Source organism: Priestia sp. USM5 (genome assembly GCF_058323215.1).
On the sequence record NZ_JBSGKN010000001.1, the window covers coordinates 1,089,979 to 1,144,730 of the forward strand.

Genomic DNA, 54,752 nt, shown 5'->3' on the forward strand with positions numbered 1-54,752 from the left:
GCCGCGATTCTTCAAGGAATTAATCAGCAAAAAAAATTAATTTTTGGCTTGGGCTTAGGTATTGTTATGAAGATAGTATTAAACGTACTGTTGGTTTCAAGCTTAAAAGAAATTGGACCTGTTGTCGCGACGTACGGAGGATATGGTGTATCGGTTATCTATAACTTTTATTTAATTGAAAAATCCATTTCTTACCGAGTTCAATCACTAGGAAAAGCCGCGTTGACGCCTGTTTTATTAGTAAGTGTGATGTCAGCCGCTGTGCTTATTGGCAATTATGCTTCTCACTATTTTCTAGAAAATAAGCTGTCTGCATCTTCACTTGCGATTAGCACGTCTTGTATTTCAATAGCTTTAGGTGCTGCTGTGTATCTAGGGCTTGGCGTCAAAACAAGTTTAGGGCAATCTGTTGTGTTAAATAGAAGAAAAAGAATGTAAAGGAGAGAAAGAAGTGTCAAAACGATTTGTACTAACCGTAGCCGCTGGAGGATGTATCATAATCTTCAGCGCGCTGCTGCTACTAAACTGGGAAAAGGTGTTCGGAGACTACCGTCCCATTCAAACAGCAACAGCCGTATTCAAGTTAGAAGTGGGAAGTCAAGATGTAGCAAAGACTACGGATTCAGATAATGTTCTTTACTATATGGTGAAAAAAGGACATTTAGATGAATATATTCAACTGATGGATGAAAAAGGCTATGTGTTAAAAGAGAAAGATATTGATCATAACCGACTTGTTTTTAACAATGGACAAGAGGATGAGCAAATTTACTACAAGCGCTTTGCTAGGAAGTATACGATGATTGATGGAGAAGGGTAAAGGCTTTACATATTTAGTAGACTAAAACCTTATAACTCTATCTGTTTTTAGAGTTTTTTGAAGAAAAAGAAAAATAATATTGACAATTATGACAAAAAGCTTAATACTGACTTTATTACATAAAACAAATACAATTTGTTTCCTTATCAAGAGAGGTGGAGGGACTGGCCCTGTGAAACCCGGCAACCGCTGTCTATGACAGAATGGTGCCAAATCCTTAAGAGTGTATCGCTCTTAGAGATAAGGAAGAAGCTGAAACAAAGCTCTTCCTTATTTATTTAAGGAAGGGCTTTTTATGTACAAAAAACAACGAGGTGATAATTTGAACAAAGCAGACCGTATTAAACGAATGAAAACACCGGAAATTGATCCAAAGTATGAAGGACGAGTGCCTCAGGGTCAGGTAGTAACAGAGCGCTTTCCCATTTTACATGAAGGGGACGTGCCGGAGTATAACTTAGAGGAGTGGACGCTTCGGGTGTTTGGATTGGTAGACAAAGAAGTAACCCTTTCATATCAAGATATAATGGATATGCCGCAAACGACGGTGAAGTGCGATATTCATTGCGTAACGAGATGGACAAGGCTTGATAATGAATTTACGGGCGTATTGTTTACAGACTTTTTAAAAGCAGTTGGCGTGGAGTTAAAAAGTAAATACATCATGCTGCACGGAGATAATGACTATACGTCAAACATTGAAGTACAGGATTTGCTGAGAGACGATATTCTTCTTGCTCATTCTTTTAACGGAGAGCCGCTTACACCTAAGCATGGATATCCGCTGCGATTGGTTGTGCCGCATTTGTACTTTTGGAAAAGTGTCAAATGGCTTCGAGGCTTTGAAGCTATTGATGAAAACCATCCGGGCTTTTGGGAGCAAAACGGCTTTCATCTTAGAGGAGATCCGTTTAAAGAAGAGCGTTTTTCTGGAGAAGATTTAGGAATTCCAGAAGATGAGTGGGTACATAAAGACTATGATTAATAAAAATGCCTATGCGTGTGCATAGGCATTTTGTTAGCGCTGGCGGTTTAATTCCCACACAACGTGGCGAAGTTCAGGCAAAATCAGTTTGGTCATAGCTAGGCGAACAGCACCGCTTGATCCTGGTGTAGAAAAAACGGCTTTTTCGTTAACCGTCCCGGCAATTGCCCGGCTCATAATCGCTGCGCTGCCAATGTCTTCGGTGTAGCTCAGCATGCGAAACAGCTCGCCAAACCCGACGATTTCTTTATGAATCAGCGCTTGAACGGCTTCAATTGTGACGTCTCGTTTTGTAATGCCGGTGCCGCCGTTTGTGAGAACAACGTCAATGTCCTCAGCACTGCATCCGGTAAGTATCGCTTGTTGAATCGACGTTTGATCGTCTTTTACAATTTCATAGGAAGCGACCTGCATCTCGTGTTCTTTCAGAAGTTGAATCATTAGCGCGCCGCTTTTATCGGTTTCTTTTGTACGTGTATCGGATACCGTAATGACTTTGCAGCGAACGGGCTGAGTTGCTTTGGATTTATGTTCATGTACGCTCATTATGTACCTCCTTTACGCTTCCGTACGCTTGTAGTCACCGTTTTTGCCGCCTGATTTTTCAAGCAGATATGTTTCGCCGATAATCATGCCTTTATCAATGGCTTTGCACATATCATAAACGGTTAGAGCGCAGGCAGAAGCGGCAGTTAAAGCTTCCATTTCAACGCCCGTTGAGCCTTCCGTTTTAACAGTTGCTTCTATTAATAAACGATACTTGTCATTGCTTGTATCCCAGTCAAATGAAAGGTTTACGCCTTTTAATAAAAGAGGGTGACACATCGGAATAATGTCAGACGTGCGTTTTGCTGCCATAATCCCTGCTACTTGTGCGACAGCAAGCACATCGCCTTTTCCGATTTTATGTTCTACGATGGCTTCATGAATTTCTTTGTTAACAAGTATGCTTGAACGAGCTGTTGCAACGCGTCGAGTGATAGATTTTTCGCTAATATCGACCATATTGGCACGGCCTTGGTCATTAAAATGTGTAAAAGAAGACATCGGTGTTTTCATCCTTTTTCAATAAATTTTGTTGTATGATAGAAATAGTGAGGTATGCTATGATTTTACACCATAGCGTAAAAAGTGAACAGACATAAAGGAAGTGAAGAATGTATGTTAGAAAGCAGAACACCTATTTCGATTCCTGAAGCAATTGAAAAAGTTATGACATATAAAAGAAAAGGCAGCATTGAACGCGTATCGATCACCGAAAGCTACGGGCGCTATTTAGGAGAAGATATTATTGCCGACCAAAACGTGCCTCATTTTAATAAATCGCTTTATGACGGCTTTGCGGTTCGAGCACAAGACTGCGTAGAAGTATCAAATGAACATTCTGTAGAGTTCGAAGTTGTAGGTGAAATCGGCGCCGGCTCTGTGTTTGAAGAAGAAGTAAAGCCGTTTCAAGCGGTGCGTATTATGACAGGAGCGCAAGTGCCTCAGTCATGTGATGCGGTTGTGATGCTTGAAGTAACGAAGTCGTATGAAAAAGAAGGCAAAACGTATATGGCATTAAGCAGGCGGGCTTCAAAGTGGGAACACATTGCATTAAAAGGAGAAGAAACAAAAAAAGGAGACGTGCTCGTTTCAAAAGGAACGCGCATCAATCCAGGCGTCACGGCTTTTTTAGCTACGTTTGGCTATGCGGATGTAGCCGTGGTGAAGCAGCCGGTGGTTGGCGTGTTAACAACGGGAAGCGAACTGCTTGATGTGAACGAGCCGCTAGAACCAGGGAAAATCCGCAACAGCAACTCTTATATGGCACTTGCACAAATCGTAAGAAGCGGGGGAATTCCGAAATATTTAGGGAAGCTTGAAGATGATTTTGACCGCTGCTATGAAGCGGTAGAAAAAGCGCTTGAAGAAGTGGATATTTTACTGACAACCGGCGGAGTATCCGTTGGCGACTATGATTATTTACCGGCTATTTATGAAAAGCTTGGCGCCAATGTGCTGTTTAACAAAATTGCGATGCGACCGGGAAGCGTCACAACAGTCGCAGAACGAAACGGACAGCTGCTGTTTGGATTATCAGGAAACCCATCTGCTTGCTATGTCGGGTTTGAACTGTTTGTACGTCCGATTGTTCGCAGCTTTTTACATTCACCGGCGCCTCATTTACATAAAACAAAAGCGGTGTTAAACGGCTGTTTTAAAGAGCCTAACGCATTCACAAGAATGGTGCGAGGAGAAATGACAGACGAAGGGGGAAGGCTCTTAGTAACGCCTGTTGGCATGGACAAGTCGGGTGCTATTTCATCTTTAGCTGCGGCGAACGGCTTGATTGTTCTTCCGGGTGGAGAGCATGGATACGATAGGGGAATAGAAGTGGATGTGCTGCATCTTGAAAAAGAAGGTACAAGTTCGCTTTGGGTATAAAAGCAGAAGTCTGCTTATTGCTTGTCCTTTTTTTCAATAAGAATTTGAAGCAGTTCTGTAATTCGATCTAATTTGCTTTCAATGCGCACGAGTAAGTAAAAAGATAGCGCAACTGGAAAGCCTAATTCTTTAATATAACTAACCAAGTTTTCTATAATTGCATACCTCCTTCACTTAGAAGATATATTATCATATGTGATTTCTAAGTATTTGTTCGCAGGACATACACCCATTTTTAAGACAAAAGTCCTTTGAAAATAAGAAAAAGCAGCCTCGGCATTGGCAAGCGAGGCTGCTTTTTTTGTAAGGTTTCATTTATACGTATTCGAGTATAAATGACTATTAAATTTTAACATGTTTTTGAATATAAATACTACTTTGGATGTGTTCTAACATATGAATAAAAGGTGCGCTTTTAATTCATCAATTACGTTGGTTCTCCTAATCAAAAGCCAACTAAATGAAGGATGTATAAAAAGCGGCATATTCTATAAAAGTGACTCTTTCAGAACCCTTACTTCCCTAGGGGTTCTCTTTTTCCTGTGTGCCTAAGAGGGTGGTTTGTGTACACGGTCTTAATCCTGAGATAAATAAATCCAGTTCATTTCATCAAATTCTTCAATACTATAATTTGCGCCTATGCTTTTTAATATTTTATTGAAGAATTTTAGATTAACTTCATGATCATACAAATCTTCTTGAATGTATTCTTTTATAATAAAGTTTGTTAAATTTGTATTGTTAACAAAGTCTGAAAAGAACGATGTTATAAGGTCTGAATCTTCTTCGTTTAATTTTTCATCATTAATGATCGAAATCCTAAAAACGTTTAAAATCGCGTCAATATCTTCTGCATCCATATAACACAATGGATCTAGTTTTTTATCTTCTTCTGTAAACGGATTTCGAGTGTCTTCAATAACTACATAAGATATGATTCTTCCATTCCTTGATACATGGAAGATTTCTAAATCACGCAATTTTAAAATTCTATGAAGCGAGATCATAAGTTCCTCCTATTAAAATGTTGATGTACGATATTTTAATAAATTAGATATTGGTAAATCTAAAAAGTATAGTATTCAGTTTACAGTAAAATAATCTTGTGTGGTATTAATTAACAAATATATAAACATATACTTTGTTAAGGAGGAGTAGATAAAATGTATTATTTAGAACCAAAAGATTATGATAAGATACATAACATTTTAAAAGCATCATTTAAGACTCCTACATTTGCTTTTTCTGTCGTTAATCATGTTATTGAAGGATCTGTGTATGTAAATGATCGTATGAGGCCAACGTCAGGATTTCTTAGAATACCTGCAGGTGACTATTATGTATTTGGTAAAGGAAATGATGGGGTGTTTAATAAATCTCTCTATCGTTACTTTGTTGAGAATGTTTATGGTAAGGAAAAACGTTTTACTGTTTTTACTCCATCGACCGACTGGGAGGCTTTTTTTGACGAGACTTTCGAACCGTACGTAAAGAAAATGATGCGTTCTAAGTATAGATTTGTTGCTTCAAAAGTTCCTTCTAAGTACAATCTTCCCGATCTTTATGAGTTAAAAGATTTTAACTCCGACGCTTTAAGAAAAAGTAAGAATTTTAATGAATCATATATAGTGGATTACTGGGGATCAGAAAGTCATTTTCTGAAAAACGGATTAGGCGTTTGTGTTATCCATAAAGAAAATATTGTCGCTGAATGTGTGTCGATCTTTCATAGTGGAACAATAGCTGAAATCGATATTGTGACTAATCCTAGCTATAGAGGACGGGGACTGGGAAAGATAGTAGGTCAAGAGTTTATAAAAATGTGTTTAGAAAAGAATGTTATGCCTGCTTGGGATTGCGATAATAATAATAAAGCATCGAAAGTATTAGCTAGTAAACTTGGATTTTCTAATGAAGAGAGGTACGCTTTATATGTATTAAAATGAAAAGCCCTAAAAATAGGGCTTTTTTGTACAGATTATACTTTTAAAGCAACAAAGTCTAGATAGAATAAGCATGTGTAAGCACTGTTCTAAAAATATGTTACAATGTAATTATAAGGAATAAGAGGGGGATATAGGGATGTTAACGGCAGCAGTTGTAACTGTTTCAATTTTATCTTTAGCTTGGATTGTAGGGAAAAAAGAGCAGCCGAGTAAACAATGATTAGAAGAAAAGCATCTGAGGTGGTATATATGCAAAGGCAGCAAGGTATCACTGTACTTTTATTAATGCTAGGAATGGCAGCTATTTCTTTAGGGATGGCTTTGAAAAATGTATTTCAGTACTCTCCTACGGTGGGATGGCTTTTAGGAACTGCAATTTTAACAGGTAATTCTATTTATACAGGTGTACAAATTAAAAAGAAAAGTCATACATAATTAATTTTTTAAGTGCTTGGATAAACATTATCCAAGCACTTTTTTAGCTTATTACATTACAGTAACTACTCGTGTATAGGCCATATCTAAAGTACACGAATCTATTAATAAATATAATTTATATTTAAATTTCTTCTTTTTCCATTGCTCTCGCATTAATAATTCTGTTCTTATGCGTTTCTCCCCAGTCTTTCATAAGTAAAATGATTGGTTCGAGAGATCTTCCGAATTCGGTTAGGGAGTACGGGGGGATTTCTTTATAGATTTCACGGTGAACAATCCCGTCTTTTTCTAACTCTCTTAATTGAAGGTTTTGAGAGGACATAAGTGAATATAGAAGAAACGTTAGAGCTTCTCTTTTAAGTTTAATTCCATAATCACTTCTCGTTAGGTTTTAATCGTATTTGAAAAGGGTATAGTATCCTTTAGTCAAGCTGCTAGAATAATTGTCGCAAACGTTCGCAATCAATATAGATACACTGTTCTAAAAACAGATGTCCACCCCAAAACAAAGGGGAGAACATCCAGTTTTGACATGCAGGAACGCAAAGCGTAGAATCGTTCTAACAGATAAACAAATTACTATTTTAAGAGGCTTAAAATTTAGGTTGATTTTATATAAGGGAGCGTACATATTTGAAAAATCAGTTTGCTCAATTAATACAGAATAATGAAAGCGTTCATATTTACTACAATATTGACGATATGAAAAGTTACTTAGACAATCTTGTGTCTTATATTGTTTCGGGTATTGAACAGAAGAGACATACTTTAGTTATAGAAAGTGAAAGATTAATTCCATTAATTTTTGAAAAATTAGAGGGAATTCTAACTAAAGATCAATTAACCTATATACATACTATTAATAATTTTGATTATTACTGTTCAAGTGGAAGTTTTCAGCCTGCCATAATCTTTGAACACCTTTCTAGACACTTAGATCCTTTCTATAAAAACAATACATCTTTTCAAATATGGGCTCATGTAGAATGGGGACAGCAAGAAGGAATTATACCTATTCTAGAAGAGTTTGAGAATGAAGCCGATAAATTAGTAAACAAAGGCGGATTGTATTTAGTATGCGCTTATGATGAAGAGAGAGTACCGGAAGTTCTTAAGCTCGCTTTAATGAAATGCCATCCATACGTAATTTTAGAAAACAAAATTGCGCCATCCCATTTATATGTAATGACAGATGCAGTGTAATTGCTATTTTGGTTGGGATTTGCTCATAAAAACACAGGTGAATAGAGAACAAATAAAGAGCCTTATACTTTAAGGCTCTTTATTTATTGTTTTCGAAAGTTATTATGTTAACTAAAATTGCATCTTGAATAGCTTGTTTAAGTTTGTGAAAACTTATGAACAGAAGAAAAAAGCCTGCATAACTGTGCATGAAATGTCGGATAGCTCTATTCAAATCCTGCTATTCTGATAATAAGGGAGGTCATATAAATGGATTTGCTTAGAAATATGAATAGAGCTTTAGACTATATTGAGGAGAATTTAACCAATGATATCGATTTTAGAGAAGTAGCAAGACTGGCTCTTTGCTCTGAGTATCACTTTAAAAGAATGTTTTCTTTTCTTGCAGGTATTACTTTATCAGAATATATTCGCCGAAGACGACTTACACTTGCAGCATTTGAACTTAAAAGTAATAACATTAAAGTTATTGATATGGCGATCAAATACAAGTACAGCTCACCAGATTCTTTTACAAGAGCTTTTCAAAATTTGCATGGTATAACTCCTTCCGAAGCTAAAAAGAGCGGCAGTTCACTTAAAGCATTTCCAAAAATGACCTTTCAGTTATCAATTAAAGGGGGAAATGAGATGAATTATCGCATTGAGGAAAAAGAGGCCTTTCATATAGTCGGTATTAAAGAAAGAGTTCCAATAATCTTTCATGGAGTCAATCCAGAGATTGCTGCTATGTGGGAAAGCTTGAACGATGAAACAATACGTGAATTAAAAGAACTTTCTAATGTTACACCATTAGGTTTGCTTAGTGCATCTGTGAACTTTTCTGAAGGGAGAATGGAGGAAAAAGGGCAGCTGGACCATTATATCGGTGTAGCCACAACTAACGATTGTCCCGATTATTTAGTACAACTTGAAGTGCCAGCTGGAACATGGGCTGTATTCGAAGCAGTCGGACCATTTCCTGACACATTACAAGATGTATGGGGACGAATTTATTCAGAATGGTTTCCGGCCTCAACTTATGAACAAGTAGAAGGACCGGAAATCTTATGGAATGAACATAAAAATGTAACGTCGCCAACCTTTAAAAGTGAAATATGGATACCCGTGTTAAAAAAGTAATGATGACTCCGTAATGGAGAGAAAAGGTAGATCACAAATGTGATCTACCTTTTCTCTTTTATAGCTTTCTATAAAATACATTACGTTGACTAAATCTGTACAACCCTTACATAAAAAGCAGAAAAAGCTCCCTATTTCCGTAGGGAGCTTTTCTGCTAGGAGAATTATTTCTCACATAGTCGATACGTTGCGGTATCTTGAGTAGTTTAAGCAAACACTGGAATATTATTCGCTTTTTAACTTACAGCTTTTAATTTTAATCTTGCTTTAGAGTTCAAGCTCCATAAACTAAGTAATACGGTCATTAACCCAAGTATGACGCTAGACCAAAGCACACCGTCTGTTAATGAATAAATAAAGGGAAAAAGAATAAACCATAATCCGGTAATGAGCGAAATCCAATGTTGCCACGAATTCCATCCGGGTTTAGTAACTCCCCAAAAAGACATAATCACTTGAAGGGTTCCAAATACAATACTTGCTGACGTAGCCCCTGCATCGTATGAAAACCCAAGCATCCACGGGGCCATAACAAACCAAATACCAATTACGGCGTTAATAATACCTCTTGTTTTCACAATTATCCCTCCTCGATGTATGACACTCTGTATGATGTCATACTTAAACTATATGTTTGGAAGTAACGTGTGTTGAGTATTCATCAACGCCTGTTGAGATTTTTTCAACTTTTCATGTAGGAACAAGCACTTCTGTTGATGAGTTCTCATAAGATGTTTCAAAATCAAGTATAAGAAAGAGAGTGAAAACAAATGTACTATTGTGTTAATTGCTGCAGATTGCAAAATGAACATCTTATTAAGAGTAAGTTATTTGAAAATGGAGTCTATATAGATCCATTTGTAGGAGAGAAAATCCCTTTAGGTATGTGTGCACATAGATGCAACCATGAGTCATGCGAGCCATGTAAAAAAGAAAAAATTATTAAAAAGATTGTGCCAAAGGAATTATCTAAATTAAAGAAGGCAATAGAGTATTTACCTGCTCATCGTCATGGTTCAGAAAAAGTTCCATTTTCACAATAAATAGCGGCATGCCGCGTTCAGTTCCCTTAATAAAACTCAGTTTTTATTCCGTAAGTTGATTCATCACTAGTTGTACAGCTATTGCATCGTCTAAATAACCGATTGGAAAGACGTAGTCTGGAATAATATCGGTAGGCAAAATAAAATACAATAGCGCACTTCCCAATATAGAGCGCTTGGCGGCTGAGGTTTCTTCGCTACAATATTCAAGATACATTTGCTTTAATTGGTCGATGAAAGTACCAACGCTTCCTACTTGCTCTATTTTGGATTGAAAGTTATTTATGATCATGCTGTGTCCTTCGTCTGTCTGTGCATATTGCTTATATTTTGTTAGTTCTTGTTTTACACGTTCAATCGTAAAGTTGGTATCTGCTATATTAAAAGATTTAAGTATTTCTTGAATTTTATCGATGGAGTAATGAATGCCTGTTTCTAGTTCATTTTCTGTATGGTTTGAAGCAACTTCAGCAGGATCAATCAATGCTTCAAGAGGGGTATTTAAATAGTGTGCAAATTGCTTTAAATGATGTAGATTTGCTTGCTGCTTTCCATTTATAATCCGTGAAATAGTTGCCGTATCAATCCCCGTAAGTGAGCTTAGCTTCCGCATAGATAAAGCATTTTCCTTTAATAAAGACCGTAATAACAGACCAAGGCTTTGTTCATTTTGGATGTTAGACATTGCGATTCACCTCTTTATATTTTTCAACGCGCAGTACTCATTTTATTGAAGGTTTATCAACAATATATGCAACAAGTAAGCAAATTTCCTCAATATTATCATCAAAAGGAGAATACAAAATGGAATGGTTATTCATTTTAGGTTTTGCCCTATCATCAAGTATAGATAACTTTGGTGTAGGAATATCTTATGGAGTACGAAAAATCAGGATAAAATGGCTTTCTAATTTACTAATAGCAGCTATTTGTTTCCTCTTTAGCATGGCGGGGATTATGTTTGGCAGGTGGATTTCAACAATCTTACCAGGAGTGTTCCATGTTATTGTAGCCGTCGTATTATTAACGCTAATTGGAATTAGAATTATTTTATTAGTAGGATCTCAAAGAAATAACGGAAGTGATGAATTAGATAGTAAGGGTCAAGGAAACGTACGCTATATTGGATGGATTGAAAGCAGCGTTCTAGGTGTTGCACTTTCCGCCAATGCACTTACAAACGGTCTAGGAGCGGGTTTACTTGGATTGTCACCTTTAGCCATATCCCTTACATCAGCATTTGGTAGTTTTATAACGGTATGGCTAGGAGTAATGGTGGGGCAAAAAGCAGCAAATGTTCAAATTGGAAAGTTTACATTAGGTCAATTTGGAACGTTAATCAGCGGGATTACGATTTTAATTGTAGCTTTTACTCAAATATTCTAAAAGAAGAGACGCCATTTAGAGCAAGTGGCGTCTCTTCCTTATGCTTTAAGTTAGTACATTATGTTGATCAAGTTCGTATATCGTATACATCTTGTTTTTATATTTAATATGAATCTTCAATTAAAATCTCTATTCCTTAAAATGAAGCTTTTGCGTATCAGCTCTGTTTCATCCTCTGTAACTTCCGGATAGTACCTAGATAAGACATTAGCTAAACTTTCTTTTTTAGGCACGTGTAAAAAACGTGAATATACTTCCGAACCATTTGGTAACTCCTCTTCTTCACATAAGAGGAAGGCATCTAAACTCTCAATCAATTGGAAGTGCACAGTCTGATCATAAACGTTGGTATAGCTGTCTTCACATTCTTTTGCTTTCTTTTCTGCAATTTCATAGGCTTGATCAAATGATTGGGCTTTAATTAATAAAATACTTTCTTCAAATATCTGATGTTCTTCATAATTTTGGTCAATCTTTTCTATATTAGGTTTACCGACTATTAAGTACTTATAAAGAACCTTTACTCCATACCATTGGACGTCTAGCTCTTCGCTATTAGTTTTTTTCATATCAACTCTCCATTCTTAACTAAAGGAACCATAATTATTAATTTTATCATCGTATTCCTTATCGTCCTTCTTACTTATATAACTGAGTTTGTATATCGTGTTCATCCATTAACCTATGATAAAATGGAAATATAATCAATATATTCTTTATATTAGGGGGGAGGGACATATTGATCAACTCACAAATGCTGCAGTGTATTTACTTACTCAATATTTAAATAATAAAGCGTAATATATATTAGGAGATTTTACGTTAAAACAAACGCATAATTAGTGGAAGTTTGGACAAGGGAGGGAACGCTTATCATCAGTTGGTTTCGCCACTTGCCACAAATAAGCATGGACTTTTCTGAATGGACGCCTTTTATCCAGAATACGTGGTATCGAAAACACTATATGAAGTTTGTATATTTACTTCAAATTATTATTCTATTGATACCTTATTTCTTTGGACCAGACTTTACTCACATCAATCTCTTTTATCTTATTATAATGGGTATGATTGTCTTTGCTATTCATGAATGTCTGCACGTTTTAGTCGTATATAAAAAAGGTGATGTGAGCTTGACATTTAGCGGAATATTTTTCTGGCTCAATACAAATGCAACTCTATCTAAAACGAGATATTGGATCTTTATGAGCTTGCCTTTTCTTGTATTATCGATAGTTCCTGCTATTACGTCGTTCTATGTATCAGGAAATATTAGATCCATCCTATTATTTGTATGTTGGATAAATACATTCATTTCTGGCTCAGATATCTATAACTCATTTTTAATTGCTATTAAACCGAAGAACTCGTTTTTTTGCAGAGGTTATTACCAAGTAAAGTAGTAGGACAGGGGTCTAGTCGTACTAATACCTAAAAAAGGAGCACTTATAGTAATTGGGTGCTCTTTTTGTGCTAGTAATCCGTTTTATACTAGTTAGTTTCGTATAACCTCCGTTTAAACAGTACTCTAAAACTATGTTAAAATGTAATTATAAGGAAGAAGAGGTGGATATAGTTATGGTGACTGCAGTAGTGGTAACGGTTTCTATATTAGCGTTAGCTTGGAGTGCTGGACAAAGAGAACAGAGGGAGTAACTATATGTATTATTTATTTGTATATAGAATCGAGATGATTGGATAAATGAGCAAAAGAAATGTTTTAGTCAAGTTGATGTTCTTTTTAGGATCATTTTCTATTATAATCTTTGGGTTTATTTTAAAACAGGGATTAACAGGGTTGCTTTTATCTGCTGCCTGTATTGTATTCGCAGGGTTTTTAATGAAAACTGAAGTTACAAAAAGAAGGGGAAACTAACATAGCTTAGCTTCTCCTTCTTTTGATAAGTGAAATAATTATAATTATGTTAAAATATAACTATATTTATTTTTTGGTGGTGAAATAGATGGATAATCGAAGCTTGGGATTATTTTTAGTCGGTACAGGAACAGTCTTTTTGGTTTTAGCTTTAACATTACATATAGCTGGATTATTATATGGTGTTATTTTAGGAAGCAGCATATTATTAAATGTTTCAGGGGCAGGTATACTTATGAAGTTTATAGCTGATGAAAAACTGGCTAATTTGTAGAGGTCTTACGCTAGAATGTATTTATTAGAAATGTTTTGGGGGTATCCTGCTTTGGAAATGAACTTTTTTTGGCTGGCTTTAGGTTTAGCTGCCCTTGGTTATTTTATAGGCGATGGTTTAAAAAATTTTAGTAAACCTCAAAGGAAATCAAAATATCCTTATTTGATTAAAGAAAAAGATCTACACTATCACTTTCATTTGAGTAAAGGTGAAATTGAAGAACTGTTAACTAAATATCCCGGAGCTCCAAAGATAGAGCTGAAAGGGACTATATATTATCCGTATCATCAATTTGTTGATTGGCTGTCGTCTAATGAAATCTATAAGGTGTAAAGGAGGAGAAGCATTTAGTCTTTAAAGACTAGATGCTTCTTTTTTTGAGGATTGGATTTTAATGCCATCGTCACTAGAAATAAACGCTATATAAACTAAAAACACTAATAAAACGAAACTTTGTTTTATTAGTGTTTTTAGTTTTATTTAAAAAAACTTTAACTTTATTTAAGTTCATGGTATATTAAAAAAAGGAAGAGGTGGTTATATATGGATAATAAGGATGTTCCTTTATGGATACTGTCGTTAGAAAGTGATGACGTAGAGTTTATAAGAAAATTTGTATTAAATTCAGGCTCTTTAAAACAGCTTGCAAAAGACTACGAAGTGTCCTATCCAACTGTTCGTATACGTTTGGATCGTTTAATACAAAAGATTGAGATAAATGAAGAACATGATAAAGAAGAATTAATTAGCCTTGTTAAAAAGCTTGCTATTGAAGAGCGGATTAGCTTAGAAGATGCCAAGCTGATTATAGAGAAATATAAAGATGAAAAGGGGATTAAGTAATGTCTGATTGGAGCACAATCGCAGCTATTTCTATTGCCATTTTAAGTCATCATTTTTTATCTACTAGAGCAAACATGTATTGGGGAGCTATCGTTCCAACGGCTTTTCTATCCTATTGTGGATGGACGCTGTTTACAAATCATCAAATACTAATGGATCATCCTGTAAAAGCTCCTTTGGCAATACTTTTTGTACTGTTTATATTTATTGTGGATTGGGGAACAGGGAGAGATTCTTATAAACAGAAGCAGCAAAATGAATTAAATAAGATGAAAACTCAGGACATCTAAAGGGGTCTTTGGAAGGGAGATTGAATCATGCCTCATAATTTGTTATTTTTTGTGCTTATAAGTGCTGTTCATTATTTTTTATCTACTAGAGCGAGTGTATACTGGGGAGCTCTTATTCCAGTAGCTTGTCTAGCATCCTGCGGGTGGATATTTACGGCTTACCAAGTAGATCATCCAATCAGATTAATCTTATTGTTTTTATTTGGTCTAAGTATACTCCTTGTTGAATGGGAAAAAGGAAGAAAGATTGTAAAAAAGAAGCAGCAAAATGAATTAAATAAAATGAAAACTCAGGATATATAAATTAGCATAAAGGCAAAAAAAAAGCAAAGAGAACATTCTCTTTGCTTTTTTTCTTTATCATGATTCACCATTATAAAGTGCAAAAGTAGAACCGCCTAGAAATATACGTATGTCATCGTTAGCTAGGTTATCTTTGCCTGGAATCATTGTGGCATATTACATAAACTTTCAATTTTAGGTAATAATATTTACGAAAATACAATGTGAGGAGACAATTCATGCGTAAGTATAAAAGAAAATTGATCATTTCTTTAAGCGTGCTAATCTTTCCATGGTTAACCGCGCCTTTTATAGGAACAAAATCATTTGTCCGCTTTTTGCCTGTAGCTACTTTCGCTAACTTATTCATCATTGTGTTTACCGTCATTGCCAATCAGAAAAAATGGTTTAGAAATAACAATCCTTTATTTCCTAAAGCACCTATAGATTTTACTTATATTTTAGGTCCTCACTTAATAGGAACGCTTTGGATATTTAAGCTAACGTACGGCTCTTTTCTAAAATACATACTTGCCAATACGGTGTTAGACTGGTTTAATATTTTCCCTTTTGGCGGCGCTTTGAAAAAAGTGGGCATCTTTAAAATGAAAAAGATGTCGCCAAGCATGTACTGGGGAATGACTACGGTTTTAGCCGTTGTTTTATATGGATATCAGTACATTGTGGAAAAAGTAATTAGGCAAACCAATGATTCTCAGTCAAGATTACAAGCGCTTAAAGCAACTATCCAAAAAGGATCTTCTAATGGCTGAAGGTCTTTTTTTATTTCTGTGGGGGGCTATGACGTATTTATTTAACTCTTTTTATTTTCCATAATAAGTTTGCAAGGAAGACACTAAAAAAGCCAATAGCAATTAAACAAAAACCAATTTGATACAAAATGAAATTCCAGCTGTCTGCAAAAGAAAAAAGTGTAATTATTCCTGATTCTATAATATCAACGATAATAAATAATGAAAGGGTAATAAAATATATTAAAAAGAACTTTTTGTAGAAATAGCTTTTATAATCACTGCTCATTTTACTCACCTCAACTTAATTTTACGGCAAGTTTTTCTATATGTTTATTGTTTTTATTAAAAACGGCCTAATTTAGGGGGAAAATTATCATGAATTATAGCAAAGGCAGGTCTTTGTACTGCGTAGAAGGTACATGAGGGTAACTGAAAGTACACACCATATTTATAAATTATAATTTTTCACCTATATTTAATTCTGAATATTTGAATTTATTTATATTTAAAATTGATATAATAGATAGTAACAAAATTAGAAAGGGAGGAAGAAGTATGTTTAATCAATATCCTATTGGAAAATTTACCTTGAAGGAAAATATTCAGAAAGAAGATATTCAAGGTTGGATTCATGACATTGGAGATGCCCCAAAGCAATTAGCTGATGCTGTAGAAGGACTGACAAAAGAACAATTAGCCACGCCTTATCGAGAAGGCGGCTGGACATTAAGTCAAGTTGTCCATCATTTAGCTGACTCCCATATGAATGCTTATACCCGTTTTAAATTAGGGTTAACAGAGCAAGAGCCTACTATTAAAGCATATGATGAAGTGGCTTGGTCGAATCTTCCTGATAATGAGTTACCCATAGAAGTTTCTCTCCAACTTTTTTCAGCTTTACATAAGCGTCTTCATAAATTGTTAAACTCACTTAATGAAAAAGATTTGAAGAAAACGATCAACCATCCTGAAAACGGGGAAGTGACGATTGAGCAATTGATAGCTACTTATGCGTGGCATGGAAAGCATCATGTTGCTCATATTACGACATTAAGAAATCAAAAAGGATGGTAAAAAGGCATTTAACATATGTTAGAACTAAAAAAGCTCTTTTTAAAAGCTTTTTTGGTTCTAATAACATGACATTATGTTAATTAAAAAATATACAGCTTAAAAACAGACAAACTCCCTCAATGCGTTAAGGAAGTTATTTCCAAACTTGCATAGTGATTCATTCATCCTGTATCTTGCTGGGTGATGACTTATTTTTATAAGCCATCCGATTTGACTTTCGAAACACCTAAGGCAAGGTTTTCCCACAAAGTTTGTTCAACCACTCCGGCGTCCACCGTATGACAATCAACAATGAGTATGACTTCCGAATGTTTGCCGCGTAAAAGCCGTTGATTTTTCCTGACTACTTTAAACATAAATAGTTTAATTCCTAGTCCTAAGATAAATCCGATAAAAGCACTAATTAGCCCCCAGTAGATGGGTCCCCAACTTAGTTTAAAGCCAATGCTTGCACCAATGACTGAAAAGGCTGTGGCTAGAGTCATTCCTAAATCAATAAGAGAAACTCCATCGGCTCGATGAAGGCTATCAAAAATCCGGCGATCTTCCGTTCGATTATTGAGAGGAACAATAAATATATCTTCTTTCTTTATCCCTTTTCTTTCTAGCTCTGAAACAGCTAATTCTATGTAACTGGAGTATTCAAATGTAGAAAAGACCTGCATATTTTCACTCCACCTTTTTTCCTTTCGCAATACAAAAGCTTGGATGTTGATACGTTTTCTCGAAGAAATTTTTTTGCTCTCTTTCCACAAGTTTATTGTTCTCAACAGTATTCATGTAGGAATCAAAAGTAGCAAAACCATATAGGGAAGGGAAAAATAACAGCCATTCTTTATTTAAAACGGAAGTAGCCTGTTTTATTTCTCCTAAAAATAGAAGAGAAATCCCTTCAAGCAGGTGAGAATAATAAAAGAAAACAACCGCCCAGACAATAACAAAGAAAGCACCAATGATCCGATGAATATAGAGTTGTCCTAGACCTGGCATCAGTAAGGACCAGACAACGGATAGGATGGGATTCCGTTTATCTAAATAGTTTATTTCCATCGCTCCTATACTAAAGGAGTTGAACCGATGATTTTCTCTTTCAGCTAACACGTATATTTTATTTAAATCAACGGTTGTTCGGTAACTATCCCATATAGCAAAAATATAAACGGGAATATAAATAAGAAGCCATCTTGTATTAAGCACGTCTTTGGCCATATCAATGTTTCCTTGAAAAGAATAAATCATTGCTAAATTTACATGAGATTTAAGGTTTATGACGACCTCCCATATAAATAACACAAAGCCGCGAAGGTATTTAGACAGTAGCAAGTGTCCAAACCCAGGAAAAGCTGCTGACCACCAAGCAACAATATAGGGGTTTCTTAAATGAATTTGAGTCGTTCCAAATATACTAACATGAGCAATATAGCGTCTTGCAGTATTGTCATTTTTATAATTATTCATATACGATCTCCTATGATTGGAAGAAAATACACTTTTATACCTATCATTCATATTTAATATGGTCTTGTTTACTTATTTTATGCAATATCCATTGATATACACTTAATCTTTGTCAAAATGGAGAACTCGTTGATAAGAAAAAGCTCTTTATTTTTCGATAGAGAGCTTTTTTACATGTTGTTTCTAACAATTGGTATTATGTTAATAAAGAGATGGTTATATGCTTCACGGCGTCTTGATTCGTTTGTTCAAGATATAGAAATATATTCAACTTTATGGCATTGGACATATTGGGTTGCTTTCAAATAGTCAGGTTAACGCGTACATAAAAGAAGGGCTGAATGGCGAGGGACAAAATACAAACTAATTATTTTTCAGGTGGACAAGGCAGGCTTGCCTTTTATATATTGGGGATTAGACCGTTTGCCTTTGTGTTTCACCAGTATAGACCTAATGAAACACACCCGAAGTCACAGTATTTCCCCCGTCGGAATAGAGTAGACTGCTAAAAGTACCTCGGTTAATTGAGGTACTTTTATAGGTTCTTATATAAAGAGTCCGTGATTAAAAACTGCTTAAAGTGTTTTTTAATCGCGCATTGCGCCTGCTTCTCGAGAAGTCATTGCACCTTGTCCTTCATTTATGTCTCTTTGGATTTCTTGTTTTACTTTTTGAGCATTTGTTGCAGAAGCTGCTGATTTTTCAGTAAAGCCGGCATTTTCTTTAGCCGGTTGATTTTGCTGCATATAATCTCTCCTTCCTTTTTTATTCGTACAAAAAAGAAGAATGGAGACCCATTCTTCCTTCAGCCATCAATTATAAAGTTGTCTTAGAAACGTCCGCCGCCAAGTTGTTGCTGAGCTAATTGAACAAGACGTTTTGTGATTTCGCCGCCTACTGATCCGTTTGCACGTGCAGTTGTATCAGCACCAAGGTTTACACCAAATTCGCTAGCGATTTCATATTTCATTTGATCGATTGCTTGTTCAGCACCGTATACTAATAATTCGTTGTTGTTGCTGCTTTTGTTGTTTGCCATGTTGTGTCACCTCCTTGTTTTCCTTAAGTTTCCTAGAGGACAAGAAGTATATACATGGTAATTTGTGGGTGTTTAGACCTTATCATTTAATGATACTAAAGAGTAGAAACAAGTTACGCTGTGAAAAGTGGAATTACATGTTTCATTTCCTTGTGAAGAAAACTATACGCTTGCCATGTGTAGGAGAAAGAATGACAGTTCATTTGTCATTCTTTTTTCATGTTCAAGAGTATACTAATTGAATGACAAAGGACTAACTCTTTAAAGAATTAGTCTTTGGATTAATAAAAATGATTGCTTTTTATAGCTATTTTAAGAAGTGTGTTTAGTTATTCTTCCTCTGTAAATTCAGTTTTGACGTTTTAGTTTCCCCATTTCGTAAAACAATTAAGCATGTTGTACATATCTCTTAGCAACAAGTATCTAATTAATTCTGGGGAAATAAAAATATAACTTAACCTTCCACTTATTTTATCTTCAAATTTTCAAACAATAGGGCTAGGAGGTGTTTTTATGCCAAAGAAAGACTTTAAAGGCGTTGATAATTCAGGAATTGCAGAAAGAGTTGATTATAACAACTATAAAAATAAAGATAGCAATAATGATCCTACGCTTAACCGTATTGTCGAAGAAGACGGACGTGCTCTTGACCCAAGGGAATCCTTAGAAAATTTCTTTACTGACCTTGAAGGCGAAGAGCCACAAGAAATTACAACGTAATAAAAAAAGTAGAAAACGGCGGATCTTTTTTAGCGAAAAGACCTATGAAACGTAGCTATTTTTATTAGAGGATCTGCTGTAAACGAGTTAACATGATTTAAAAAAACGAGGGCTATTAATAGAGGTGAAGTTAATGTCGCATACAGAAACTGAACGAACAACGTATATGTATGATCCTTTCACTATACAAGGTCTTGAAATGAATATACCTAAAGAAGACGAAGGCAGCCAACCGCTAATAAATCGTTCAGGACTGAGTACCTCTACGTTCAAAACAAATATGAATAGAGAACATTTTGAACGTTATATTTATTAGCAGGAATATTCTGCAGCGTTTTATTTTATAAAAAGATCCTTCTATTTTATATGTTAGAAGGATCTTTCCACTAAATATTCTCATTTCAGTGTAGTAATCAATTACTTGTGCCTAAGGTATTGGAAAATTCATCTTGGTTTTAGGCGTGGATAGGTAAAGCGGTTAGTATATATATATATATATATATATATATATATTGTCAGTACATCCATTGTAGAAAGGATTTCACGAAATGCAGAAGCAAACCTTACTTTTTAATTTAGACGATACGCTTGTTCACTGTAATAAATATTTTAGAGACACCATAAATGCTTTTGTGGCTCAATTGCAGGAATGGTTTGAGAAGCTGACTAAGGAAGAAATAAAACAAAAGCAGTTAGAGATAGATTTAAAAAGTATCGAAAAGTATGGCCTTCACTCTTCCCGTTTTCCAGAATCATTAGTAGCTACTTATTTATTTTTTAGTGAACAAAATCATCAAGATATTCATGAAAATAGAGTCGAAAGAGTCAAAAAAATTGGTCAAAGTGTATTTGAAGTACCGGTAGAGCCTTTGCCAAATATGTATGAAGTATTAGATAAGCTTAAAGAACAAGGACATGATCTCTACTTACACACAGGTGGAGACGAGGAAAATCAAGGTAGAAAAATTGTTCAGCTAGAGCTAGCTAAATACTTTGAAAAAAGGGTATTTATTTCTGAACAAAAAGATACACCTGCATTAAAAGAAATACTAAACCAAATTAAGTACGATCCAAAAAAGACTTGGATGATTGGCAATTCATTAAAAACCGATATAAGACCGGCAGTAGAGGTTGGAATACATGCGATTCACGTACCTTCTGAACTGGAGTGGAGCTATAATCAAGTTGAAATTGATATTGCGCCAAAAGGTAAAATGATAACCGTTCATTCACTGCTGGAAGTTCCAGAAATCATTCAAAAGCACGCTCAAGAAACGGTTGTGTCCACCTAAGGTCATATATAAACAAAATATACAGAAACAGCTAACCGTTGATTAAACCTTACCTAACAGTAGCCAGATAAAGCTCTTATGTTTTTTCTAATCAACTCACATACTATACAGAGGAGGTGACTGATATGGGAGGTCAATCCAAAGAATCAGAAAAAATGATATGTGAAGATCATAATTCTCCAGTTGATGAAAGAAGCTACGATTTATACGAAGCGACGCGTAATTCACTTTTACGTAATGAATTAGACGATAAAAACAAAACCATTTTAAATAATATTGATAACGGAGCGATGGATGTTAATCTTGAGGAATAATGGGCATTAAAAAACCTTTTATTTCTTAGTATCATAGCTATGTTACTAAGGATACACATTTTTCTCTTAGTAAAAAAGACCCTAACTATTTAGGGTCTTTTTTAGGTATTTGTCCAAACATTCTATGGTTGTTTCACATACAGTAATAGGAGTCTACTAACAGAAAGGAGAAGATTTTTCATATGAGAAACAACTATCCTTATCAGCACTCTAATTACGGTGGTTATCACGGGGCTATGTATCCTCAGCAAGGTAACTGCGGTTATCCTCAAGCTAAACCTTGTGGTCAATTGCCTCCTCAAACCATGCCTGCTCAGTATGACCCAGTTAAACAAAATACATCTTTTACTGGTCAAGATGTGTTTGTGCCAGTGGTGCATCCGAGTCATACTACAAATGTTTATCAAAAAAATTATAAATATATGCACTCATTCCCGCATACAGAATCCGTTGTATGTCAGGAAACGCACCAACATTTTTGTGCTCCAAGCTGTCCTTCTAGACCTCGTCCGTGGTGCTGATAGCCAAAAAAGCCCCTTCATTTTAACAATGAAGGGTTTTTACTATGTGAAATTTAGGATGTTATTTAGCTATCGTTAAACAAAATAGCCCATTTTAGACCAAAATCCAATCGATATGAGCTATGTCTACATATAATACCTTAACCCATGTAAGTTTAAAGTTTTTTCCTTTAGTTAAATATCACGAAAGGAAGTGTTTATATGTCTAGTTATGGTGGAGCTGGTTCTGGTTTTGCTTTATTAGTTGTTCTGTTTATTCTTCTTGTCATTATTGGATGCAGCTGTTACGGTCGCGGATTTGGCTGTTAATAACAATAAAAAAGTCTTTCTCTAATTTGAGAAAGACTTTTTTATTCGAGGTTGTGAGGGAGTGCTTTTATACGCAATAGAACTGATTGGGCGGAATTCAAACAATCTATTGCAGAGGGTGTACCACTCATATATGGGATCTGAGGATGCTTCATTGTATGTAAAAGAAACTAAAAGGTTATTGTTTTTTTATAGTGATATAAAACGTAGTCTATCCACTTCGTGGAGCACATTTCGTTTTTTATCATATGCTAAATGTATGAAGAAGAAGGAGGTGGAGTTTATGTTCTTTGGCGGTTATGGCGGAGGTTGTGGCTATGGTTATGGCGGCGGCTGCGGTTACGGCGGTGGCAGTGGTTTTGCTTTAATTATCGTGCTGTTTATCTTATTAATCATTATCGGCTGTGCTTGTTGGGGAGGATTTGGCGGTTGCTAATTATTAGCCTGCCTTTATCTCTAACTTAAAAAAGTTAGCTTTATGCTAGCTTTTTTTCTGTGTTGAATTTGTACATGTCCAGTGATTACGCTTTATATTTGCCGCGTTAACCAATGGTTTACAGCTTGTTACTAAGCGTTTATGGAATTTTTTACATATTTATTGTAAGCTAAGCCTTAGAGGTGATGAGAGTGAATTTAGGGGAACAGCTGCAGAAGTTAAGGGAAGAAAAAAAGATGTCCAGGGAAGACTTAGCTGGGGAAATGAATGTATCTAGACAAGCCGTCTATAAGTGGGAAAATAATAAAGGGTATCCGGATATTGAGAACCTTATTAAGTTAAGTGAGCTTTATAATGTGACATTGGATGAATTGATTAAAGGGGATCAATCGTTTCAAAGCAAAATAGCAATTGACCGAAAAAAGAGCGAGGATTTTTCAGATCCTGGTTTTGTGGTTGGAATCATTCTTGTATTCGTAGGGTTATTTTTAGATTTAGGTAAATTTTCAGCGGGGGTTACCATACTAGGTTTTCTAACGATGTTTTTTTATGAAGATTTAATGAGAATGTTTTGGAGTATAAAAAGGGATTTTCAGGAAGAAAGGTAAGTGGACAGGCTTTAATAAATCTTAAAGCCTGTTTTTGTACTTGTAGTCATAAAAACATTAACATTGGTTATTATTTTCTTTTAGAGGGTTTATTAAAAATGTTAGTAGTAAGGAAATGAACGGTTTTCCACAAAATTTCTTAGCCTAATTCACAGTTTCGTCTGTAAACGAATGGTTTACGGGCGATTACCATGCGCTTTCGACTCTATGGTTTTTTTGTATGATTTAGGTGTTTATGTTAAGTTATGGGTATCCTTCAATTGTTTTAGAAAGGAGTGAATTTATATCTTAAAAACAGCAGTTGCCTCAATCATTGCGGGGGTTTTATTTAGCCTATGTGCAAAAGTAATGATGCATACAAGATGGTCAAAGTATTTTCTAAAAGCAAATGAAGCTACTCATAGGCCAATAAACTTTGTTCTTCAGGGAGCTTTGTTTGCGATTATCATGTTTATTATGCTTTTAATTGTAAAACCTTTTACATAAGAAAGTAGTGTGATAGCTAAAGGTATCAACTCTTAAACATTCCTATTGGTTACCAAAATATTTGCCCGGGAAATGGGGGGATGTTGTTTTCTCTACTGAACCAGATATATACGGATATTAACAGTTTTTAGAAAGGAGTATTGGATGTTAGTTAAAGCACTAATTACAGCAATCATTGGAGGCATTCTGTTTCCATTGTTTTTCAAGCTATTTACCCGAAAATCCTTAGATAAAAAGACTACTAGCCCTGTCAGTCAAGGATTTTTCTTCGCGGTTATCTTCTTTATAATCCTTATGGTTACAAAAACCTTCAGTTAAAGTTATATTACAGATAATCTCTGTTCTATTATGGATTGCTCCAGAAGGAAATTAAGTGAATTAAAGGAACTCAAACCCAAGGAATACGTATATTCTTTGGGTTTTTTATAAGATTTCAAGAGTAAAGCCTCCTTTGACTTAGAAATATTAAAGCGATGATAATGAGTATGTACGCATAGTGTCACGAGATTCGAAGGTCTTTAAATATTTAAAAAATAATTTGTGCAAACGATTGCATTAAATTATTAGTTTAGTATATAATGTTCAAATAAAAGTATTCTAATGTTTTTAATAATTAGATTTTATGAAACTTTTAAGAAGGTATAAGCGATAGTCAGCAGCTTACGGATGAGCCGATAGTGAAAATTCTTACATACTCAAACAGCATTTTTAGACAGGACTATTAGTTATGCCGTATTCCTGAGGTAATCTAGCAAAATAGAAAACAGCCAGCCAAAGACACTAACATTTACAGTATTCATCGTTGTTTTGAAAACGTTCACAACGAATGTCGTAGCACTTTACATCAGAACATCTATCTTTTGCGGCTGTTAATTGAATCATAGGAGGCAGTTATGTTAGAAGAAAGAATCGTTGAAACCAGTGAAAAAAGCGTTCAGCCAAACTTACCTTATCTACCGATCAGTACCATATGGTTAATTAGTTTTGGATTTTTAGGTGTACAAATGGCATTCTCATTACAGAGTTCAAATATGGGACGCATATTTCAAACAATCGGTGCTGATCCAACTACATTAGGCTTTTTCTTTATTTTACCGCCGTTGGCCGGTTTAGTGGTTCAGCCCTTAGTTGGTTATTTTTCAGATCGTACCTGGATGCCAAGGCTTGGCCGTCGTATCCCCTATCTACTGATTGGCGCAATTGTAGCCGTAATTGTTATGTGTTTGCTGCCAAACGCCGGCAGTTTTGGTTTTAGTGCGGTGGCTGCTATGACTTTTGGCGCCATCACTATTTTGTTTATGGACGTATCATCAAATGTAGCCATGCAGCCATTTAAGATGATGGTTGGAGACATGGTCAATGAAGAGCAAAAAGGGTTTGCCTATTCTATTCAAAGTTTTCTATCAAACAGCGGTGCTGTGCTAGCCTGTATTTTCCCTTTTGTTTTAACGGTATTAGGCGTATCAAATAGTGCACCAAAAGGGGTAGTACCACAATCAGTTGTTATTTCATTTTATGTTGGAGCCGTTGTGTTAATTATTTGTAGTTTATTTACAATACTTAAAGTAAAAGAATATTCACCTGCAGAATTTGCAGCGTACCATGGTATTCCAGATGAAGCTACAAAAGAAAATGTAAACGTTTTTAAACTGCTTCGCAACGCTCCAAAGGTTTTTTGGACGGTCACACTTGTTCAATTTTTCTGCTGGATGGGCTTTCAATATTTATGGACATACGGTACAGGTGCAGTCGCTGAAAACGTTTGGTATACGAATCAGCCGTCTAGCTCAGGCTATCAAGCAGCTGGCAACTGGTTCGGCATTTTATCAGCTGTACAGTCGATTGCCGCAGTCATTTGGTCACTAGTTTTGTCACGCGTAGCCAACAACAAACGTAAGCCAGCGTATGCTTTTAGTTTACTGCTAGGCGGTATTGGTTTTGGATCTGTCTTTTTTATTCACAATCAATGGATGCTGATTGCTTCATTTATTTTAATTGGTATCGCTTGGGCTGCTATGATGACGTTTCCGTTCACGATGCTTACCAACGCCCTGTCAGGAAAGAATATGGGAACATATCTAGGGTTATTTAATGGAAGTATTTGTTTGCCGCAAATTATAGCTTCTTGCTTGAGTTTTGCTTTGTTCCCAATAATCGGATCTTCTATGCCGGGCATGATTTTAATCTCAGGTATTTTACTTGCTACGGGAGCAGCGTCTGTTTCAATTATTAAGGAAACATATACAAACTAATTAGTAACTGTCCATGGTACAAAAGCAGCGTGGTTTCTTAGCTTTTTTGTGTTCGAGCTATTGACCGGAATCTATAAACATCTTATTTTTGTATTGACTATCATGATAAAATGTAAACGAATTCAATTCAGTGGGAAATTTGATAACAAGAATGGAGAATGAATCAATGAAAACTGAAAAAGAAAAAATGGTGGATGGCGAGCTGTATTTTCCAGCAGACCAAGAATTAGTAAAGGACCGGGAAGATGCAAGAAGGCTTGTTCGTTCGTTTAACGGTACAGATGAGACGAATTATGAAAAGCGTACGGAGTTACTAAAGGAACTATTTGGTTCAACAGGAGAACGCATTTACCTTGAATCTAACTTTCGATGCGACTACGGATACAATATCCACGTAGGAGAAAATTTTTATGCGAACTTTGACTGCACACTTTTAGATGGGGGACGAATTACAATAGGTAAGAACTGCATGATGGCACCGGGCGTACATATTTATACGAATACTCATCCTGTGAATGCAGAACAGCGAATTACAGAAGTTGAATATACCAAGCCCGTCACGATTGGAGATAATGTATGGATTGGGGGACGAACTGTCATCAATCCAGGCGTTACAATTGGACATAATGTTGTAATCGCTTCCGGAGCTGTTGTAATAAAAGATGTTCCAGATCATGTAGTAGTGGGAGGGAACCCCGCAAAGATTATAAAGAAGTTGGGTTAGTTTTTACGAGCTAAACATCGTTTATAAAGCAATTAGAAAATAAAGTATTCTCAATAGAAATGACTCCTTCTCTAAAAATCAATATTCGTTAAAAAAACAAAATGTTTGAGCAGCACTAAACCTATGGATACTCAGCAGGTTTAGTGCTGTTCTTTTATGTTGAGATGATCTCTTTATCTGACTGCAAGTCATTTCATCTCTAACTCAGCTTATTAACATAATCTTATAATAAGAAAGTTTCTGCCACTTTTACACTTTGGGGGAATTTTCATTTATGTGTACGTATAAAACGGATTAAATTATTCCAAATTCCGATCTAACAATATGCCGGTTTGCTCGGCTATTACATCGGTTGGAACGTGCATCCCGTTTTTAAACCACCATTCTACTGTCCCTACAACGGCCGAGGCAAAGAACTGAATAACAACCTCTTTACGCAACCCTTTGTTTTCTCCTTCAGTTGTATCAACTTCAGGACCATACTCTTGGATGACTAACTCAAGAAAACGGCTGCGGAAATAATGAGCGCCTTTACTTTCTAACATGGTTGAAAAGAAGAGATGGTGACGCTCAAAATATTCAAACCAAACATAATTTCCTTCTTGGAACGTCATATCAGCAGCCGAATGACATAGTTCTTCGAGGTTGTTCATATGTTCTTCAATCATCTTATCTAATAAATCATATTTATCCATATAGTGAAGATAAATCGTGCCTCGGTTAACGTTTGCTTTGTCAGCAATATCCTGAATGGTAATGTCATCAAATCGTTTTTTGGTCATTAATTCAGTCACTGAGTTTTTTATAGCCTCTTGGCTCTTTAGTATTCTTCTATCCACTTTCGCCATTTTAAAAACCTCACTTTTTTTAAAAGATATTCAACAATACCTCTTCATTTGTTGAGTAATCAACGAATCGCCTTCAATTAACGATTGAAAGGATTTTATTTGCTTTTATAATTATAGACAGATGTTGATTAATCAATCAATATTGATTATTTTTTCAACAAAAAGATAGAGAGTTTTGAAAGTATAGAAAAATGAAATTCAAGAGGAGGGATGTGTATGAACCGTATTGATAAGAGTGCAGAAAAATATAAACAGCTGTTTAGCGATGGTGTTCCGGCTACACATGTTACCGATCCGGATTTTCAAGACATTCTGAGTCATTTCATTTTTGGAGAAGTTTTTTATCAAGGTGACCTAGACGATAAGCAACGTGAACTAATTACACTGGTCGTTCTGGTTACTAACCAGACGTTATCTCAGTTAAAAGCACATGTTAGCGCAGCACTGAATATTGGGCTAACACCTGTAGAAATTAAAGAGGCTGTTTACCAGTGTGCACCATATATTGGCTTTCCAAAAACGTTAAATGCCATCAATGAAGTGAATGAGGTTTTTAAAGCAAAGAATATTCCTTTACCAATTGAAAGCCAAAAGACGGTAGATGAACAGAATCGTTTGCAAAAAGGGCTGGCTACTCAAGTAGAGATCTTCGGCGATGTGATTAAAAAAATGCAGAAGAATGCTCCGTCGAATCAAACGCATATACAGGAATATCTTTCTGCTTTTTGCTTCGGAGATTTCTACACCCGAAGCGGACTTGATTTGAAAACAAGAGAGCTATTAACTCTCTGTATTGTAAGTGCGTTAGGCGGTGCTGAAGGTCAAGTGAAGGCACATGTACAAGGTAACCTGAATGTTGGAAATGACAAGGGGCGATTGATTGATGCAATTACTCACTGTCTTCCATATATGGGGTTTCCAAGAACACTAAATGCATTAGCTTGTATTAATGAAATTAGCCCTGAAAACTAAGAGAAGAGAGTGGAAAATTTCTGTTTTATGTGAAGAACTTCCTGATAAGAAATGGGAAACCAAAGCATATAAGACAAGCTACTACAAAAAATAAACAATTCAAAGGAGATAAAAAACATGTTTAATGAAACGTATAAATTATCAAACGGTGTAGAAATTCCGCTATTAGGCCTGGGTACTTGGCTGCTTGATGATGAACAGGCAGCGCAGGCAGTGCGTGATGCGGTATCTAGCGAGTATCGTCATATTGATACGGCACAAGCTTATATGAATGAAGCTGGTATAGGCGAAGGAATCCGTTCATGCGGTGTTGCAAGAGAAGAACTTTTTATTACAACAAAGGTTGCAGCAGAAGCAAAAACTTATGAGGAAGTTACGAATTCCATTGATGAGTCTTTAACAAAGTTGGGGCTGGATTACATTGATCTTCTAATTATCCACAGTCCACAGCCTTGGACGGAGTTTAGAGAAGAGAAACGCTACTTCGAAGAAAACAAAGAGGCATGGAAAGCAATGGAGGATGCTTATAAGGCAGGGAAGGTAAAGGCAATCGGCCTTTCTAACTTCCTTCAGGATGATATAGAGAATATTCTTTCTAGCTGTGAAATCAAGCCTATGGTCAATCAAATATTGGCACATGTGAGCAATACGCCTTTGGAGTTAATTGAGTTCTGCCAGAAGAATGGTATCTTAGTAGAAGCATATTCACCAATTGCGCACGGTGCGGTTCTTGATAATAAAGAAGTGAAGGTAATAGCTGATAAATACGGAGTGTCTGTTGCTCAACTTTGCCTGCGCTATGATATTCAGCTTGGTCTTGCAGTCATTCCTAAGACGGCAAATCCAGATCATATGAGAATCAATGCAAAGCTTGATTTTGGGATCAGCGATGCAGATATGGAGACTTTGAAAAATGTAGAACCTATTCGAGATTATGGTGAGCATAGCTACTTCCCGGTATTTGGCGGGAAATTAAAATAAACGGCTAACGAATGAGGACTTTTTATAGCAATGAATGATAGTATTGGAGGAATCAAAATGGCAAAACATGAAGAAGTAAAAAATGGCGTTATTTTTCCAGTAGGTGAAAAGAATGAAGCGTATGCACAATTTTTTGTTGGACAAAGTTATCTCCAAACCTTAATCGCAGATCCTAAAGTGAACGTTGGAGTTGGAAATGTAACCTTTGAACCTGGATGCCGCAATAACTGGCATATTCATCGTGATGGATTTCAGCTTCTATTAGTAACAGGGGGCGAAGGTTGGTACCAAGAAGAAGGAAAACCTGCACAATTCTTAAAAGCTGGAGATGTTATTGTGACGCATGATGGTGTCAAACATTGGCATGGTGCTGCAAAAGACAGCTGGTTTGAACACATTGCCATCACTGCCGGTACGCCGGAATGGTTAGAACCAGTAACGGATGAGGAATATAATAGCATAAAATAATAGATCGTATGTATCTTAGAAGCAAAAACCCTACGGATTATTCCTAATAATCCGTAGGGTTTTTATTATGCGTTCAAGATGTCATAGGAAATAGCCTTAACGCTATAAAAGTTCACCAATTGATTTGTTTTCCATCTTTAAAAAAGCCTCCGGAAGGTCCTTCAGGTCCAATCGTTGCCAACCAAAGGATAGAACTAGCAGCTTGCTGTGGCGTTCTTGGAGCCGATGGTCCACCCATATCTGAGCTTACCCATCCCGGATCGACCGCGTTAATTTTGATATCTTTGGTGCTTTCTGCAGCTATTAACTGCGTTAAGCCATTTAAAATGAGCTTAGATAACTTATAAGCGCCCACTCCTGAAGAAGACATTTCACTCATTGCGCCATATTCTGATGAAACATTAATAATTCTTCCGTAGGCTTGCTGTTCCATAAGGGGCATAAAGGAACGGATTACATGGTAGGCACCGAAGAAATTCGTTTCTAGCGTTTTCTCTAGAACAGAAGGATCCATATCTACTAACTTTTGATTTTTATCTAAATATATGCCCGCGTTATTAATTAGCACATCCAATCTTCCATATTGCTCACTTACTTTAGCCGCAGCTTGACCGATACTTGTTTGATTGTTTATATCCATTGTCAAAAACGAAACATCAAGATGAGAGTCTTTCAGTTTTTGCATGGCTTTATGTCCGCTTTCTGAATTTCGGCTTGTCAAAATGACTTTAAAACCATCCACCGCCAATTGTCTCACTAGTTCATAGCCAATACCGCGATTTCCTCCGGTGGCGAGTGCAACTTTAGTATGTTTTTCCATTTCAAGTCCTCCATTTTTATTTATTAATTCTGTAAGCATTGACTAGAATAGATTTCAGTTTTTCATAGATGTAATAAAAGAAAACAAAGGGATCCTACTAGGGATCCCGAAAGAAAGTTGCGTTGATGTCTTATTTCGAAAGTTGACTTACAGGACGTTTCATATAACTTCTTGGTAAAATAAATACTACGCTCAATACTAATGACAAGATGCCCACTAGTACAACGTATTGTATACCCATTCCTGATATAAACAGTCCACCCACGGCTGTACCAATCGTTGTTCCTAAGTTAACGGATGCTAAAAATAATCCATTCGCGAAATCAGGGGCTTCTGGAGCTGCTGATGAAATCCAATATTGGTTAATATTCGTTCCTATACCAGCAAATATTCCCCAAACTAAAGTCATGATAGCCATCGGCCAAGTAAACTGTCCGATAAAGAATAAAATGATGTAAACGATTCCCAATGCGAAAGGAAAAACGACTACCGTTTTAATGGCATTTTTCGTAAGTAATTTCCCTGCGATAATGTTTCCGATAATATTTGCCACACCGTACAGAACCAGCATGAAACTAATTAATTGCCCAGAGAGGTTCGTAACGCTTTTAAGATACTCAGCAAGATAGCTATATACCCCAAATACTGCTGAATTGAGTAAAAGGACAGCAATGATCGAAAGCCAAGTAACGGGTTTTTTTAATACGCTGAGCTGTGCTCCGTATGAAAGTCTTTCTTTAACAGGCATTGAAGGGAAGAATGCCCACGTAGCAATAAATACTATCGCATTAATAACAGCAAAAAACGTCATGGACAGTTGAAACGAGACTGTACTTGCAAGAAAACTTGCGATCGGCACACCAAGTACCATACCTGCAGATACGCCAATAAAGACTTTTGAAACAGCTTTTGGAGCCTCTTCCTTGTTAACTGAGTTCGCCGCCATTGTAAAAGCTGCTGAAAAATAAATTGGATGAAAAATAGCTGGAATCACACGCGCAATGATGGCAATAGCAAAATTAGAAGTAAAGATAGAGATAATGTTACCTAAAATGAAAATACCAAGTACAAGCAGCATTGCCTTCTTGCGATTGACTCCCGAAAATAATAACGGCATCGTTGGACCGGATATTGACACAGTAAGCGCGAAGAGACTAACCAGCCATCCTGCCTTTGATACACTGATATGAAAGTGATCCGCAATGTAGGGTAATATCCCTATAACGCCCATTTCGGTATTGATAATACCGAAAGCTCCTAAAGTTAAGACAAATATAAGTAGCTTGTTTTGTTTAGACATAAAATAAAAATCCTTCTTTCTAAAAAATGTTGTGTTCTAGTTGCTGTAAAGCGGGTTGTTTAAAGGTGTATTGTCATGTTTTTACTTAGTCACTTTTTCAATTCTACCTGTAAAATCACCATCAACATTTTCAACATTTTCTTTTCCTGATTCAATTTGACCTAGTATGATAAGGTCGTTTGTAGCATCTTCAAGACCTTTGTAAAAAATAGCTACATTTCCCCAAGGAGCGTAATAAGCAAAGTCTCCTTTTTTGGATAGGTCTTCGGCTTGTACATCATCTATAGATAATCTTTTTTGTAAAATACTAACTTTCTCTTTACCGATATAATCTTCAAACGTTACGGTTAAAGGCAGTTGAGCTAGAAAATCCTTGCTTGCTGGGTTATCGTACATCCTAACAAACACTTCTTTGTTGTTGAACGTTAACTTTATTCTTGTATTTGAAATACTATCTTCTTCTGTTTGTTCTGGTACTCGGTTTAAATGCTTACTGGCATTATGGTCGGTTGCAGAAGAATTATTGTTGCCGCAAGCAGCGAGTGCAGCGCTTATTACTAAGATAGAAGGCAGATATAACATTTTTTTCATCTTAAGATCCTTTCCACATTGAATTATTAAATATGTTGATGGTGTGATATGAACTTCTTTGTTGTTTATTCTAACGGCTTCTTCCAAATATAAAAAATACTTATATCTTATATCATGATATGTTTGATAAGCATTTCTGGAGTGTATATACTAAAGCTTATGAAAGGAGGAGAGGGATATAGAAATTCGAGTTTTGCGGTATTTTCTTACGGTTGCAAGAGAAGGAAACATCACGAAAGCCGCTGATGTTTTGCATGTGACACAGCCAACACTGTCTAGACAATTAAAAGATCTTGAACAAGAGTTAGGCAAAAAATTATTTATTCGCAGCAGTCACAGTATCATTTTGACAGATGAAGGAATGCTTCTGCGAAACAGGGCAGAGGAAATTGTTAATATGGTCGATAAATTAGAGGCGGAGTTTAGTTCCATGGAAGAAACAATAGGTGGTGATATTTATATAGGGGGCGGGGAGACAGAAGCAATGAAACATATTGCACGAGTCGCAAAAGATGTGCAGGTACGTTATCCCAATATACGATATCACCTCTACAGCGGAAACGAAGAAGATATAACGGAACGGCTTGACAAGGGGCTGCTTGACTTTGGCATTTTAATTCAACCGGCTGATATTTCAAAATATAATTATCTTAATATCCCTGCCAAAGATGTTTGGGGCGTTGTGATGAGAAGAGACAGTCCTCTTGCCCTCAAAGAAAGCATTCAAGCTGCGGATTTATTAAACGCTCCACTAATCTGTTCACGACAGGCCATGAAGCAGACATTTTCAAAAAATGAATTTTCGGATTGGTTTGGCGAAGACTTTCATAAATTAAACATCGTTACTACATACAATCTTGCATATAATGCTGCCATTATGGTTGAAGAAGGCATTGGGTATGCCATAACACTTGATAAAATAGTCAATACGTCTACTAATAGCAACCTTTGTTTCAGGCCGTTACAGCCAAGACTTGAATCAGGTTTAAATATTGTGTGGAAAAAGCATCATGTTCTTTCAGCTGCAGCTGATGCGTTTTTAAAAGAACTGCAGGGGGAATTTTCACAAACTCTAAACTGACAGCGCATCGGTCTAGTTCAAACAAATGGAGTAAAAAGACTTATCTATACGGTATGGTAGATAAGTCTTTTTACTGCAGGTATGGAGGTGATGTTAAGAGCCTTAGGATGTTTTATTAGGATGTATTAACTCCCATTCGCCAGGGTTAGTGTCATCTGGCGATAAACCGTTAATAATATCAAGATAATGATTAGCTTTTTCGTCCATATATTTTACAGTTCTTTTAGCTTCCTTTACGGAGAGCGATTGAAGATAAAAGAGACGTACCTAAAAATAGCAGGCTTGAACGAGTAAGCGCTGATTAGAGACCGGTTAACTTTCATAGATCTTAATGGAATATAGATGTATAAAAGCGTAGCCTGTCACGAGTTCACGCTTTTATAGTGAGAGCTTAAAACGTAGACTTCATTTTTCAAAGAAGAAATTTTTAAAAAGATAAGTGAGACGAACATTTCACTAATTTTTCACTATTAGATGCTAGTATAAATATCAGTAATGCAATACAACATTTTCTATAGAACTCCCCTATTTAGGCTGACCTTTTAAGGTGAGCTTTTTTTGTGTCTGCAATTAATATGCTCCATAGAATATGGAAAAAAGTAAATATAGGCACTCCAATAAAAGCGATAAAAGCTGAAGCAATAAGAGAAGCAATCCAATAAAACTTCCATTTGCTAAAGAATTGGTAAACTAATGTAAGTATAACCGGGATAACTGCAAAATCAACGGAATTAAAACGATGAGTAAAGACCAATAATTGATGAGGGTAGCTCCATACGCCAAAGAACTTCCCGAGTTCATCCACAGTACCAACTAAAACAAAGCTAATGAAAAATACTAAGAGAATAAATATTATTCGTTGTCGGTCAATGAGGAGATAAAAAACGAATAGAAAAGCGCACTTAAAATGATAATTAGCCACCATTGAGCACTAAATAAATCATGATGAAGCCAGTAATCGTATTGTTTATCATTAACACGCTGGGTAAGAACTTCTAACTGATTAACCATAAACACCACCTCCTTACGAGTATGTGTGAAAAAGAGGTGGTTCATGCAATTAGTCACTTCGTTAGATTTTTTCTTTTTATGGGTTTTGTAATGTATTAAATAAAAAAGGAAATCTACAGCGCTTGTTCTGAGCTTACGTTATTTTGTTTAAATGTCGTATGAATCATAAAGGCAATAAGAATGGAGGCTAGGACTAGAGAAGAGCCTGCCGTACCTAAGTCTAAACCACCTTTTTCATGTGGCTTTGTCAAAAGATCTCCAAATGTTGCTCCGAAAGGGCGAGTCAAAACGAATGCTACCCAAAATAAAAATACACGAGAAATCTTTGTATAGAAGGTACATATAACAATGAATGCTAGTAAGCTGCCAATTAAAATAGCTCCACCTATATATCCAAGGCCAGACGTATCAGACAAAAAATCTCCTAAAGCTGTACCTAATGTGTTTGAGAAAAGGATGGCAATCCAATAAAGTATTTCAGCCTTGCGGTTTCTAATATAGTTGATATTTAATGAACGCTCGCTAAAATACCAGTATGCAAATATCGACAACAATATAGTGATTAATATCATCGAGCCTTTTGCGTAACCTAATGCCAGTGTACGATCCATAAAATCAGACATAGTTGTGCCAGCTACGCTAGTTGACAGAATAACAGTCCAATAAAGGGCCGGAATATATCTCTTAGAGCTTAGTTGAGCTACAAGTGTAATTAAAAATATGCTAAAAAAGATCAGCGTACTAACTGCATATCCAACTCCTAATGTTTGTGCTAATAAGTCACCTGCGGTTTCACCCAGTGTCGTAGCAGAAATCTTCATAATCCAAAAAACAAGGGTAATTTGTGCAATTTTATTCATTGGCGAAGATGCTTGCATTTTTAATTTTTCTCTCCTTCCTGTGCTAAGTGTTTATTCTCTTAAATAAACGGCACACTTGCCTAACGTTTTTCTTAAAGAAATTTTTTAAAAGCTTCATCGCTGCAATTCAAACTGTACAGTCTTTTTCTAAAATCAAAATGAAAAATAAATAAGAATTTAATGAGATTTTTATAAAAAACTTTTTATTAATGTTTTATCAACTCTGTTGCACCATGATGTTTTTATAAAAATAAAATATTTATTTTTTATCGGATTCTCATTTTAATTTCATTTAAATTTCATTACACAGTATTAAATTTAAATTATGTGAGCCAAGTTTTTTAAACATAACGTTATGCCTTCAGCTTTTGAAACTAGAAAATAAGTACAATTCATTAAAAGAAGGAGAACGTTGAACAGTTGTTAAGAGGTCAAAGATGATGATACTTAAGAAATTTTTAAGAAACAGCTATTAAGATTATAAATAGCATGACTATTGGTAGGAAGGTGCCATTTTGATACGTTTTCAAAGAAAGAAGAAAAGACATACATATATTTTGATAGGAGGGATTCTTACTGTAGGAGGACTTATTTTTGTTGGAACCTTGTACAAAGGTAGCTTACTTTCTTTAGACAAGCTTTCTTGGAGTGAACCTCAACAAGTGAGTCAATTATTTTCCACTTACAAAGAAAACTCTATCTTAAAGAATAAGCTAGCCACTGAAAATCAGGAGGAAGCAAATGCTTATAAGTTGGAATATGAAAATAAAGTCTTTAAAAAAATTTTAAAAGCAGAAGATCAGGTGAAAACCTATAATCCTGTAACAGCTACCGTAATTGGCCGCTCAACGAACAACTGGAACAATGAATTAACAATTGATAAAGGAAAGAAGCAGGGGTTAAAAATAGATATGAATGTGCTAGGTACAAATGGAGTTATTGGGAAGGTATCCAAAGTTTTTTCGTCAACCTCTATCGTAGAACTAATTAGCTCAAACCTTAGGACAAATCGTATGGCGGTAATGTTAAAGGATAGGAAAAGCGTGAATGGAACATTAGAAGGCTACGATGATAAAAAAGGTAATTTAATTATTAGAAAAATCCCTAGTGAGGCTGAGGTTAATGTAGGAGATAAAGTTCAAACCTCTCCTATCAGTTCAATCTTTCAAAGGAAATTAGCCTTAGGAAAAGTCATCAAAGTAAAGCCTGATGAATATGGATTAACGCAATTGGCCGTTGTAAAACCCTCATCCAACTTTAATGACATTAGTGAAGTAATTGTTATTAAAGCAAAGGACAATGGGTAGGGAATTTAATATCACATTCTAATAGAAGTCTTTTATCTTATGTTTTTATGTTCAGCACTTAAAATTTCTTATTGTCCACTGAGATGTTGGTTTGTGATAGCTATACACTTCTCTTTATTATTGGAAAGAGCGATCGATATGCAAAGCAAAAATATAGAGATTGAAAAGAGGGGTTAGTTAGATGAAAGAAAGTATTTTAATTGTGGAAGATGAAGTAGAAATAGGCAATATATTAAAAATGGAACTTGAACATGAAGGTTACCAAGTGAAAATTAAAAACAATGGAAGAGATGGTCTCGAAATGGCCTTATCAAATATGTTTGATTTAATTTTACTTGACATTATGCTACCGGAAATGAGTGGTATAGAGGTCTTGCGTAAAGTAAGAAAGAGAGAAAATTACGTGCCCATTATTCTTTTGACAGCTCGCAACTCAACTCTAGACAAAATACTGGGGTTAGATCATGGCGCAAACGATTATATAACTAAGCCATTTAAAACTGAAGAATTGCTGGCTCGGATACGTTCTTTACTACGTTATAAGCACCTTGTTATTAGGAATAAGGTAGAAAAAGACTCGTTATTATTAATTGAAGATATGGTTATAAATACTGAATCAAGAGAAGTAACTAGAGCTGGGCAAAAAATCAGCTTAACCCCTAAAGAGTATGATTTATTAATTTACTTAGTCATCCATAAAAATAAGACGGTTACTCGTGAAGGAATCTTACTAAATGTATGGGGATATGAATACGAAGGAGATACAAATATACTTGATGTTTATATAAGTTATTTGAGAAAGAAAATTGAAGAAGGGTTTAGTCCCTCACTCATTGAGACTGTTCGAGGTATAGGATACACCATTAAAGAAAGTTAAAGAAACAAGGAAAGCAACTTTATATGATTCATTAAAGAAGATTAAGAAATAAATTCATTTATTCTTAATCTCTTTTTTATTCAAATCTAATTTTTATTTGATAAATTGAAGAAAAGCCTATAAAGAAGAAAGTCATAGAAAACTTATTTCATATTTCTTCTTATTATCTTTCAAAATTGAGGGATATAGTACTAGTACTCATATTCATTTGTAGAAGCAGTTTTTACGTTTTTAATTTTTAGACAAAGGAGAGTACTTTATATGCAAAAGGTACTAATTGTAGAGGATGAAGAAGGATTAGTAGAATTTTTAGAATTAGAACTAAAATATGAAGGATATTTAGTTGACGTAGCTTACGATGGTCGTACTGGTTTAGATAAAGCAACCAAGCAGAAGTACGATATTATATTATTGGATTTAATGATGCCTGGATTAAATGGAATTGAGGTATGCAGAAGACTAAGAACAACTAAGGATACTCCTGTTATTATGCTCACAGCTAAGGATAGTGTCATGGACAGGGTAATGGGGCTTGATAATGGAGCTGACGATTATTTGTCCAAACCATTTGCAATTGAAGAATTATTTGCAAGAATGCGAGTCATTTTTAGACGTCAAGAAAACAACAAGATGCTGAATCAGAAGCTACTATTAACATTTAAAGATATTGAACTTGATTTGGAATCAAGAACAGTGATAAAAGAAAAAAAACTAATTGAACTCACGAATAAAGAATTTGAACTCCTAGCCATTTTTATGCGTAACATTAACAAAGTATTAACGAGAGACATACTTTTAGAGCAAGTGTGGGGGTACGATTCAGTTGTTGAAACGAATGTTGTCGATGTATATGTTAGATATTTAAGAAATAAATTAAGTGCGCAGGACAAAGAGTTATATATTCAAACCATCAGAGGGGTTGGGTACGTGATGCGTGATGTTTAAATGAGAAAGTGGATAAAGTGTATAAAAGATTTACCTATAAGATGGAAGATAACGTTATGGTCTTCCATGTTTTTATTTTTTCTTTTTCTCTCTTATAACCTCTTTCAATACATTGTGATTGATAACGGTATTTTAAATTATGAGAAGCAAAATGGTATTCATCAATTAAACGAGGTTCTCGCTTTTATTCAATCTGATGATGAACCTTTATCCTTAAAACAAATTGAAAACAGTGAAGGATACTTATCGAAAATTAATGAAAAGAATCAGTTGATTCGTGTTCTTGATAGGAAAGGGAACATTATAACCAGTACCTCAAACAATGTTTCACCAAACTGGCAGCAACCGAAGGCGGTGAAGCACAAAGAGTATAAAGTGATTCGAAACCACGATGAACGTCTACTCGTTCTTCGTTCTCCAATTGTCACCGACAACTTCACTGGAACGGTTGAAATTGTTAGAAATATGGAGATGTCTGATGCTTTTATGGACAAGATTTTTTTATTAATGCTTGCTGCAGGGATAGGCTCACTAATCTTTAGTATTCTAGGTGGAACCATTCTAGCAAAGAAAATACTATCTAACGTTCAAGCGTTAACATTGACGATGAAAAAAATAAAAACAAATGGCCTTGAAGAACGTGTTCCAGTTAATGAAAAAAACGATGAATTTGCTCAATTAGGCAGTTTATTTAATGAGTTGATGGATAGCCTTGAAGACTCCTTTTTACAGCAAAAACAGTTTGTAGAGGACGCTTCACATGAATTAAGAACTCCGTTAGCCATTATCCAAGGACATTTGACATTGTTAAATCGGTGGGGGAAAAATGATGCAGCAGTATTAGATAAATCCTTGAAATCCAGTCTGAAAGAAGTAGAGCGTTTAACGAATCTTGTGCAAGAATTATTGGAGCTATCCCGAGCTGAAAATAGTCTGATAAATCCTGTAGATGTTGAACCTATTAACGTATTGGCCACTGTTCAACATGTTGTAAGGAATTTTGAAGTACTGTATAACAACTATGAGTTTAAAATAAGACACTCACATGAAAATCTGTACGTGAATATTTCTTCTCGCCATCTAGAACAAATATTAATCATTTTGTTAGATAATGCAGTCAAATATTCTAAGAAGGAAGAGAAAGAGGTAGTTATAGACTGTTTTCTCATCAATGAAAAGGTATCCCTTAAAGTAATGGATAAAGGAATTGGAATTCCAGAAGAGGATATACCTTATATTTTAAATAGATTTTACCGAGTGGATAAGGCAAGGAGCCGAAAACAAGGAGGACTTGGCTTAGGACTGGCTATAGCCAAACGATGGATTGAAAAGTACCACGGTACGATTAACATCGAGAGTAAAGAGGGCGAAGGAACAAATGTAACGGCTGTATTGCCTCTGTTTACTAACTCTCTATAAATGTGCATATAAAACAAGCTCTTTATTTTTAATACTCCTAACTTCAAAAGCAAAGAAGCATCAAAATCTAAAAGTAAAAAGACCTTATCACATTTCATCAAAAGTAGCTTGATAAAGCACAGAAAGTAGAGGTGTCTAGTATGAAGTTGAAGTTTCAATTTACACTTGCTTTTATATTAAGCTTGTTGTCCCTTATTTGTTTTAGTGGGATGGCTCTTTTAATTAATGGATCAAAAATTGTCGCATTTGATCGGTCTATTATATCGCTAATTCAAGGGTTCGAAACTCCTGGGCTAACGACTATTATGAAATGCTTTACTTTTATTGGCTCTACGCCATCTGTTGCAGTGATTTCTCTCTTTAGTTTGTTTTTTCTCTATAAGGTATTAAAACATCGAACGGAGCTTATTTTATTTATCGCGATTATTGTAGGTTCTCCAATCCTCAATGAGCTGCTAAAACTACTTTTTCATCGTGCACGTCCTGATTTCCATCGATTAATCGAAATCAATGGTTATAGCTTTCCAAGTGGGCATGCTATGAGTGCTTTTGCTGTTTACGGCGTCCTTTCATTTTTGCTCTGGCGTCATATTTCTACTCGCTGGGGACGTACACTTTTAATCGTTATTACCACTACAATGATTCTAGCAATAGGTATTAGTCGTATTTACTTAGGCGTGCATTATCCTAGCGACGTTATTGGAGGCTATTTTGCTAGCGGCTGCTGGCTAGCTATTGCTATTTGGTTCTATCAACGCTATCAGGAGAAGAAGGTTGAGCAAAGAAGATCTACTCAAAGTAAAGAATGAATACGATGATATATCAACACGGAAATAATCATATAGGCTAAGGATGCAAGTGACTGGCTTCATAATTAAGTGTGGATTATCAAAAGTACTGATATGAACAGCCAGCATTGATTTATGGACGTTTTTTCAGTAGGGGGAATAAAAAACGAATCTATAAGAACTGCATTTTTTATAAAGATGATACACCACCTAGGAAATGAAATTTTTGATAGCATTCTACTTAAAACAGTCATAAAATTGACTGTTTTTATTATTAGAAAATGTAAAATAACGGTTACTTTTTTCTTGAACTTATTACAAAAAAATCAAATGAAATTGATCCATTTCTATCGATTGTGGCAGAAACTGTTAAATTTTATCTTAAAAAGTGATATTCTTACAGTAATTCAATCAATATACTTTCAAAGCTATTTGTGGATTGAATTTTTACAGTATAAAAAATATTGAGAGTCATGATTACTGTATTACTCTGAGACTAAGGATGAGCAATGTATGAACAAACTTATAATACCAGCCATACTCGTTATATTCGCTTTGTGGATCTTATTACAATTAGCTTTAGACGGGAATATCTTTAAAAACCCGCTAAATTATTTTATCTTAATTACGGTTTTTTTTTTATTTATCAAGCAAGCAAAAGAAAAATAGCCTGACATCGCTGCTGTGTAGTCTATAGTTATAGGCTGCTTTTTCTTTTGGCCGCGTTAAAAATAATTCCATCTATAAGCTAATTAGAAAAAGAAGGTTGAACCTTGCTTTATAAAAAATACCTTACGAACGTAAAATGATTAAAATTTTAAAAAAAATTAAACAGTACCTTGCAATAAACAATAGCTGGTGATATATTGTAATTATTAGGAAGTTATTATAAATCAGTACTATACAATAAACAGTAGTGGACTGTGAAAAGAAAAGGGTGAAGAACAGTGAACGTGCAATTTAAAAAAGGAGTTTTAGAGCTTTGTGTCCTTGTATTACTGGATAAGAAAGACCGCTATGGATATGAATTAGTTCAAAAAATCTCCGATCAAATTGAAATATCAGAAGGGTCGGTATATCCTCTTCTGCGCCGATTAACAAAAGAAGAATATTTTACAACGTATTTAAAGGAATCTACAGAAGGTCCTTCAAGGAAATATTATCAGCTTACCGATAAAGGCAGGGAGTATTTATACGAACTTATCGATGAATGGAACGAATTTTCAAGAGGTGTTAATCAATTAATCAAAGAAGGTGTGAACAATGTCGAAGAGTAAATTTTTACAGCAATTAAATGAATCATTAAAACCATTATCCTCAAAAGAACGAGCAGATATTTTACAAGATTATGAAGAACATTTTTCCATTGGCTTAGAAGAAGGAAAAACAGAAGAAGAAATTGTAGCGTCGCTAGGCTCCCCGAATCAAATAGCCAAAGAATTGCTGGCAGATTATCACGTTGAGCAAGCAACAGCTAAGGCAACAACTCAAAATATTTTGAGAGCCACTTGGGCCGTAATTGGTTTAGCTTTTTTTAATGTAGTAATTGTTCTTGGTCCGGCCGTTGCATTAGCTGGCTTTATTTTATCAGCTTGGGCCATAGGTATATGTTTCTTGCTATCTCCTATTCTAGTTCTCGGTGAGGCTATTGTACATTCAAGCGGCTTTTTTCTCTTTAATTTATTTATGGCGTTAGCATTTTGCGGAATTGGATATTTTATTATGTTAGGTATGTTTGTTGTAACGAAGCTAGCTATAAAAGGCTTTGTACGTTATCTGAAATACAATGTATCACTGGTGAAAGGCGGTTTAAAACGTGTTGAATAAAAAGAAACTCTCCGTTCTTGCAGGCATTCTCATCCTTGTTGGGGTTATAGGAGGCCTCCTTACTTATCGTGCTATTGATCCTGAACCTATTTCAAAAGAAAAAACGATCAACAGCAATCAAGTATCCAAGGTAAACATCGATACGGATAATACTCGTGTTCATGTGTATCCTATCAAAGGTGATAATATCAAAGTAACATTAAAAGGCGAAACATCTCCTAATATAAAAAGAGACTTCACTACTGACGTTAAAAATTCAACGCTTTTTATCTCCTATAATGAACAGCAGCGCAGCTGGGTCAATTTTGACATTGTTAGTGTATTAAAACCGCTATCCATCAACGTTTATCTGCCTGAAAAACAGTATAGTTCATTGGTGATTTCCAGCAACAACGGATATGTGTCTGTTAAAAAATTACGCGCAGCGGATGTTTCTGTTCGTGCAAACAATGGACGTGTGGAATTAGGGGATATTGACTCAGAAAGCCTGAATACAAACGTACACAATGGACTCACAAGCATAAAAAATGCTGCAGCCAAAACAGTTCAAGCAAAAGGAAATAACGGAAAAATAACGCTGAGTAACGTGGAAGGTAGTTTAGAAGGTGAAACCCATAACGGAAGTATCGCTCTTGAAACAGAAGAACTTGATCGAGATATTGACTTTAAAACGCACAATGGAAAGATTACGATTACGACAGAAAAACAACCAAGTGACGTTCAATTTAACGTTTCTGTCGATAATGGAAAAGTCGATATTTTGAATAAATATGATCGTAACGCTGTTATTGGAAATGGAAAGAATATCATTAAACTAGCTACTCACAATGGCAATATTTCAGTAGTAAAGTAACCTATTAGCTATAACTAAATTAAAAAGGTTTCACTCATTGAACGTTGATGAGTGGAACCTTTTTTCTATGCAAGATTAATAAGCTAAAAGCTTGTTACTACACAAAAAATAAATAGTAATATTATATTATTTTGAATTTTTATTCATTTTAATTTATAATTTGGTAAGTGAATGCAGAATAAGGTTCTAATAGAACAATTACTCCAAAACTTGCGTGCTAGAAAAACAAGCTGTATTCATTTTAATCTGAATATTATTAATAGTTTAATTAACTTTGATATCACGCAGGAATGAGAAGGAGAAGCATTCAAAAAAACGACTTTAGGGGGAACAACATGATATTTGGTGTATTGAAAGATAATAAAGTGGGAGAGTATCGAGTAATTATGACGCCTGTGGAGGCTGCTGCTATTAAAGATGATGGTCATACGGTTCTTGTTCAAAAAGATGCGGGCGTACTAGCGGGATTTACGAATGAACAGTATGAAAAAGAAGGGGCGGAAATAGTAGAAACAACAGAAGAGATGTATGAAAGATGTAACTTTATCGCAAAAGTTAAAGAAATTGAAGAAAATGAGTATAAGCTGCTTAAGGAAAATCAAATTATCTATACGTGTATACATCCAGCTGCACACAAAGAGCAGGTACAAGCTATACTCGATAGCAAATGTATTGCGTTCACAGCAGAGGATTCTCATAGATTTGGTTCAGTTAACTGTGAAGCAGCGGGAAAACAAGGTGCATTAATGGGTCTGCAGGCTATGCTGACGATTAACGGCGGGAAAGGAAAATTTGTTAGTGGCTTAGCCGGAGCCCCTGGTATGAAGGTACTTATCCTTGGAGGAGGACTAGTAGGAAGGTCGGCGCTGCAGGTGCTACATTCTTTAGGCGCGTGGTGTACTGTAATGGATATCAATTACGGAACATTAAGAGATATTGGCAAAACGTATAATGAAAAAGTAAATACGCAGCTATCAACTAAGCAAAATATTAAAAAATTGCTTCCTGAAATTGATATGGTGATTAACTGTGTTAAATGGCCAAAGGAACGCGAAGATTATTTAATAGATCGTGATATGCTCAATTTAATGGAAAAAGGATCAGTTATTGTAGATATTAGCAATGATACTGACGGTGCGATTGAGTCCTTCCGTGAAACAACTCATGAAAATCCTACATATATCGAAAATGGTGTCGTTCATTATTGTGTCAGCAATATTCCTGGAGCTATTGCTAATTCTACTTCTGTAGCTTATGCGGCATCTGTATTGCCACATATCCAATCTATCCTAAATTCAGGTGTGAAATCAGCCTGTATTAAAGACGGATTTTTAAGACGAAGCTTAACCGCTTATAAAGGATACCTTACACATGAGGAAACAAGTGCTATCCAAAATAGACCTTGGATCAAACCAGAAGACGTATTACATATAAAAGAAGAAAAACTAGACCCAGCACCACCGGCTACATCAACAAGATCAACTAATTTTTTAAACATGTAACGTTACGAAAGGAGGATATGAATGACTGTATATACGATACTAGTAGATTTTGCTTGTGCCAGCGTCCTGATTCTAATAGGCATGCTGCTTCGCGCAAAATTTAAATTTATTCAAAGAAGCTTTATTCCAGCAAGCTTATTGGCAGGTTTTTTAGGTTTAGCACTAGGACCTAGCTTTCTAAATGTTCTACCTTTTTCTGAAGATATTAGCTCCTATGCAGGAATCATCACCATCTTTGTATTTGCGGCAGTTGGGATAAACGGGTTTTCTTTTTCACCAGGCAATATGAAAAAGGATATTAATCGAATGGGCGCATATGCTACTTATAAAATTCTTTGTATAGGTCTTCAAATGTCTATTCCAATTGTTTTTTCGATTTTAGTGATTTCAAAGTTTGCCCCGGAGATTAATAACGGATTTGGTTTGCTTTTAGCAGCCGGATTTTATGGAGGTCATGGAACGGCGGCAGCGGTAGGTACAACCTTTGAAAATTTAGGATGGGAAAATGCAACTGACTTAGGAATGACAGCTGCTACCGGCGGTATTTTAGCAGGTATTTTTGGTGGACTTATCTTTATAAAATGGGCAACGCGAAAAGGTTATACTCACTATGTGAAAGATTTTTCGGAAATTTCGGAGGATCTAAAAACAGGATTAGTTCAGCCTAAAAATAGAACGGCAATGGGGAATGACACGATTTCACCAATTGCCATGGATCCATTAGCTTTTCATTTAGCATTGTTAGTTGTGCCGTCAGGTTTGGGCTATCTATTAAATAACTATATTGCTACTGCTTGGGGACTAGAATTCCCAACATTTACAATAGCATTTTTGATAGCACTGCTTATGTACATATTGCTAGGCAAAGGAGAAAAAGGCGTTTACAAATACGTTGATAGTAAGATAGTCGATCGTTTAGGAAGTGCAGCAACCGATTTTCTTGTATTTTTCGGTGTAGCATCAATTAAATTACCGATTGTTGTTGAATATGCACTTCCACTTGGTTTATTAATGCTTTCAGGCATAGTAGTAGTGGTGGTGATGCTAGTCGTAATTGGACCTGCTATGAACTATGAAAGCTGGTTTGAACGTTCTATATTTGTGTATGGCTACTCAACAGGTGTATTCGCTATCGGACTTACATTACTAAGAATTATTGATCCTAACAATAAATCAAAAACACTTACAGACACAGCGGTAGTTGGACCGCTTAATACGCCGTTAGAATTATTTGCATGGTCAGCGGGGCCTGTTATGCTGCTAAGCGGACAGCACTGGACGTTTGTTGGGATTTTTGCAGGCATATCAATTCTATGTTTCGTCATCGCTCGAATCTTCAAATGGTGGCACTGGAAGGTTCCTTTAGGCGAGCGTCCTCCTGTTCCATTAGATAGAAATGAAGGCTTTATTCGGATATCGGGAGAACATATTGAAAAATAACGTAGGTTAAATAAAATATGTATACTTGACTAATTATATTTATATCTTATGAACGAGAAACAAGAGCCCGTAAACATATGTTTACGGGCTCTTACAATCCGATGAGAAGTTTGTGATAGAGAAGGATAAATTCGTCCGTTTTCTACCATGATTTATCTCTTGTTTTTCTTAATTAATGGATTGGTAGTGCTTGACCTATATTAAGCTGATTGTCTAGATGTTTATAGTCTCTGTAGGTAGAAATCTTTAAAAATATACCTTCTTTTACTCGGAAACCGGAATATTTTTCAGAGTTATACGATACTATTTTCTGATACAACCTATTCTTACAACAGGTGGTTTCTTTGTTTTACCTATAAATCGCTATTGAAAGGAGCAAAAATAAATGAAACGAAATGTTGTGTATGGCTTATTACTAACAGTGTCTTTAGTATTTGCGCTTTTTTTAATTGTTGATTGGCGCCAATATGAAACTGGGTTAGAACACGCTATTAAACCTGCTGATCAAAACTATGAAAACAGCGAAAACTATATTTCTGACAAACGTATGATAGATGTAATTGTAAAGCTAACGGAAGAAAGTCCTGCAACATTTGGAACGAGATTAAAAAGTGCGCAAAGAATAGATGAGAAGCGTGTCCATGTGAATACTAATAAGTTAGAAGGCGTTATCGAGTTAAAAGATATAGAAGGTAAGACCTTAGTATGGCGTGTGCTAGACGCCACATCCAATCATTTAATTATAGAAAGCAAGAACTGGGGAAATGAATAAGGGAGCTGCTGATGTTTTTTCTTATGAAAACAGGCTGAGACAAAAGTATGCTAGTGGTGGTGTCTCGGCCTGTTTATACTTTTGTTACCGATTGTTCTTAAAATACCAAAATGGAGGAGGAGAGATATTTTTGATTAATACTCATTAAAATATTCTTGAATCTTTTTAGGATCCTTTGTTTTCGTTAAAGCAAGCATTAAAAGAATACGGGCTTTTTGTGGATTTAATGAATCCGATGTAACAAACGTATCTTTATCATCTGATTCTTCATGTGTCACAACCCCGCTTCCTACGCGGCTGGATCTCACAATAACTACGCCTTTTTTTACCGCATCTCTAGCACCTGCTAGAGCAGCATCGGATAGCAGCCCATTTCCTGCTCCTGCGACGACTATTCCTTTTGCTCCGGCTTTTACGGCTGCGTCATAAAAGTTCCTAGAGTCGTTTTGATACCCATATATGATGTCTACTCGAGGAAGCTTATCTAATTTTGATACATCGAATAGTGATTGCGTTGTATGCTTACGAGTTGCTTTATTATAAAATAATACCTGATCTCCAGCTATTTCTCCTACATATCCCTGTTCAGGGGATTTAAACGTATCCACTGCCGTTGTATGTGTTTTCGTTATATAACGAGCTGCGCCAATTCGATCGTTAAGCGCTACTAAAACACCGGTATTTCGTGCTTCTTTTGTAGAAGCAATTTTTACTGCGTTATACAAGTTTAGCGGTCCATCTGCACTTATAGCGGTAGCTGGTCTCATTGAACCAACCACAATTACAGGCTTGTCACTTTTTACTACTAAGTTTAGAAAATAAGCCGTTTCCTCCATCGTATCAGATCCGTGTGTCACGACAATCCCGTCAACGTCCTTAGACGCTAATAGTGTATTAATTCGTTTTGCTAACTTTAACAGAATGGTGTTATCTATATTTTGACTTCCGATATTTACAACCTGTTCTCCGCTTACATTCGCTAGTTTTTTTAACTCAGGAACAGCTTTAATGATGGTTTTAATATCAAGGGCTCCTGATTCATATCCAGTTGTGTCTGTGCTGCTTTCAGAAGAACCTGCAATCGTACCTCCAGTGGCCAAAACCTTTATATTGGGCAACTCTTCTTTCACTGAATGTTTTACAGTCATTTTAGAATTATCTACTGATGCGTTGACTAATGATAAAGGTCCCGAAAATAAGATAACGCTTGATAAACAGGTGACGCCTATTATTCTTTTCAGTTCCATTGTTACGTAGCTCCTTTTACTCAAAAGACATATAACGGTATTATTGGTAATTTGAGTTTGAAATATCCAAGTATGGTTCCTAAAAATAAATAGATAAATGAATTATTTTTAATTGATTATCCTATGTTTCTTAGTTATAATACTATTGTTACATTTGTAATGATAATGTAATATAATTGTAACTTATATACATTTTTGCGGTGTTAGATAGAATGGTAGCTAATTTTAAAAAATGAAAAGCTATTTATGGATAAGCCCTTAGCGATTGTGGAAGCAGCCGCGAGGGGAAAACTTTAGATAAAAAGGTGAGGACGATGTTGAAAAAAATATTTATTTTAGTTGTTCTAGGATATATATTCTTGAGTAGCAAGTATTTTCTTCAAAATTATGTGTATGCGGGCACGTATGAGCAGGATATAAAAGTTAACGATGACTTAGTGTCGAGTCTTCTTTTAGAAGAAGCTGTTTTTTGACGGCTTTTAAGGCGCTAAATTTTATATAAAGAGGTAATGGGTAGAGTTGTAATTTCTTAATGTTTTCAGTCTCTTCCCTTATCTTCACAGGTGAAAAGCAGGCGGTAGTTAACATAATTGCAGGACTTCGGGTCCTAATAGATTTTTACATTGCCTAGACAACAACGAAGTAGAGAAGAACGATGTAGTTGAGAAGAGAAGGCTGAGGGAGTAAGAATAAAATGAAAAACTATTTAAATGTGGAAGAAGGAAAAAATAGCTGGAAGCGTTATGTAAGTACAACAATTCTTGCTTCTGTGTTTATGCTGTTAGGATCCATTATTTATATTATTGCTGAAATGATAATGGTTGCAGCTGATGAAAGTGGAAAATCATATGTTGATTTTGATAGCGGATTAGCTGTAGGAATCAATGCTAATCTTGATTTTCTGTTGTCTCATATTATGTACATATGCTGGATTTTTGGTTTATGGATTGGGATTCGTTTTATTCACAAACGAAAAATGAAATCACTAATCACTGCTAACAAACGTGTGAACTGGAAGAAAGTAATATGGTCTTTTGGAGCTTTTAGTCTGTTACTAATCGTTTCACAATTAATTGATGTCGTGTTTAACCACTCGGATTATTCATGGAATCATGTAAGTTTAAAAGAGTATGCCCTGTTAGTACTGATCACGCTTTTATTAGTACCTATTCAAACAACAACCGAGGAGCTGTTTTTTAGAGGTCTTCTTCTTCAATGGGTGGGTAAGAAAGTGAAGCGTCCAATTTTACTTGCGATTATTGTGGGACTAATGTTTTCAATAGGTCATTTTGCTAATCCTGAAATGAATAAATCGATTATATTGGTGGGACTAGATTATATTGTAGCTGGTTTTGCTCTTACATATATCGCGGTTAAAACAAAAACCTTAGAAATTACCATTGGCGCACACGCAGCCAACAACATATTTCTCGCTCTGTTCCTTACAACGGATGATTCTGTTTTCGGGTCTATACCGAGTTTGTTTAAGGTAGCTAACACTGAGCCAGGAGCTAACCTTATTTGGTCGATTGTTATGTTCAGTGTTTTCTATGTCTTATGTAGAGGGAAGATAAAAAAGGAAGAAGCAGCTGACAAAGATCAGCTTATTGCTTAAATTGGCAGAACCAATACCTAAACAGGATAGGAGATGTAACAGAGTGAGTGGAAATCACGATGAAAATAAACCATTGACTCGTGCAGAAATGAAGCGGGGCCACTTAGCTACTCAACATCGTATTTTAAATGTGCTTATCGTTCTTGCATCGATTGCTGCAGTATATCTAGTAATAAAAACCATACTTTAAAAGAGCAGCCTTAAAGGCTGCTCTTTTTATTTTGTAAAAACACGCGCACGCAACTACCAATTGAAAAAAGCTTTTAACGAAATCATTGTAGCCGCGTAGACAAGAGATGAGATTAAAAAGGTTGGCAAATGCGCATGTTTTTCAAAAGGGAGCTCTTTACTGATGACGTTAAATAACATTGCACCTGAACTAAAAGCAATCATCGACTCAATAAGCAGGCCTGATGAGGGGCCAAAGACGCCCAAAATTGACCCAAGAAAAGTTGCTCCGGCAAGCATATAGCGACCTCTATTTTTGTGTAAGCGCGGATGTTTTTTTCCTAGATGGTAAGACCACCCGATAAAATGAAGGCTGATAGCCAGTCCGTAGAATACTGATTCAACTCGCTTAACATCGGTTGAAAACACGACATAAGAAATGATAAAAGAATAAATCATAAAAAAACTAGCCTGTACCATATAAACGGTCAGTTCCGTTAGGTGAGTGGCTGCTTTTGTCTGAGCAAATGAATACACTGAAAAATAGACGAGTAAGCCGAGAAGACCAAGAAAATATAGTTCAGTATCAAGGGCTAGCGATCCTCCAAACTCTTCTTGTTTCTTATGAAGCGTCGGTAAGATATAAATAAATACATAAGCAATAGCTACACCGCCTGATAATGAGAGCAGCTTTTGCTCCCCGATTGGAGAACGTTCGACAATCGTTAATGCGTATAGTTGAATGAGGATAAAAACAATACCTATGATAATTGATTCAATTGTAACCATGATGGTCTCCTTTTAAGGTTCACTTTTAGGGTTTAATTCCCTTTAATAGAAGAAGAGAAACCATGATTTAGATAGAAACATTGCTCAATTATGGGTAGATGTTCGTAACCATCATACTTTTAATAATGGTGTTAGTTTATAGTATATACATATTTTACTTACTTATTATAAAGGAAAGCTGTTGAGTTCGTGGATGAAGGCATATTCATTCTGTATTTTGGTATAGCTAGAACGTTTAAATGGCGGCCCTGAAGGTTTCCTTTAAGAGAACACTTTCCTATTCCTTTTATTTATTATGTTAACTAAGAAACAACATTATGATATAAAATATAGAAAAAATGTTATTATATAGATATTGTTCTGAAAATAAAATGATGTATGGGGGATATCAGCTAATATGTTTTTTGTCATTATAGGATTTATAGCCGTCTTTATCACTTTATGTTCGTTAGAAGCTAAGCTAAGAACGATAGTGAAACAAAATGATAGATTAATTAAATTACTTGAAAAAAAGAACAGATACTAACAAACAATCACCTAATAGGATAGTTGGGTGCTTTTTTATCGTGTAGGAGGATTTAAATTGAAAAGGAAGTTTTTGTTTTTAGGACTTATATCTATTTTTTTATTAGTATTGGGTAGCTGTGGTACCAAAGAAGAAAGTGTGCGTTTCGAAGGTGAAGGAGATCATTGGAAAGCTTTATATCTTTTAAATAAAGGAGAGAATACTGAAAATGGGCAAGGCAGTATCATCTATAAAGGAAAAGACAAGGAGAAAGTAGGAAAAGTTTCTTATGTTGTTGAAGGGGAAACAAGCAAATTATCAGGTACGGATGACGAGACAGAAGGGAAAATTAATTTAAATGGAAGCTGCAGCGGGTGTTCGACTCAAAGCAGCAACGCTCCTTATCACGTGACAATAAAATGGAATGGGAAAGAAGATAAATTTGATTTAAAATCAAAGTAGAACGATAAAACGTTGTATGTATATGAAACTAAAAATCCGGCCACGTTAATAACATATTTTCCCTATTTTAATCAAGTTAAAAATCCTTTGCCTACATCAGGGAAGGATTTTTTTAAAAAATTTTGCATTTATTGGTTGTTAATCTGAATAAAGGGGAATTACATCTATTAAGAGCATACAAAGGGGATAAATAGTAGTGACAAATTATAGGTACTATACGGGATCCCTGTTCGTCAGGGAATTAGAACGTTTAAAAGAAGAATATATTCAACTTGATCTCGATGATATGAAAAGAATGGTTGAAGAAGATATTTTACTGTTGGAAAAAGCGGTGAATATGTTGTCTGTGAATACCGTTCCTTAAGTTAAGCAACTTAATCAAGATGCAATAAAGCATTATTTAACGACTACTGTTCATTCAATTTTAAAAAATGCTACCTCTTGTAACTGGGAAGAGGTGGTCTTTTTCAATTTCTAGACTGGATAGGGCATATGAAACAAAAAAAGCGTTTGAAAGAAGTTTTATAACATTTCCTAGTTTCTAACAAATGTTGCCCAAACAAAAAAAGGACATTTCTTCTATGCCCTGTTCCCTCATATCAGCCCCGCCTACGCTAAATACTATGACAGCCACTCATGCCATCCAACCTATACTTAGTATAAACGAAAACGTTTACAAAGTAAAGATATTAATGAAATATTCTGTCTATTTTTAGATTAAACGTATCTATTTGGAATAATATCAAATATAATAGATGAAATTTTTAATGTCTAGAGATTAACTCACTCATTAATCTGTTTAAAGCAATGTGTAATATATCATGTTCTGTATACTCTTGTTCAAAGGCTAGACTTCTTTTTTCTTTTTTCCTCAACAACTTTCTAATTTCCTCACATAAGTAAATTTGAGAATCCAAAAGCTTTATTTCTTTTCTATCTTTTGTTTGTTTAGACATGAAATCAACTCCTTTATGATTCTTTAAGGAACTATTCTATCTTAAAAAGTAAAAATCCTTCTTCTATTACATCGGAGTAACGTAATGGGGTTTATTAGAAGGACCAACCTTAGATTAGAGAAAATTGATTTAATAGCTCAAACCGATGAATTAACCCTAATTAAAGACAAAGATTAACTATACGTAAAATGTAAGAGAGGGTTTTTTTATTGATTCCAGAATTATATACAAAAGTGTTCTATTTAAACAGATTAATGGCTTCATTCAATTATGCATCTACTTATTTTAATTTGGCTGTTGTATATCGTAAGTAGAAATACACATTTACCTTTGTCAGCGATATTTATGGAATCAAGTATGGAATGAATTGTAATTTGTGATTGCATTTCTTTAGAAGGAGAAGATAAATCAATGAGTACAAAAAGAATACATCTTACGCCATTTGAAACTACGCACATTCAATACTTACATAAATGGTTAAATGATGAACGGGCAATACGAGTGATAGGCAGAACACCTTTAACTTATGAAGAGGTAGTACAAGAAGTAGAAAAGAAAAGAATGAACAACGATTTAATTTTAGGAATTGAAAGCGATGAAAAAGAATTAGTCGGATGGGTATTTCTGAAGGATATAGACTATGCACATGGAAGAGCTAGTATAGGAATTCTTCTATCTTCAGAATCTAGAGGTCACGGATATGGTCGAATGGCTATGGAGCAAATGATTGATCTAGGGTTTAAACAGCTTCGTCTAAATAAAATCTATTTAACCACAAGAGGAATAAACGAACAGGCCATTGCATTGTATGAAAAAATTGGTTTTGTTACCGAAGGAAAATTAAGAAACCATGCCTATGTGAATGGGAAATACGTAGATACATATTTTATGGGTATATTAGCTTCAGAATGGAACAAGTAAGCTTACCGGCCATGATGAAATTTTTAAAAATAGTGCTTCTTAAGGTATGTATTTGATTTTAGACAACGGGAGGGGTATAAATGAAATCTTATAACTATTTTTGTTCTACTCGAATTGAGGTAGGAATGGGGAAAGCTAGAGAATTACCAGAAATGCTGACATCTTTAAATATTGGTTCATCAATTTTAGTCGTGAGTGACCCTGGTGTGGTTCGTGCGGGATTAGTTTCACCAATTGTAACTGCCTTGGAGGCTTCTGGTTACCGAGTGCTGGTATTTGATTCAATTGAACAAAACCCTCGAGATACGAACTGCTTGGAAGGTGCTAAGTTATTTCGTGACTTTAGTGCGGAGGCAGTTGTGGCCATTGGTGGCGGGAGTGCGATGGACACGGGAAAAGCTATTGCGCTGTGCGGCCCAAACGGCGGAGAACCATCTGACTATGCAGACGGCCGACTTCTGTATTCAAACATCGCACCAGTTATTTGTATTCCAACTACTTCAG

General features: G+C 35.5%; 73 protein-coding genes, 2 pseudogenes and 1 riboswitch (2 of these 76 only partly in view). Of the genes and pseudogenes, 52 read left to right on the forward strand and 23 right to left on the reverse strand.

All coding sequences use genetic code 11. From position 1 onward, the window contains the following. The 3 genes from ACWATA_RS05640 to ACWATA_RS05650 form a co-directional block, all read left to right on the forward strand. Window positions 1–438 carry the 3' end of a putative polysaccharide biosynthesis protein gene (locus ACWATA_RS05640; RefSeq protein ID WP_473049628.1) on the forward strand. It extends 1,173 nt beyond the left edge of the window, so the window shows 438 of its 1,611 coding nt (coding positions 1,174–1,611); the start codon falls outside the window, past its left edge; the stop codon is at window positions 436–438. A gap of 13 nt (window positions 439–451) precedes the next feature. Continuing rightward, complete coding sequence (locus ACWATA_RS05645) at window positions 452–820, forward strand: hypothetical protein (RefSeq protein ID WP_034267584.1); 369 nt, start codon at window positions 452–454, stop codon at window positions 818–820. A 140-nt stretch (window positions 821–960) separates the two neighbouring features. Then, window positions 961–1,067, forward strand: a riboswitch (SAM riboswitch). Window positions 1,068–1,142: 75 nt separating this feature from the next. Further along, the gene (locus tag ACWATA_RS05650) at window positions 1,143–1,805 is read left to right on the forward strand and encodes a sulfite oxidase-like oxidoreductase (RefSeq protein ID WP_376184695.1); all 663 of its coding nucleotides are present in this window, start codon (window positions 1,143–1,145) and stop codon (window positions 1,803–1,805) included. 33 nt (window positions 1,806–1,838) lie between these two features. Here ACWATA_RS05650 and ACWATA_RS05655 read toward each other — a convergent pair whose 3' ends face one another. Beyond that, entirely contained in the window at window positions 1,839–2,351 is a 513-nt protein-coding gene (locus ACWATA_RS05655; protein ID WP_376184305.1) for a MogA/MoaB family molybdenum cofactor biosynthesis protein, read from the reverse strand. A 12-nt stretch (window positions 2,352–2,363) separates the two neighbouring features. Next, window positions 2,364–2,852, reverse strand: coding sequence for a cyclic pyranopterin monophosphate synthase MoaC (gene moaC, locus ACWATA_RS05660; protein WP_033580001.1), 489 nt, complete (start codon window positions 2,850–2,852; stop codon window positions 2,364–2,366). A 114-nt stretch (window positions 2,853–2,966) separates the two neighbouring features. On the opposite strand from moaC, the gene ACWATA_RS05665 reads away from it, so the two are divergent. Continuing rightward, complete coding sequence (locus ACWATA_RS05665; RefSeq protein WP_328132293.1) at window positions 2,967–4,232, forward strand: molybdopterin molybdotransferase MoeA; 1,266 nt, start codon at window positions 2,967–2,969, stop codon at window positions 4,230–4,232. Window positions 4,233–4,246: 14 nt separating this feature from the next. Here ACWATA_RS05665 and ACWATA_RS05670 read toward each other — a convergent pair whose 3' ends face one another. Next, a complete protein-coding gene (locus ACWATA_RS05670) occupies window positions 4,247–4,378 on the reverse strand; it encodes a YvrJ family protein (RefSeq protein ID WP_014458777.1) in 132 nt (43 codons plus the stop codon). Between the two features lie 429 nt (window positions 4,379–4,807). Next, window positions 4,808–5,239 carry a terpene synthase gene (locus ACWATA_RS05675; RefSeq protein ID WP_328132292.1) on the reverse strand — a complete coding sequence of 144 codons (432 nt, stop codon included), beginning with the start codon at window positions 5,237–5,239 and terminating at the stop codon, window positions 4,808–4,810. Between the two features lie 156 nt (window positions 5,240–5,395). Here ACWATA_RS05675 and ACWATA_RS05680 point away from each other — a divergent pair, with 156 nt between their 5' ends. Together ACWATA_RS05680 and ACWATA_RS05685 are read left to right on the forward strand one after the other, a co-directional pair. Then, entirely contained in the window at window positions 5,396–6,178 is a 783-nt protein-coding gene (locus ACWATA_RS05680) for a GNAT family N-acetyltransferase (protein ID WP_328132291.1), read from the forward strand. Window positions 6,179–6,427: 249 nt separating this feature from the next. Beyond that, on the forward strand, window positions 6,428–6,613 hold the full coding sequence (locus tag ACWATA_RS05685; protein WP_328132290.1) for a hypothetical protein: 186 nt from the start codon (window positions 6,428–6,430) through the stop codon (window positions 6,611–6,613). A gap of 124 nt (window positions 6,614–6,737) precedes the next feature. Here ACWATA_RS05685 and ACWATA_RS05690 read toward each other — a convergent pair. Beyond that, window positions 6,738–6,923, reverse strand: a pseudogene (locus ACWATA_RS05690) (winged helix-turn-helix transcriptional regulator); the annotation flags it as partial. A 326-nt stretch (window positions 6,924–7,249) separates the two neighbouring features. On the opposite strand from ACWATA_RS05690, the gene ACWATA_RS05695 reads away from it, so the two are divergent. Together ACWATA_RS05695 and ACWATA_RS05700 are read left to right on the forward strand one after the other, a co-directional pair. Next, window positions 7,250–7,819, forward strand: a complete 570-nt coding sequence (locus tag ACWATA_RS05695; RefSeq protein WP_028414918.1) for an MEDS domain-containing protein — start codon at window positions 7,250–7,252, stop codon at window positions 7,817–7,819. Window positions 7,820–8,068: 249 nt separating this feature from the next. Further along, window positions 8,069–8,941 carry an AraC family transcriptional regulator gene (locus ACWATA_RS05700; protein WP_328132289.1) on the forward strand — a complete coding sequence of 291 codons (873 nt, stop codon included), beginning with the start codon at window positions 8,069–8,071 and terminating at the stop codon, window positions 8,939–8,941. Between the two features lie 236 nt (window positions 8,942–9,177). Here the strand turns inward: ACWATA_RS05700 and ACWATA_RS05705 are convergent, their stop codons facing one another. Then, window positions 9,178–9,522, reverse strand: a complete 345-nt coding sequence (locus tag ACWATA_RS05705) for an SPW repeat domain-containing protein (protein WP_033580007.1) — start codon at window positions 9,520–9,522, stop codon at window positions 9,178–9,180. A gap of 189 nt (window positions 9,523–9,711) precedes the next feature. On the opposite strand from ACWATA_RS05705, the gene ACWATA_RS05710 reads away from it, so the two are divergent. Beyond that, window positions 9,712–9,984: a DUF3973 domain-containing protein gene (locus tag ACWATA_RS05710; protein ID WP_049165968.1), complete on the forward strand. Its 273-nt coding sequence runs from the start codon at window positions 9,712–9,714 to the stop codon at window positions 9,982–9,984. A gap of 43 nt (window positions 9,985–10,027) precedes the next feature. Here the strand turns inward: ACWATA_RS05710 and ACWATA_RS05715 are convergent, their stop codons facing one another. Continuing rightward, on the reverse strand, window positions 10,028–10,669 hold the full coding sequence (locus tag ACWATA_RS05715) for a DUF1232 domain-containing protein (protein WP_098626227.1): 642 nt from the start codon (window positions 10,667–10,669) through the stop codon (window positions 10,028–10,030). Between the two features lie 119 nt (window positions 10,670–10,788). Here ACWATA_RS05715 and ACWATA_RS05720 point away from each other — a divergent pair, with 119 nt between their 5' ends. Further along, a complete protein-coding gene (locus tag ACWATA_RS05720) occupies window positions 10,789–11,370 on the forward strand; it encodes a manganese efflux pump (protein ID WP_098626229.1) in 582 nt (193 codons plus the stop codon). Window positions 11,371–11,486: 116 nt separating this feature from the next. Here the strand turns inward: ACWATA_RS05720 and ACWATA_RS05725 are convergent, their stop codons facing one another. Beyond that, the gene (locus ACWATA_RS05725) at window positions 11,487–11,939 is read right to left on the reverse strand and encodes a DUF4288 domain-containing protein (RefSeq protein ID WP_328132288.1); all 453 of its coding nucleotides are present in this window, start codon (window positions 11,937–11,939) and stop codon (window positions 11,487–11,489) included. Window positions 11,940–12,278: 339 nt separating this feature from the next. On the opposite strand from ACWATA_RS05725, the gene ACWATA_RS05730 reads away from it, so the two are divergent. The 7 genes from ACWATA_RS05730 to ACWATA_RS05760 all read left to right on the forward strand — a co-directional run bounded on the left by ACWATA_RS05730 (window position 12,279) and on the right by ACWATA_RS05760 (window position 15,708). Next, window positions 12,279–12,773: a DUF3267 domain-containing protein gene (locus tag ACWATA_RS05730; RefSeq protein ID WP_098626359.1), complete on the forward strand. Its 495-nt coding sequence runs from the start codon at window positions 12,279–12,281 to the stop codon at window positions 12,771–12,773. A 561-nt stretch (window positions 12,774–13,334) separates the two neighbouring features. Continuing rightward, complete coding sequence (locus ACWATA_RS05735; protein WP_098626233.1) at window positions 13,335–13,520, forward strand: hypothetical protein; 186 nt, start codon at window positions 13,335–13,337, stop codon at window positions 13,518–13,520. 51 nt (window positions 13,521–13,571) lie between these two features. Continuing rightward, window positions 13,572–13,853, forward strand: coding sequence for a DNA-binding protein (locus ACWATA_RS05740; protein WP_098626361.1), 282 nt, complete (start codon window positions 13,572–13,574; stop codon window positions 13,851–13,853). Window positions 13,854–14,063: 210 nt separating this feature from the next. Continuing rightward, the gene (locus tag ACWATA_RS05745) at window positions 14,064–14,363 is read left to right on the forward strand and encodes a DUF2089 family protein (RefSeq protein WP_098626235.1); all 300 of its coding nucleotides are present in this window, start codon (window positions 14,064–14,066) and stop codon (window positions 14,361–14,363) included. Beyond that, on the forward strand, window positions 14,363–14,653 hold the full coding sequence (locus tag ACWATA_RS05750; RefSeq protein WP_098626237.1) for a hypothetical protein: 291 nt from the start codon (window positions 14,363–14,365) through the stop codon (window positions 14,651–14,653). Before ACWATA_RS05745 ends, ACWATA_RS05750 begins: the two co-directional genes overlap by 1 nt. A gap of 27 nt (window positions 14,654–14,680) precedes the next feature. Next, window positions 14,681–14,956, forward strand: a complete 276-nt coding sequence (locus ACWATA_RS05755; protein ID WP_098626239.1) for a hypothetical protein — start codon at window positions 14,681–14,683, stop codon at window positions 14,954–14,956. Between the two features lie 218 nt (window positions 14,957–15,174). After that, window positions 15,175–15,708 (forward strand): hypothetical protein, encoded by a 534-nt coding sequence (locus ACWATA_RS05760; protein WP_098626241.1) that lies wholly within the window; start codon window positions 15,175–15,177, stop codon window positions 15,706–15,708. 37 nt (window positions 15,709–15,745) lie between these two features. On the opposite strand, the gene ACWATA_RS05765 is transcribed toward ACWATA_RS05760, so the two are convergent. After that, window positions 15,746–15,976: a hypothetical protein gene (locus tag ACWATA_RS05765; protein ID WP_098626243.1), complete on the reverse strand. Its 231-nt coding sequence runs from the start codon at window positions 15,974–15,976 to the stop codon at window positions 15,746–15,748. Window positions 15,977–16,245: 269 nt separating this feature from the next. On the opposite strand from ACWATA_RS05765, the gene ACWATA_RS05770 reads away from it, so the two are divergent. After that, window positions 16,246–16,764 (forward strand): YfiT family bacillithiol transferase, encoded by a 519-nt coding sequence (locus tag ACWATA_RS05770; RefSeq protein ID WP_098626245.1) that lies wholly within the window; start codon window positions 16,246–16,248, stop codon window positions 16,762–16,764. A 194-nt stretch (window positions 16,765–16,958) separates the two neighbouring features. On the opposite strand, the gene ACWATA_RS05775 is transcribed toward ACWATA_RS05770, so the two are convergent. Both ACWATA_RS05775 and ACWATA_RS05780 read right to left on the reverse strand, forming a co-directional pair. After that, window positions 16,959–17,429, reverse strand: coding sequence for a hypothetical protein (locus ACWATA_RS05775; RefSeq protein WP_049165965.1), 471 nt, complete (start codon window positions 17,427–17,429; stop codon window positions 16,959–16,961). Window positions 17,430–17,433: 4 nt separating this feature from the next. After that, entirely contained in the window at window positions 17,434–18,222 is a 789-nt protein-coding gene (locus tag ACWATA_RS05780; protein ID WP_049165964.1) for a hypothetical protein, read from the reverse strand. 265 nt (window positions 18,223–18,487) lie between these two features. Here ACWATA_RS05780 and ACWATA_RS05785 point away from each other — a divergent pair. Next, window positions 18,488–18,589 (forward strand): annotated as a pseudogene (locus ACWATA_RS05785) (esterase); the annotation flags it as partial. A 220-nt stretch (window positions 18,590–18,809) separates the two neighbouring features. Here ACWATA_RS05785 and ACWATA_RS05790 read toward each other — a convergent pair. After that, window positions 18,810–18,968 (reverse strand): hypothetical protein, encoded by a 159-nt coding sequence (locus tag ACWATA_RS05790; RefSeq protein WP_165636196.1) that lies wholly within the window; start codon window positions 18,966–18,968, stop codon window positions 18,810–18,812. 83 nt (window positions 18,969–19,051) lie between these two features. Then, window positions 19,052–19,261: an alpha/beta-type small acid-soluble spore protein gene (locus ACWATA_RS05795; RefSeq protein WP_047750082.1), complete on the reverse strand. Its 210-nt coding sequence runs from the start codon at window positions 19,259–19,261 to the stop codon at window positions 19,052–19,054. Window positions 19,262–19,774: 513 nt separating this feature from the next. Here ACWATA_RS05795 and ACWATA_RS05800 point away from each other — a divergent pair. The 10 genes from ACWATA_RS05800 to ACWATA_RS05845 all read left to right on the forward strand — a co-directional run bounded on the left by ACWATA_RS05800 (window position 19,775) and on the right by ACWATA_RS05845 (window position 26,923). Further along, complete coding sequence (locus tag ACWATA_RS05800; RefSeq protein ID WP_154989905.1) at window positions 19,775–19,981, forward strand: hypothetical protein; 207 nt, start codon at window positions 19,775–19,777, stop codon at window positions 19,979–19,981. Between the two features lie 133 nt (window positions 19,982–20,114). Continuing rightward, on the forward strand, window positions 20,115–20,297 hold the full coding sequence (locus tag ACWATA_RS05805; protein WP_013058442.1) for a hypothetical protein: 183 nt from the start codon (window positions 20,115–20,117) through the stop codon (window positions 20,295–20,297). Between the two features lie 232 nt (window positions 20,298–20,529). After that, the gene (locus tag ACWATA_RS05810; protein ID WP_473049629.1) at window positions 20,530–21,273 is read left to right on the forward strand and encodes an HAD family hydrolase; all 744 of its coding nucleotides are present in this window, start codon (window positions 20,530–20,532) and stop codon (window positions 21,271–21,273) included. A gap of 125 nt (window positions 21,274–21,398) precedes the next feature. After that, window positions 21,399–21,587 (forward strand): hypothetical protein, encoded by a 189-nt coding sequence (locus ACWATA_RS05815; RefSeq protein ID WP_028414904.1) that lies wholly within the window; start codon window positions 21,399–21,401, stop codon window positions 21,585–21,587. Window positions 21,588–21,769: 182 nt separating this feature from the next. After that, complete coding sequence (locus ACWATA_RS05820; RefSeq protein ID WP_473049630.1) at window positions 21,770–22,108, forward strand: CotD family spore coat protein; 339 nt, start codon at window positions 21,770–21,772, stop codon at window positions 22,106–22,108. A 201-nt stretch (window positions 22,109–22,309) separates the two neighbouring features. Beyond that, entirely contained in the window at window positions 22,310–22,417 is a 108-nt protein-coding gene (locus tag ACWATA_RS05825) for a YjcZ family sporulation protein (protein WP_081213975.1), read from the forward strand. Between the two features lie 283 nt (window positions 22,418–22,700). Further along, entirely contained in the window at window positions 22,701–22,853 is a 153-nt protein-coding gene (locus ACWATA_RS05830) for a YjcZ family sporulation protein (RefSeq protein WP_013058439.1), read from the forward strand. Window positions 22,854–23,044: 191 nt separating this feature from the next. Further along, window positions 23,045–23,461 (forward strand): helix-turn-helix domain-containing protein, encoded by a 417-nt coding sequence (locus tag ACWATA_RS05835; protein ID WP_473049632.1) that lies wholly within the window; start codon window positions 23,045–23,047, stop codon window positions 23,459–23,461. Window positions 23,462–24,840: 1,379 nt separating this feature from the next. Continuing rightward, a complete protein-coding gene (locus ACWATA_RS05840; protein WP_047750085.1) occupies window positions 24,841–26,199 on the forward strand; it encodes an SLC45 family MFS transporter in 1,359 nt (452 codons plus the stop codon). Between the two features lie 166 nt (window positions 26,200–26,365). Continuing rightward, a complete protein-coding gene (locus ACWATA_RS05845) occupies window positions 26,366–26,923 on the forward strand; it encodes a sugar O-acetyltransferase (RefSeq protein ID WP_473049633.1) in 558 nt (185 codons plus the stop codon). A 299-nt stretch (window positions 26,924–27,222) separates the two neighbouring features. Here ACWATA_RS05845 and ACWATA_RS05850 read toward each other — a convergent pair whose 3' ends face one another. Then, a complete protein-coding gene (locus ACWATA_RS05850) occupies window positions 27,223–27,771 on the reverse strand; it encodes a TetR/AcrR family transcriptional regulator (protein WP_473049634.1) in 549 nt (182 codons plus the stop codon). Between the two features lie 216 nt (window positions 27,772–27,987). On the opposite strand from ACWATA_RS05850, the gene ACWATA_RS05855 reads away from it, so the two are divergent. From ACWATA_RS05855 to ACWATA_RS05865, 3 genes are all read left to right on the forward strand, one after another. Continuing rightward, window positions 27,988–28,743, forward strand: a complete 756-nt coding sequence (locus ACWATA_RS05855) for a carboxymuconolactone decarboxylase family protein (protein ID WP_473049635.1) — start codon at window positions 27,988–27,990, stop codon at window positions 28,741–28,743. 117 nt (window positions 28,744–28,860) lie between these two features. Beyond that, window positions 28,861–29,724 carry an aldo/keto reductase gene (locus ACWATA_RS05860; RefSeq protein ID WP_473049636.1) on the forward strand — a complete coding sequence of 288 codons (864 nt, stop codon included), beginning with the start codon at window positions 28,861–28,863 and terminating at the stop codon, window positions 29,722–29,724. Window positions 29,725–29,781: 57 nt separating this feature from the next. After that, a complete protein-coding gene (locus ACWATA_RS05865; RefSeq protein ID WP_028414898.1) occupies window positions 29,782–30,192 on the forward strand; it encodes a cupin domain-containing protein in 411 nt (136 codons plus the stop codon). A 112-nt stretch (window positions 30,193–30,304) separates the two neighbouring features. On the opposite strand, the gene ACWATA_RS05870 is transcribed toward ACWATA_RS05865, so the two are convergent. The 3 genes from ACWATA_RS05870 to ACWATA_RS05880 form a co-directional block, all read right to left on the reverse strand. Further along, a complete protein-coding gene (locus ACWATA_RS05870) occupies window positions 30,305–31,012 on the reverse strand; it encodes an SDR family oxidoreductase (RefSeq protein ID WP_473049637.1) in 708 nt (235 codons plus the stop codon). Between the two features lie 130 nt (window positions 31,013–31,142). Next, window positions 31,143–32,312 carry an MFS transporter gene (locus ACWATA_RS05875; RefSeq protein ID WP_473049638.1) on the reverse strand — a complete coding sequence of 390 codons (1,170 nt, stop codon included), beginning with the start codon at window positions 32,310–32,312 and terminating at the stop codon, window positions 31,143–31,145. An 81-nt stretch (window positions 32,313–32,393) separates the two neighbouring features. Continuing rightward, complete coding sequence (locus ACWATA_RS05880; RefSeq protein ID WP_051137135.1) at window positions 32,394–32,903, reverse strand: cyclophilin-like fold protein; 510 nt, start codon at window positions 32,901–32,903, stop codon at window positions 32,394–32,396. Between the two features lie 178 nt (window positions 32,904–33,081). Here ACWATA_RS05880 and ACWATA_RS05885 point away from each other — a divergent pair, with 178 nt between their 5' ends. Continuing rightward, entirely contained in the window at window positions 33,082–33,984 is a 903-nt protein-coding gene (locus tag ACWATA_RS05885; RefSeq protein WP_028414894.1) for a LysR family transcriptional regulator, read from the forward strand. 529 nt (window positions 33,985–34,513) lie between these two features. On the opposite strand, the gene ACWATA_RS05890 is transcribed toward ACWATA_RS05885, so the two are convergent. The 3 genes from ACWATA_RS05890 to ACWATA_RS05900 all read right to left on the reverse strand — a co-directional run bounded on the left by ACWATA_RS05890 (window position 34,514) and on the right by ACWATA_RS05900 (window position 35,873). Then, window positions 34,514–34,789, reverse strand: a complete 276-nt coding sequence (locus tag ACWATA_RS05890; RefSeq protein ID WP_140451129.1) for a hypothetical protein — start codon at window positions 34,787–34,789, stop codon at window positions 34,514–34,516. A gap of 47 nt (window positions 34,790–34,836) precedes the next feature. Beyond that, window positions 34,837–34,995 (reverse strand): hypothetical protein, encoded by a 159-nt coding sequence (locus tag ACWATA_RS05895; RefSeq protein WP_155017460.1) that lies wholly within the window; start codon window positions 34,993–34,995, stop codon window positions 34,837–34,839. Window positions 34,996–35,108: 113 nt separating this feature from the next. Beyond that, a complete protein-coding gene (locus tag ACWATA_RS05900; RefSeq protein ID WP_228123018.1) occupies window positions 35,109–35,873 on the reverse strand; it encodes a COG4705 family protein in 765 nt (254 codons plus the stop codon). A 644-nt stretch (window positions 35,874–36,517) separates the two neighbouring features. Between ACWATA_RS05900 and mreC the strand changes: the two genes are divergently transcribed. The 12 genes from mreC to ACWATA_RS05960 all read left to right on the forward strand — a co-directional run bounded on the left by mreC (window position 36,518) and on the right by ACWATA_RS05960 (window position 47,585). Continuing rightward, on the forward strand, window positions 36,518–37,162 hold the full coding sequence (mreC, locus tag ACWATA_RS05905; RefSeq protein ID WP_473049639.1) for a rod shape-determining protein MreC: 645 nt from the start codon (window positions 36,518–36,520) through the stop codon (window positions 37,160–37,162). 181 nt (window positions 37,163–37,343) lie between these two features. Continuing rightward, window positions 37,344–38,039: a response regulator transcription factor gene (locus ACWATA_RS05910; RefSeq protein WP_028414892.1), complete on the forward strand. Its 696-nt coding sequence runs from the start codon at window positions 37,344–37,346 to the stop codon at window positions 38,037–38,039. 261 nt (window positions 38,040–38,300) lie between these two features. Continuing rightward, window positions 38,301–38,984 (forward strand): response regulator transcription factor, encoded by a 684-nt coding sequence (locus ACWATA_RS05915; protein WP_154989921.1) that lies wholly within the window; start codon window positions 38,301–38,303, stop codon window positions 38,982–38,984. Continuing rightward, window positions 38,985–40,403, forward strand: coding sequence for a HAMP domain-containing sensor histidine kinase (locus ACWATA_RS05920; RefSeq protein ID WP_430093570.1), 1,419 nt, complete (start codon window positions 38,985–38,987; stop codon window positions 40,401–40,403). A 140-nt stretch (window positions 40,404–40,543) separates the two neighbouring features. Continuing rightward, a complete protein-coding gene (locus tag ACWATA_RS05925) occupies window positions 40,544–41,212 on the forward strand; it encodes a phosphatase PAP2 family protein (RefSeq protein ID WP_028414889.1) in 669 nt (222 codons plus the stop codon). 492 nt (window positions 41,213–41,704) lie between these two features. Further along, window positions 41,705–41,860 (forward strand): hypothetical protein, encoded by a 156-nt coding sequence (locus tag ACWATA_RS05930; RefSeq protein WP_028414887.1) that lies wholly within the window; start codon window positions 41,705–41,707, stop codon window positions 41,858–41,860. A gap of 278 nt (window positions 41,861–42,138) precedes the next feature. Beyond that, on the forward strand, window positions 42,139–42,468 hold the full coding sequence (locus tag ACWATA_RS05935; protein ID WP_033580026.1) for a PadR family transcriptional regulator: 330 nt from the start codon (window positions 42,139–42,141) through the stop codon (window positions 42,466–42,468). Then, window positions 42,455–43,018, forward strand: coding sequence for an HAAS signaling domain-containing protein (locus tag ACWATA_RS05940; RefSeq protein WP_376184285.1), 564 nt, complete (start codon window positions 42,455–42,457; stop codon window positions 43,016–43,018). The genes ACWATA_RS05935 and ACWATA_RS05940 overlap by 14 nt, the downstream gene beginning before the upstream one ends. Next, window positions 43,008–43,871, forward strand: coding sequence for a DUF4097 family beta strand repeat-containing protein (locus tag ACWATA_RS05945; RefSeq protein ID WP_376184283.1), 864 nt, complete (start codon window positions 43,008–43,010; stop codon window positions 43,869–43,871). The genes ACWATA_RS05940 and ACWATA_RS05945 overlap by 11 nt, the downstream gene beginning before the upstream one ends. 335 nt (window positions 43,872–44,206) lie before the next feature. Then, window positions 44,207–45,373: an alanine dehydrogenase gene (locus tag ACWATA_RS05950; RefSeq protein WP_376184282.1), complete on the forward strand. Its 1,167-nt coding sequence runs from the start codon at window positions 44,207–44,209 to the stop codon at window positions 45,371–45,373. 21 nt (window positions 45,374–45,394) lie between these two features. After that, window positions 45,395–46,813, forward strand: coding sequence for a sodium/glutamate symporter (locus tag ACWATA_RS05955; protein WP_033580029.1), 1,419 nt, complete (start codon window positions 45,395–45,397; stop codon window positions 46,811–46,813). Window positions 46,814–47,198: 385 nt separating this feature from the next. Next, on the forward strand, window positions 47,199–47,585 hold the full coding sequence (locus tag ACWATA_RS05960) for a hypothetical protein (protein WP_034267448.1): 387 nt from the start codon (window positions 47,199–47,201) through the stop codon (window positions 47,583–47,585). Window positions 47,586–47,719: 134 nt separating this feature from the next. Here the strand turns inward: ACWATA_RS05960 and ACWATA_RS05965 are convergent, their stop codons facing one another. Continuing rightward, complete coding sequence (locus ACWATA_RS05965; RefSeq protein WP_098626258.1) at window positions 47,720–48,832, reverse strand: type II asparaginase; 1,113 nt, start codon at window positions 48,830–48,832, stop codon at window positions 47,720–47,722. Between the two features lie 314 nt (window positions 48,833–49,146). Here ACWATA_RS05965 and ACWATA_RS05970 point away from each other — a divergent pair, with 314 nt between their 5' ends. From ACWATA_RS05970 to ACWATA_RS05980, 3 genes are all read left to right on the forward strand, one after another. Continuing rightward, the gene (locus ACWATA_RS05970) at window positions 49,147–49,305 is read left to right on the forward strand and encodes a hypothetical protein (protein ID WP_013058419.1); all 159 of its coding nucleotides are present in this window, start codon (window positions 49,147–49,149) and stop codon (window positions 49,303–49,305) included. A gap of 221 nt (window positions 49,306–49,526) precedes the next feature. Further along, complete coding sequence (locus ACWATA_RS05975) at window positions 49,527–50,447, forward strand: CPBP family intramembrane glutamic endopeptidase (protein WP_182031156.1); 921 nt, start codon at window positions 49,527–49,529, stop codon at window positions 50,445–50,447. 43 nt (window positions 50,448–50,490) lie between these two features. Then, entirely contained in the window at window positions 50,491–50,637 is a 147-nt protein-coding gene (locus tag ACWATA_RS05980; RefSeq protein ID WP_014458831.1) for a hypothetical protein, read from the forward strand. Window positions 50,638–50,690: 53 nt separating this feature from the next. Here ACWATA_RS05980 and ACWATA_RS05985 read toward each other — a convergent pair whose 3' ends face one another. Further along, window positions 50,691–51,404 carry a hypothetical protein gene (locus ACWATA_RS05985; protein WP_034267430.1) on the reverse strand — a complete coding sequence of 238 codons (714 nt, stop codon included), beginning with the start codon at window positions 51,402–51,404 and terminating at the stop codon, window positions 50,691–50,693. A gap of 583 nt (window positions 51,405–51,987) precedes the next feature. Here ACWATA_RS05985 and ACWATA_RS05990 point away from each other — a divergent pair. Then, entirely contained in the window at window positions 51,988–52,371 is a 384-nt protein-coding gene (locus ACWATA_RS05990) for a hypothetical protein (RefSeq protein ID WP_034267427.1), read from the forward strand. A 196-nt stretch (window positions 52,372–52,567) separates the two neighbouring features. After that, the gene (locus ACWATA_RS05995; RefSeq protein ID WP_176544752.1) at window positions 52,568–52,735 is read left to right on the forward strand and encodes a hypothetical protein; all 168 of its coding nucleotides are present in this window, start codon (window positions 52,568–52,570) and stop codon (window positions 52,733–52,735) included. Between the two features lie 400 nt (window positions 52,736–53,135). On the opposite strand, the gene ACWATA_RS06000 is transcribed toward ACWATA_RS05995, so the two are convergent. Beyond that, window positions 53,136–53,327 (reverse strand): hypothetical protein, encoded by a 192-nt coding sequence (locus ACWATA_RS06000; RefSeq protein WP_034267423.1) that lies wholly within the window; start codon window positions 53,325–53,327, stop codon window positions 53,136–53,138. A gap of 411 nt (window positions 53,328–53,738) precedes the next feature. Here ACWATA_RS06000 and ACWATA_RS06005 point away from each other — a divergent pair, with 411 nt between their 5' ends. After that, window positions 53,739–54,248, forward strand: a complete 510-nt coding sequence (locus ACWATA_RS06005) for a GNAT family N-acetyltransferase (RefSeq protein WP_154992240.1) — start codon at window positions 53,739–53,741, stop codon at window positions 54,246–54,248. 80 nt (window positions 54,249–54,328) lie between these two features. Then, window positions 54,329–54,752, forward strand: the start of a protein-coding gene (locus ACWATA_RS06010; RefSeq protein WP_033580042.1) for an iron-containing alcohol dehydrogenase. It continues 779 nt past the right edge of the window; only the first 424 of its 1,203 coding nucleotides appear in the window; the start codon lies at window positions 54,329–54,331; its stop codon lies off the right edge, out of view.

Bases quoted from the DNA above. Each gene is read 5' to 3' on its own strand.
- ACWATA_RS05655 (WP_376184305.1), bottom strand. From the start codon at position 2,351: ATGAGCGTACATGAACATAAATCCAAAGCAACTCAGCCCGTTCGCTGC.
- moaC (WP_033580001.1), bottom strand. From the start codon at position 2,852: ATGTCTTCTTTTACACATTTTAATGACCAAGGCCGTGCCAATATGGTC.
- ACWATA_RS05665 (WP_328132293.1), top strand. From the start codon at position 2,967: ATGTTAGAAAGCAGAACACCTATTTCGATTCCTGAAGCAATTGAAAAA.
- ACWATA_RS05675 (WP_328132292.1), bottom strand. From the start codon at position 5,239: ATGATCTCGCTTCATAGAATTTTAAAATTGCGTGATTTAGAAATCTTC.
- ACWATA_RS05680 (WP_328132291.1), top strand. From the start codon at position 5,396: ATGTATTATTTAGAACCAAAAGATTATGATAAGATACATAACATTTTA.
- ACWATA_RS05685 (WP_328132290.1), top strand. From the start codon at position 6,428: ATGCAAAGGCAGCAAGGTATCACTGTACTTTTATTAATGCTAGGAATG.
- ACWATA_RS05700 (WP_328132289.1), top strand. From the start codon at position 8,069: ATGGATTTGCTTAGAAATATGAATAGAGCTTTAGACTATATTGAGGAG.
- ACWATA_RS05710 (WP_049165968.1), top strand. From the start codon at position 9,712: ATGTACTATTGTGTTAATTGCTGCAGATTGCAAAATGAACATCTTATT.
- ACWATA_RS05715 (WP_098626227.1), bottom strand. From the start codon at position 10,669: ATGTCTAACATCCAAAATGAACAAAGCCTTGGTCTGTTATTACGGTCT.
- ACWATA_RS05720 (WP_098626229.1), top strand. From the start codon at position 10,789: ATGGAATGGTTATTCATTTTAGGTTTTGCCCTATCATCAAGTATAGAT.
- ACWATA_RS05725 (WP_328132288.1), bottom strand. From the start codon at position 11,939: ATGAAAAAAACTAATAGCGAAGAGCTAGACGTCCAATGGTATGGAGTA.
- ACWATA_RS05730 (WP_098626359.1), top strand. From the start codon at position 12,279: ATGGACTTTTCTGAATGGACGCCTTTTATCCAGAATACGTGGTATCGA.
- ACWATA_RS05735 (WP_098626233.1), top strand. From the start codon at position 13,335: ATGGATAATCGAAGCTTGGGATTATTTTTAGTCGGTACAGGAACAGTC.
- ACWATA_RS05745 (WP_098626235.1), top strand. From the start codon at position 14,064: ATGGATAATAAGGATGTTCCTTTATGGATACTGTCGTTAGAAAGTGAT.
- ACWATA_RS05750 (WP_098626237.1), top strand. From the start codon at position 14,363: ATGTCTGATTGGAGCACAATCGCAGCTATTTCTATTGCCATTTTAAGT.
- ACWATA_RS05755 (WP_098626239.1), top strand. From the start codon at position 14,681: ATGCCTCATAATTTGTTATTTTTTGTGCTTATAAGTGCTGTTCATTAT.
- ACWATA_RS05760 (WP_098626241.1), top strand. From the start codon at position 15,175: ATGCGTAAGTATAAAAGAAAATTGATCATTTCTTTAAGCGTGCTAATC.
- ACWATA_RS05765 (WP_098626243.1), bottom strand. From the start codon at position 15,976: ATGAGCAGTGATTATAAAAGCTATTTCTACAAAAAGTTCTTTTTAATA.
- ACWATA_RS05770 (WP_098626245.1), top strand. From the start codon at position 16,246: ATGTTTAATCAATATCCTATTGGAAAATTTACCTTGAAGGAAAATATT.
- ACWATA_RS05775 (WP_049165965.1), bottom strand. From the start codon at position 17,429: ATGCAGGTCTTTTCTACATTTGAATACTCCAGTTACATAGAATTAGCT.
- ACWATA_RS05780 (WP_049165964.1), bottom strand. From the start codon at position 18,222: ATGAATAATTATAAAAATGACAATACTGCAAGACGCTATATTGCTCAT.
- ACWATA_RS05790 (WP_165636196.1), bottom strand. From the start codon at position 18,968: ATGCAGCAAAATCAACCGGCTAAAGAAAATGCCGGCTTTACTGAAAAA.
- ACWATA_RS05795 (WP_047750082.1), bottom strand. From the start codon at position 19,261: ATGGCAAACAACAAAAGCAGCAACAACAACGAATTATTAGTATACGGT.
- ACWATA_RS05800 (WP_154989905.1), top strand. From the start codon at position 19,775: ATGCCAAAGAAAGACTTTAAAGGCGTTGATAATTCAGGAATTGCAGAA.
- ACWATA_RS05805 (WP_013058442.1), top strand. From the start codon at position 20,115: ATGTCGCATACAGAAACTGAACGAACAACGTATATGTATGATCCTTTC.
- ACWATA_RS05810 (WP_473049629.1), top strand. From the start codon at position 20,530: ATGCAGAAGCAAACCTTACTTTTTAATTTAGACGATACGCTTGTTCAC.
- ACWATA_RS05815 (WP_028414904.1), top strand. From the start codon at position 21,399: ATGGGAGGTCAATCCAAAGAATCAGAAAAAATGATATGTGAAGATCAT.
- ACWATA_RS05820 (WP_473049630.1), top strand. From the start codon at position 21,770: ATGAGAAACAACTATCCTTATCAGCACTCTAATTACGGTGGTTATCAC.
- ACWATA_RS05825 (WP_081213975.1), top strand. From the start codon at position 22,310: ATGTCTAGTTATGGTGGAGCTGGTTCTGGTTTTGCTTTATTAGTTGTT.
- ACWATA_RS05830 (WP_013058439.1), top strand. From the start codon at position 22,701: ATGTTCTTTGGCGGTTATGGCGGAGGTTGTGGCTATGGTTATGGCGGC.
- ACWATA_RS05840 (WP_047750085.1), top strand. From the start codon at position 24,841: ATGTTAGAAGAAAGAATCGTTGAAACCAGTGAAAAAAGCGTTCAGCCA.
- ACWATA_RS05845 (WP_473049633.1), top strand. From the start codon at position 26,366: ATGAAAACTGAAAAAGAAAAAATGGTGGATGGCGAGCTGTATTTTCCA.
- ACWATA_RS05850 (WP_473049634.1), bottom strand. From the start codon at position 27,771: ATGGCGAAAGTGGATAGAAGAATACTAAAGAGCCAAGAGGCTATAAAA.
- ACWATA_RS05855 (WP_473049635.1), top strand. From the start codon at position 27,988: ATGAACCGTATTGATAAGAGTGCAGAAAAATATAAACAGCTGTTTAGC.
- ACWATA_RS05860 (WP_473049636.1), top strand. From the start codon at position 28,861: ATGTTTAATGAAACGTATAAATTATCAAACGGTGTAGAAATTCCGCTA.
- ACWATA_RS05865 (WP_028414898.1), top strand. From the start codon at position 29,782: ATGGCAAAACATGAAGAAGTAAAAAATGGCGTTATTTTTCCAGTAGGT.
- ACWATA_RS05870 (WP_473049637.1), bottom strand. From the start codon at position 31,012: ATGGAAAAACATACTAAAGTTGCACTCGCCACCGGAGGAAATCGCGGT.
- ACWATA_RS05875 (WP_473049638.1), bottom strand. From the start codon at position 32,312: ATGTCTAAACAAAACAAGCTACTTATATTTGTCTTAACTTTAGGAGCT.
- ACWATA_RS05880 (WP_051137135.1), bottom strand. From the start codon at position 32,903: ATGAAAAAAATGTTATATCTGCCTTCTATCTTAGTAATAAGCGCTGCA.
- ACWATA_RS05895 (WP_155017460.1), bottom strand. From the start codon at position 34,995: ATGGTTAATCAGTTAGAAGTTCTTACCCAGCGTGTTAATGATAAACAA.
- ACWATA_RS05900 (WP_228123018.1), bottom strand. From the start codon at position 35,873: ATGCAAGCATCTTCGCCAATGAATAAAATTGCACAAATTACCCTTGTT.
- ACWATA_RS05910 (WP_028414892.1), top strand. From the start codon at position 37,344: ATGAAAGAAAGTATTTTAATTGTGGAAGATGAAGTAGAAATAGGCAAT.
- ACWATA_RS05915 (WP_154989921.1), top strand. From the start codon at position 38,301: ATGCAAAAGGTACTAATTGTAGAGGATGAAGAAGGATTAGTAGAATTT.
- ACWATA_RS05920 (WP_430093570.1), top strand. From the start codon at position 38,985: ATGAGAAAGTGGATAAAGTGTATAAAAGATTTACCTATAAGATGGAAG.
- ACWATA_RS05925 (WP_028414889.1), top strand. From the start codon at position 40,544: ATGAAGTTGAAGTTTCAATTTACACTTGCTTTTATATTAAGCTTGTTG.
- ACWATA_RS05930 (WP_028414887.1), top strand. From the start codon at position 41,705: ATGAACAAACTTATAATACCAGCCATACTCGTTATATTCGCTTTGTGG.
- ACWATA_RS05940 (WP_376184285.1), top strand. From the start codon at position 42,455: ATGTCGAAGAGTAAATTTTTACAGCAATTAAATGAATCATTAAAACCA.
- ACWATA_RS05950 (WP_376184282.1), top strand. From the start codon at position 44,207: ATGATATTTGGTGTATTGAAAGATAATAAAGTGGGAGAGTATCGAGTA.
- ACWATA_RS05955 (WP_033580029.1), top strand. From the start codon at position 45,395: ATGACTGTATATACGATACTAGTAGATTTTGCTTGTGCCAGCGTCCTG.
- ACWATA_RS05960 (WP_034267448.1), top strand. From the start codon at position 47,199: ATGAAACGAAATGTTGTGTATGGCTTATTACTAACAGTGTCTTTAGTA.
- ACWATA_RS05965 (WP_098626258.1), bottom strand. From the start codon at position 48,832: ATGGAACTGAAAAGAATAATAGGCGTCACCTGTTTATCAAGCGTTATC.
- ACWATA_RS05970 (WP_013058419.1), top strand. From the start codon at position 49,147: ATGTTGAAAAAAATATTTATTTTAGTTGTTCTAGGATATATATTCTTG.
- ACWATA_RS05975 (WP_182031156.1), top strand. From the start codon at position 49,527: ATGAAAAACTATTTAAATGTGGAAGAAGGAAAAAATAGCTGGAAGCGT.
- ACWATA_RS05985 (WP_034267430.1), bottom strand. From the start codon at position 51,404: ATGGTTACAATTGAATCAATTATCATAGGTATTGTTTTTATCCTCATT.
- ACWATA_RS06000 (WP_034267423.1), bottom strand. From the start codon at position 53,327: ATGTCTAAACAAACAAAAGATAGAAAAGAAATAAAGCTTTTGGATTCT.
- ACWATA_RS06005 (WP_154992240.1), top strand. From the start codon at position 53,739: ATGAGTACAAAAAGAATACATCTTACGCCATTTGAAACTACGCACATT.